The sequence below is a fragment of the Curtobacterium sp. MCLR17_032 genome (assembly GCF_003234795.2).
Lineage (GTDB): Bacteria > Actinomycetota > Actinomycetes > Actinomycetales > Microbacteriaceae > Curtobacterium.
On record NZ_CP126268.1, the window covers coordinates 1,258,941 to 1,314,508 of the forward strand.

59 protein-coding genes and 1 pseudogene (2 of these 60 cut by a window edge) are annotated in these 55,568 nt (G+C 66.0%); 33 read left to right on the forward strand and 27 right to left on the reverse strand.

Annotated features, from left to right (window positions below; translation table 11 throughout):
- Together DEI97_RS05935 and DEI97_RS05940 are read right to left on the reverse strand one after the other, a co-directional pair.
- Nucleotides 1-374, reverse strand: the start of a protein-coding gene (locus DEI97_RS05935) for a tyrosine-type recombinase/integrase (RefSeq protein WP_111075473.1). It extends 616 nt beyond the left edge of the window; the window shows 374 of its 990 coding nt (coding positions 1-374); it begins with the start codon at nt 372-374; its stop codon lies off the left edge, out of view.
- A gap of 99 nt (nt 375-473) precedes the next feature.
- Nucleotides 474-1,334 carry a site-specific integrase gene (locus tag DEI97_RS05940; RefSeq protein WP_111075472.1) on the reverse strand — a complete coding sequence of 287 codons (861 nt, stop codon included), beginning with the start codon at nt 1,332-1,334 and terminating at the stop codon, nt 474-476.
- 168 nt (nt 1,335-1,502) lie between these two features.
- Between DEI97_RS05940 and DEI97_RS05945 the strand changes: the two genes are divergently transcribed.
- Nucleotides 1,503-2,072 (forward strand): hypothetical protein, encoded by a 570-nt coding sequence (locus DEI97_RS05945; RefSeq protein WP_146248186.1) that lies wholly within the window; start codon nt 1,503-1,505, stop codon nt 2,070-2,072.
- Between the two features lie 415 nt (nt 2,073-2,487).
- On the forward strand, nt 2,488-3,423 hold the full coding sequence (locus tag DEI97_RS05950) for an AbiTii domain-containing protein (protein ID WP_111075469.1): 936 nt from the start codon (nt 2,488-2,490) through the stop codon (nt 3,421-3,423).
- 131 nt (nt 3,424-3,554) lie between these two features.
- Here DEI97_RS05950 and DEI97_RS05955 read toward each other — a convergent pair whose 3' ends face one another.
- Entirely contained in the window at nt 3,555-4,673 is a 1,119-nt protein-coding gene (locus DEI97_RS05955; RefSeq protein ID WP_502866661.1) for an IS30 family transposase, read from the reverse strand.
- A gap of 227 nt (nt 4,674-4,900) precedes the next feature.
- Between DEI97_RS05955 and DEI97_RS05960 the strand changes: the two genes are divergently transcribed.
- Entirely contained in the window at nt 4,901-5,491 is a 591-nt protein-coding gene (locus DEI97_RS05960) for an RNA polymerase sigma factor (RefSeq protein WP_258376743.1), read from the forward strand.
- Nucleotides 5,484-5,912, forward strand: a complete 429-nt coding sequence (locus tag DEI97_RS05965) for a hypothetical protein (protein ID WP_111075467.1) — start codon at nt 5,484-5,486, stop codon at nt 5,910-5,912. Before DEI97_RS05960 ends, DEI97_RS05965 begins: the two co-directional genes overlap by 8 nt.
- Before the next feature lie 176 nt (nt 5,913-6,088).
- On the opposite strand, the gene DEI97_RS05970 is transcribed toward DEI97_RS05965, so the two are convergent.
- On the reverse strand, nt 6,089-6,748 hold the full coding sequence (locus DEI97_RS05970) for a class I SAM-dependent methyltransferase (RefSeq protein WP_111075466.1): 660 nt from the start codon (nt 6,746-6,748) through the stop codon (nt 6,089-6,091).
- Between the two features lie 328 nt (nt 6,749-7,076).
- On the opposite strand from DEI97_RS05970, the gene DEI97_RS05975 reads away from it, so the two are divergent.
- On the forward strand, nt 7,077-7,418 hold the full coding sequence (locus DEI97_RS05975) for a hypothetical protein (RefSeq protein ID WP_111075465.1): 342 nt from the start codon (nt 7,077-7,079) through the stop codon (nt 7,416-7,418).
- Between the two features lie 25 nt (nt 7,419-7,443).
- Here the strand turns inward: DEI97_RS05975 and DEI97_RS05980 are convergent, their stop codons facing one another.
- Entirely contained in the window at nt 7,444-7,731 is a 288-nt protein-coding gene (locus DEI97_RS05980; RefSeq protein WP_111075464.1) for an immunity protein CdiI family protein, read from the reverse strand.
- 938 nt (nt 7,732-8,669) lie between these two features.
- The gene (locus DEI97_RS05985) at nt 8,670-9,512 is read right to left on the reverse strand and encodes a hypothetical protein (RefSeq protein ID WP_146248184.1); all 843 of its coding nucleotides are present in this window, start codon (nt 9,510-9,512) and stop codon (nt 8,670-8,672) included.
- 281 nt (nt 9,513-9,793) lie between these two features.
- Here DEI97_RS05985 and DEI97_RS05990 point away from each other — a divergent pair, with 281 nt between their 5' ends.
- Nucleotides 9,794-10,252 (forward strand): hypothetical protein, encoded by a 459-nt coding sequence (locus DEI97_RS05990; protein ID WP_146248183.1) that lies wholly within the window; start codon nt 9,794-9,796, stop codon nt 10,250-10,252.
- Between the two features lie 408 nt (nt 10,253-10,660).
- Complete coding sequence (locus DEI97_RS05995) at nt 10,661-11,575, forward strand: GIY-YIG nuclease family protein (RefSeq protein WP_220039225.1); 915 nt, start codon at nt 10,661-10,663, stop codon at nt 11,573-11,575.
- A gap of 94 nt (nt 11,576-11,669) precedes the next feature.
- On the opposite strand, the pseudogene DEI97_RS06000 reads toward DEI97_RS05995, so the two are convergent.
- Nucleotides 11,670-12,107: pseudogene (locus tag DEI97_RS06000) on the reverse strand (transposase); the annotation flags it as partial.
- 21 nt (nt 12,108-12,128) lie between these two features.
- Nucleotides 12,129-12,344 carry a helix-turn-helix domain-containing protein gene (locus tag DEI97_RS06005; RefSeq protein ID WP_258376742.1) on the reverse strand — a complete coding sequence of 72 codons (216 nt, stop codon included), beginning with the start codon at nt 12,342-12,344 and terminating at the stop codon, nt 12,129-12,131.
- 115 nt (nt 12,345-12,459) lie between these two features.
- Here DEI97_RS06005 and DEI97_RS06010 point away from each other — a divergent pair, with 115 nt between their 5' ends.
- Nucleotides 12,460-14,514: a KAP family P-loop NTPase fold protein gene (locus DEI97_RS06010; RefSeq protein ID WP_146248182.1), complete on the forward strand. Its 2,055-nt coding sequence runs from the start codon at nt 12,460-12,462 to the stop codon at nt 14,512-14,514.
- A gap of 258 nt (nt 14,515-14,772) precedes the next feature.
- Here DEI97_RS06010 and DEI97_RS06015 read toward each other — a convergent pair whose 3' ends face one another.
- From DEI97_RS06015 to DEI97_RS06045, 7 genes are all read right to left on the reverse strand, one after another.
- Nucleotides 14,773-15,801, reverse strand: coding sequence for a hypothetical protein (locus tag DEI97_RS06015; protein WP_146248181.1), 1,029 nt, complete (start codon nt 15,799-15,801; stop codon nt 14,773-14,775).
- Entirely contained in the window at nt 15,801-16,046 is a 246-nt protein-coding gene (locus DEI97_RS06020) for a hypothetical protein (RefSeq protein ID WP_146248180.1), read from the reverse strand. Before DEI97_RS06020 ends, DEI97_RS06015 begins: the two co-directional genes overlap by 1 nt.
- Nucleotides 16,043-16,894 carry an antitoxin VbhA family protein gene (locus DEI97_RS06025; RefSeq protein ID WP_146248179.1) on the reverse strand — a complete coding sequence of 284 codons (852 nt, stop codon included), beginning with the start codon at nt 16,892-16,894 and terminating at the stop codon, nt 16,043-16,045. The genes DEI97_RS06020 and DEI97_RS06025 overlap by 4 nt, the downstream gene beginning before the upstream one ends.
- A 52-nt stretch (nt 16,895-16,946) precedes the next feature.
- Nucleotides 16,947-17,222 (reverse strand): hypothetical protein, encoded by a 276-nt coding sequence (locus DEI97_RS06030; RefSeq protein ID WP_111075456.1) that lies wholly within the window; start codon nt 17,220-17,222, stop codon nt 16,947-16,949.
- Nucleotides 17,222-18,256 carry a hypothetical protein gene (locus DEI97_RS06035; RefSeq protein ID WP_111075455.1) on the reverse strand — a complete coding sequence of 345 codons (1,035 nt, stop codon included), beginning with the start codon at nt 18,254-18,256 and terminating at the stop codon, nt 17,222-17,224. Before DEI97_RS06035 ends, DEI97_RS06030 begins: the two co-directional genes overlap by 1 nt.
- A complete protein-coding gene (locus DEI97_RS06040; RefSeq protein WP_111075454.1) occupies nt 18,256-18,876 on the reverse strand; it encodes a hypothetical protein in 621 nt (206 codons plus the stop codon). The genes DEI97_RS06035 and DEI97_RS06040 overlap by 1 nt, the downstream gene beginning before the upstream one ends.
- Nucleotides 18,877-19,033: 157 nt before the next feature.
- The gene (locus tag DEI97_RS06045) at nt 19,034-19,627 is read right to left on the reverse strand and encodes a DUF723 domain-containing protein (protein ID WP_111075453.1); all 594 of its coding nucleotides are present in this window, start codon (nt 19,625-19,627) and stop codon (nt 19,034-19,036) included.
- 264 nt (nt 19,628-19,891) lie between these two features.
- Between DEI97_RS06045 and DEI97_RS06050 the strand changes: the two genes are divergently transcribed.
- From DEI97_RS06050 to DEI97_RS06090, 9 genes are all read left to right on the forward strand, one after another.
- Nucleotides 19,892-20,398 carry a hypothetical protein gene (locus tag DEI97_RS06050; RefSeq protein ID WP_111075452.1) on the forward strand — a complete coding sequence of 169 codons (507 nt, stop codon included), beginning with the start codon at nt 19,892-19,894 and terminating at the stop codon, nt 20,396-20,398.
- 351 nt (nt 20,399-20,749) lie between these two features.
- Nucleotides 20,750-21,454, forward strand: a complete 705-nt coding sequence (locus DEI97_RS06055; protein WP_111075451.1) for a hypothetical protein — start codon at nt 20,750-20,752, stop codon at nt 21,452-21,454.
- A 933-nt stretch (nt 21,455-22,387) separates the two neighbouring features.
- Nucleotides 22,388-23,416, forward strand: a complete 1,029-nt coding sequence (locus DEI97_RS06060) for a HamA C-terminal domain-containing protein (protein ID WP_111075450.1) — start codon at nt 22,388-22,390, stop codon at nt 23,414-23,416.
- Nucleotides 23,417-23,436: 20 nt separating this feature from the next.
- Nucleotides 23,437-26,076: a DEAD/DEAH box helicase gene (locus DEI97_RS06065; protein WP_111075449.1), complete on the forward strand. Its 2,640-nt coding sequence runs from the start codon at nt 23,437-23,439 to the stop codon at nt 26,074-26,076.
- A 95-nt stretch (nt 26,077-26,171) separates the two neighbouring features.
- A complete protein-coding gene (locus DEI97_RS06070) occupies nt 26,172-27,131 on the forward strand; it encodes a hypothetical protein (protein ID WP_146248178.1) in 960 nt (319 codons plus the stop codon).
- Between the two features lie 191 nt (nt 27,132-27,322).
- Nucleotides 27,323-28,660, forward strand: coding sequence for a PIN domain-containing protein (locus DEI97_RS06075; RefSeq protein WP_111075448.1), 1,338 nt, complete (start codon nt 27,323-27,325; stop codon nt 28,658-28,660).
- Entirely contained in the window at nt 28,647-29,288 is a 642-nt protein-coding gene (locus tag DEI97_RS06080; protein ID WP_111075447.1) for a GIY-YIG nuclease family protein, read from the forward strand. Before DEI97_RS06075 ends, DEI97_RS06080 begins: the two co-directional genes overlap by 14 nt.
- Before the next feature lie 694 nt (nt 29,289-29,982).
- Nucleotides 29,983-30,813: a hypothetical protein gene (locus DEI97_RS06085; protein ID WP_146248177.1), complete on the forward strand. Its 831-nt coding sequence runs from the start codon at nt 29,983-29,985 to the stop codon at nt 30,811-30,813.
- Between the two features lie 127 nt (nt 30,814-30,940).
- Nucleotides 30,941-31,378 (forward strand): pPIWI-associating nuclease domain-containing protein, encoded by a 438-nt coding sequence (locus tag DEI97_RS06090; RefSeq protein ID WP_181439303.1) that lies wholly within the window; start codon nt 30,941-30,943, stop codon nt 31,376-31,378.
- Nucleotides 31,379-31,866: 488 nt separating this feature from the next.
- Here the strand turns inward: DEI97_RS06090 and DEI97_RS06095 are convergent, their stop codons facing one another.
- The 5 genes from DEI97_RS06095 to DEI97_RS06115 all read right to left on the reverse strand — a co-directional run bounded on the left by DEI97_RS06095 (nt 31,867) and on the right by DEI97_RS06115 (nt 34,914).
- Nucleotides 31,867-32,424, reverse strand: coding sequence for a hypothetical protein (locus tag DEI97_RS06095; RefSeq protein WP_111075445.1), 558 nt, complete (start codon nt 32,422-32,424; stop codon nt 31,867-31,869).
- Between the two features lie 245 nt (nt 32,425-32,669).
- Nucleotides 32,670-32,921, reverse strand: a complete 252-nt coding sequence (locus tag DEI97_RS06100; RefSeq protein ID WP_146248175.1) for a hypothetical protein — start codon at nt 32,919-32,921, stop codon at nt 32,670-32,672.
- A complete protein-coding gene (locus DEI97_RS06105) occupies nt 32,903-33,646 on the reverse strand; it encodes a hypothetical protein (RefSeq protein WP_146248174.1) in 744 nt (247 codons plus the stop codon). Before DEI97_RS06105 ends, DEI97_RS06100 begins: the two co-directional genes overlap by 19 nt.
- Nucleotides 33,633-34,160, reverse strand: a complete 528-nt coding sequence (locus DEI97_RS06110) for a MauE/DoxX family redox-associated membrane protein (protein ID WP_111075443.1) — start codon at nt 34,158-34,160, stop codon at nt 33,633-33,635. Before DEI97_RS06110 ends, DEI97_RS06105 begins: the two co-directional genes overlap by 14 nt.
- 301 nt (nt 34,161-34,461) lie before the next feature.
- Complete coding sequence (locus tag DEI97_RS06115; protein ID WP_146248173.1) at nt 34,462-34,914, reverse strand: hypothetical protein; 453 nt, start codon at nt 34,912-34,914, stop codon at nt 34,462-34,464.
- A 343-nt stretch (nt 34,915-35,257) separates the two neighbouring features.
- Here DEI97_RS06115 and DEI97_RS06120 point away from each other — a divergent pair, with 343 nt between their 5' ends.
- From DEI97_RS06120 to DEI97_RS06130, 3 genes are all read left to right on the forward strand, one after another.
- Nucleotides 35,258-36,001 (forward strand): 3-keto-5-aminohexanoate cleavage protein, encoded by a 744-nt coding sequence (locus DEI97_RS06120; protein ID WP_111075441.1) that lies wholly within the window; start codon nt 35,258-35,260, stop codon nt 35,999-36,001.
- Between the two features lie 96 nt (nt 36,002-36,097).
- Nucleotides 36,098-36,763, forward strand: a complete 666-nt coding sequence (locus DEI97_RS06125; RefSeq protein ID WP_258376741.1) for an MFS transporter — start codon at nt 36,098-36,100, stop codon at nt 36,761-36,763.
- A gap of 6 nt (nt 36,764-36,769) precedes the next feature.
- Nucleotides 36,770-37,318, forward strand: coding sequence for an MFS transporter (locus DEI97_RS06130; RefSeq protein WP_258376740.1), 549 nt, complete (start codon nt 36,770-36,772; stop codon nt 37,316-37,318).
- Nucleotides 37,319-37,385: 67 nt separating this feature from the next.
- On the opposite strand, the gene DEI97_RS06135 is transcribed toward DEI97_RS06130, so the two are convergent.
- Nucleotides 37,386-37,931, reverse strand: coding sequence for a DUF1453 domain-containing protein (locus DEI97_RS06135; RefSeq protein ID WP_146248172.1), 546 nt, complete (start codon nt 37,929-37,931; stop codon nt 37,386-37,388).
- A 138-nt stretch (nt 37,932-38,069) separates the two neighbouring features.
- The gene (locus DEI97_RS06140) at nt 38,070-38,681 is read right to left on the reverse strand and encodes a TetR/AcrR family transcriptional regulator (RefSeq protein WP_111075439.1); all 612 of its coding nucleotides are present in this window, start codon (nt 38,679-38,681) and stop codon (nt 38,070-38,072) included.
- Nucleotides 38,682-38,735: 54 nt separating this feature from the next.
- On the opposite strand from DEI97_RS06140, the gene DEI97_RS06145 reads away from it, so the two are divergent.
- Both DEI97_RS06145 and DEI97_RS06150 read left to right on the forward strand, forming a co-directional pair.
- On the forward strand, nt 38,736-39,533 hold the full coding sequence (locus DEI97_RS06145; RefSeq protein ID WP_111075438.1) for an SDR family NAD(P)-dependent oxidoreductase: 798 nt from the start codon (nt 38,736-38,738) through the stop codon (nt 39,531-39,533).
- Entirely contained in the window at nt 39,533-40,465 is a 933-nt protein-coding gene (locus DEI97_RS06150; RefSeq protein ID WP_111075437.1) for an SDR family NAD(P)-dependent oxidoreductase, read from the forward strand. Before DEI97_RS06145 ends, DEI97_RS06150 begins: the two co-directional genes overlap by 1 nt.
- Before the next feature lie 29 nt (nt 40,466-40,494).
- Here DEI97_RS06150 and DEI97_RS06155 read toward each other — a convergent pair whose 3' ends face one another.
- The gene (locus tag DEI97_RS06155) at nt 40,495-41,295 is read right to left on the reverse strand and encodes an alpha/beta hydrolase (protein ID WP_111075436.1); all 801 of its coding nucleotides are present in this window, start codon (nt 41,293-41,295) and stop codon (nt 40,495-40,497) included.
- A gap of 130 nt (nt 41,296-41,425) precedes the next feature.
- Between DEI97_RS06155 and DEI97_RS06160 the strand changes: the two genes are divergently transcribed.
- Nucleotides 41,426-41,872 carry a hypothetical protein gene (locus DEI97_RS06160; protein ID WP_146248171.1) on the forward strand — a complete coding sequence of 149 codons (447 nt, stop codon included), beginning with the start codon at nt 41,426-41,428 and terminating at the stop codon, nt 41,870-41,872.
- A gap of 126 nt (nt 41,873-41,998) precedes the next feature.
- Here DEI97_RS06160 and DEI97_RS06165 read toward each other — a convergent pair whose 3' ends face one another.
- Nucleotides 41,999-42,151 (reverse strand): hypothetical protein, encoded by a 153-nt coding sequence (locus DEI97_RS06165; protein WP_181439302.1) that lies wholly within the window; start codon nt 42,149-42,151, stop codon nt 41,999-42,001.
- A gap of 119 nt (nt 42,152-42,270) precedes the next feature.
- Between DEI97_RS06165 and DEI97_RS06170 the strand changes: the two genes are divergently transcribed.
- The 3 genes from DEI97_RS06170 (at nt 42,271) to DEI97_RS06180 (ending at nt 44,012) form a co-directional block, all read left to right on the forward strand.
- A complete protein-coding gene (locus DEI97_RS06170; RefSeq protein WP_111075434.1) occupies nt 42,271-42,855 on the forward strand; it encodes a TlpA family protein disulfide reductase in 585 nt (194 codons plus the stop codon).
- Nucleotides 42,856-43,007: 152 nt separating this feature from the next.
- On the forward strand, nt 43,008-43,373 hold the full coding sequence (locus tag DEI97_RS06175) for a hypothetical protein (protein ID WP_111075433.1): 366 nt from the start codon (nt 43,008-43,010) through the stop codon (nt 43,371-43,373).
- 39 nt (nt 43,374-43,412) lie between these two features.
- On the forward strand, nt 43,413-44,012 hold the full coding sequence (locus tag DEI97_RS06180; protein WP_111075432.1) for a hypothetical protein: 600 nt from the start codon (nt 43,413-43,415) through the stop codon (nt 44,010-44,012).
- 218 nt (nt 44,013-44,230) lie between these two features.
- On the opposite strand, the gene DEI97_RS06185 is transcribed toward DEI97_RS06180, so the two are convergent.
- The 3 genes from DEI97_RS06185 to DEI97_RS06195 all read right to left on the reverse strand — a co-directional run bounded on the left by DEI97_RS06185 (nt 44,231) and on the right by DEI97_RS06195 (nt 47,065).
- On the reverse strand, nt 44,231-45,658 hold the full coding sequence (locus DEI97_RS06185; protein ID WP_111075431.1) for an MATE family efflux transporter: 1,428 nt from the start codon (nt 45,656-45,658) through the stop codon (nt 44,231-44,233).
- A 182-nt stretch (nt 45,659-45,840) separates the two neighbouring features.
- The gene (locus DEI97_RS06190) at nt 45,841-46,278 is read right to left on the reverse strand and encodes a MarR family winged helix-turn-helix transcriptional regulator (RefSeq protein WP_220039224.1); all 438 of its coding nucleotides are present in this window, start codon (nt 46,276-46,278) and stop codon (nt 45,841-45,843) included.
- A gap of 61 nt (nt 46,279-46,339) precedes the next feature.
- Nucleotides 46,340-47,065: a hypothetical protein gene (locus DEI97_RS06195; protein ID WP_181439301.1), complete on the reverse strand. Its 726-nt coding sequence runs from the start codon at nt 47,063-47,065 to the stop codon at nt 46,340-46,342.
- Between the two features lie 104 nt (nt 47,066-47,169).
- Between DEI97_RS06195 and DEI97_RS06200 the strand changes: the two genes are divergently transcribed.
- From DEI97_RS06200 to DEI97_RS06230, 7 genes are all read left to right on the forward strand, one after another.
- Complete coding sequence (locus tag DEI97_RS06200; RefSeq protein ID WP_181439300.1) at nt 47,170-48,039, forward strand: SMP-30/gluconolactonase/LRE family protein; 870 nt, start codon at nt 47,170-47,172, stop codon at nt 48,037-48,039.
- Nucleotides 48,040-48,144: 105 nt separating this feature from the next.
- Nucleotides 48,145-50,031: an arabinofuranosidase catalytic domain-containing protein gene (locus tag DEI97_RS06205; RefSeq protein ID WP_111075428.1), complete on the forward strand. Its 1,887-nt coding sequence runs from the start codon at nt 48,145-48,147 to the stop codon at nt 50,029-50,031.
- Between the two features lie 219 nt (nt 50,032-50,250).
- On the forward strand, nt 50,251-51,306 hold the full coding sequence (locus tag DEI97_RS06210) for a LacI family DNA-binding transcriptional regulator (protein WP_181439299.1): 1,056 nt from the start codon (nt 50,251-50,253) through the stop codon (nt 51,304-51,306).
- A gap of 140 nt (nt 51,307-51,446) precedes the next feature.
- Nucleotides 51,447-52,709, forward strand: coding sequence for a sugar ABC transporter substrate-binding protein (locus DEI97_RS06215; protein WP_111075426.1), 1,263 nt, complete (start codon nt 51,447-51,449; stop codon nt 52,707-52,709).
- Nucleotides 52,706-53,665 (forward strand): carbohydrate ABC transporter permease, encoded by a 960-nt coding sequence (locus DEI97_RS06220; protein ID WP_220039223.1) that lies wholly within the window; start codon nt 52,706-52,708, stop codon nt 53,663-53,665. Before DEI97_RS06215 ends, DEI97_RS06220 begins: the two co-directional genes overlap by 4 nt.
- Nucleotides 53,655-54,572: a carbohydrate ABC transporter permease gene (locus tag DEI97_RS06225; RefSeq protein WP_220039222.1), complete on the forward strand. Its 918-nt coding sequence runs from the start codon at nt 53,655-53,657 to the stop codon at nt 54,570-54,572. The genes DEI97_RS06220 and DEI97_RS06225 overlap by 11 nt, the downstream gene beginning before the upstream one ends.
- On the forward strand, nt 54,569-55,568 hold the 5' portion of the coding sequence (locus tag DEI97_RS06230) for a family 1 glycosylhydrolase (protein WP_111075425.1). The gene runs 311 nt beyond the window's last position; only the first 1,000 of its 1,311 coding nucleotides appear in the window; the start codon lies at nt 54,569-54,571; its stop codon lies beyond the right edge, outside the window. The genes DEI97_RS06225 and DEI97_RS06230 overlap by 4 nt, the downstream gene beginning before the upstream one ends.

A 55,568-nucleotide genomic window follows, 5' to 3' on the forward strand; every position in this document is an offset into this window, starting at 1 on the left:
AGGTGTCGAGTGATGTCGAAGCGGTACACGTCGGAGTGGCTCTGAAGGACAGTGTTGACGTAGAGCGAGATGGTCGAGTCGCGGAAGACGCGCTCGGCGGTGAGGTCGCAGCCGGTGTGCATCCAACGCCACGACACCAACCCCGCCACCATGGAGAGCAGCCGGCGTGTGTTCGAGTACGAGGTCGGCGCCATGGCGCGGACGACCTCGCGGACGAGCGGCCCCGTGGTTGCGTAAGCGGCGCGGTTGATGATGGGCACGTAGTTCTCGATGGCGTCGTCGATCTTCTTCGCCGTGGACGAGTTGATCGGGCGGGCGTGCGGCTTCGGTCGAGAAGAGCGCGAAGTCGGGGTTTCGGTCGTGTTCTTGATCACGAGGGGCCCTATGCGGGCCGGTTCGGACCAGCTGGGACCTTCGGAAGTCGGCCCACCGGAGCGGCCCGAGCTGGGCCCACTCGGAAGGGCACTGTTGCGCTAAAGCAAGGGGAGGAACACCCGGTAGCGGTCGAGTGAGGCGTACGTCTGAACGCCCGATTCCAACAGCAATGTGTCGACGGGCGTGTTCTTGGCGAGTCGTTCGCACAGCCATGTGGAGCGCATCCTTGCGGGCCGGATGTCGAGGTCGGTAGCGGTCCGGCGGACGAATTCGGCGACTTGGCCAGAGGCCGCCGAGTGCCGTCCGACGCGGAACAGCCAGTCGTCGTGGTCGAGAGTGTCGATGGCTCGACGGAGGACCGGCTGCCAATCGTCCTCCACGGGGACCGTTCGCCGGCGGGCATCCCGCACTCGAACGGTGCTGCCATCGAGTGTGACGTCTCGGTGCCGCACGGCGAGCAGTTCACGCGTCGGAAGGCCCGCGCCGAGTCCAAGAGCGAGCAGAACGCTCGCATCGCGCCGAGCAGTAGCGGTCCCGCGGGTCCTGGCCCAGGAGTACAGCTCCGCACGCTGCTTGGCGTCGTAGGGAGGGGTCGGTGTTGACCTGCCGATGCCGTGTAGTGGCGTCGTCGGTATCTCGGTGACCACGACTTCGCTGACGCGGAGCAGCTTGCCACGCACCGTATTCTTCGTCCCTCGGCTCATCCCTGGCATGCCATTGATGACGAAGCTCTCGATGCGGCTGCGACGGAACATCTTCTGCCGGTCCAGGTCGAGCGCCTTTGTCTGCCAACACCACAGCACGAAGGGCGTGAGGAACGGATACAGCGACCGAGACTCGACACCGAGCTCAGCGCTGACGTCGTCCACAAGCGCGGTGAGAAATGGCCCGATCCGATCCCACCATGGCAGCGCGAGCAGCGGTGTGTAGGTCGGGGACGAGGAGGAGTCCGAAGTCACGACGTGCAGCCCTTCCGTAATGCGACCTGCGGAACGGTAGCGATCTCGACGACGGAAGTCGTCCTGTTTCTGGCCTCGGATCGGCGTCTGGCGGGGTGGCAACACGAACCGCTATCCGTCCGCGCATAGGCGTCCCGAGGCCGACATCCGGCCTCGGGAAGGAACCCCGTGCCGGAAGACAGCATCGCCCTCAAGCACTTGCACTCACGCTGGGAGGCCATCGCCGCACGCCCCGCTGTCGAACTCTCGGCAGACGAGCGGCGCAGCGTGGAGTTCTATCTCGCCGATGTTCAGAGCCAAACCAGCGTTGAGCCGCATGTGCAACGGTGGCTCAGGATGGTTCACGAACTCGACCAGTTCGTGCGTACGCACAGCCGACTTCCACTGGCTAGCGCAGCGCGCCCTCGACCTCGAACACGCGAGCAGCGACTGGTCGATCAACTCGCGTACCAGCGGCGCCCATCCACGCACACGGCGTTGGTCGAGTATCAGCGAGCACGCCTCGAGGCGCTGCCGGGCTTCCAATGGGAGCCGCAGGATGATCGCTGGGGTGCCTGGCTCGCGCAGCATCAAGCGTTCTGGAATCGTGAGCAGCGGCCGCCACGTCGACGAGCGACCGACGCTCAAGAGGCGAGCATCGCACGCTGGGTCGCGCATCAGCGGGCATTGGAGCGAGCAGGCACCCTCCCCGCGGACCGCCGTGCACGCCTCCTCGCGGCATCGTTCAGAGTGTTGTAGACCGAGTCCGGAGGGAATCGCGGACGAGCTCAATGCTTTCGCGGCGTGAGTCAGGAAGGACCGCGCACTGTGTTGGGCTGCCTGTCCGGATAGCGCCCGGTCAGCGCGACGATCAGCGGACTAGGTAAGTGATACGACTCTCGCACCTCGTCTCCCGCTGCACGAAGTGTCCGATGCCGAGTTCGGTCGGCGACCGGCTAACGGATGCCCGCTAAGCAGGGATCGCTCCTGGCGCTGGCGCTGGCGCTGGCGCTGGCGCTGGCGCTGGCGCTGGCGCTGGCGCTATCCGCTTTGCAGGCCAGTGACCTCGCCGCCTCGAGGACTGAGGTAGAGGCATCACCGATGCATCGGTGGCCCCATGGATGTGCTTCAGTGTGCCGCCATGGATGTCCGTGGTCACGGGTAGCGTCCGACCATGACCGAACCTCTTCTTCGCGCCCTCCGCGAAGTGATGCTCGACGAGACTGAGCCCTTGGCCGGTCTGCTGCGAAAGTGTCTCCTGCTTGGTGCCGAGACTGGGTCGGAGTCTTTGAGGACGTGGGCGCGAGCTGAGCTCAAGGGCTACCCGCCCGAGGGTGACGACGTTCCGGCTTACCGAAAGCTCCACGGAGTGCCAATGGTCATGGATTCGATGAGTGGAAACACTTGGGCAAAAGGGCAGAATCTAGCCCGCCTTCAAGTCCCGGCAAAGGCTCGAGAATACGTCCCGGAGTTCATCTCGTTCGTGCAGCCGGTTGAGGAGTTGGCGCAGCTTGCGCAGCAAAAGCATCTCAACTTTGGACACGCAGGTCTCGCGATGGCGCAGACTGTATGGAACAGCGAACTCGGGCCGTATCAAAGTGTCGTTTCGCTTGCGTTTGTAGTCCCTGGCTCTTTCTTGCGTGGGATTTTGGCGCAGGTGCGCACGAATCTTGTCGATATGATCGCTGACCTCACAGCGAGCACTCCCTTAACGGAGTTGCCTGGGCGAGCAAGTGTGGACGCCGCGGTGAGAGAGCATGTGGGTGATGTCTACAACACCACAGTTCTTCAGCCAAGCGGCCCAACGGCGATCGGGCGGGAGTCGTCGGCCAACGCAGGTCTGAGCATCGCGGATGCGGTAGCCCTGCTCAAGGAGGTAGCCAAGGCCGCAAACCAGTTGGAGCAGTCACAGCAAGCTGATGTCCAAGCTGCTGTGCGAGACCTCGAGGCCGCGATGACCACGGAGGGAGCTGAGTCGGGTGAAGTCTTGCGGCGCACCGGGAAGCTCCGGAGTTTGACCGAGAAGCTTGGTGGTACCGCTTTGACGGCAGCAACGAGCAGCGCCGTGTCCGCGATCACCGAACTTGCTCTGCAAGGCGCATTCGGCTGATAGGGGCCACCCAGGCCGGCGTGAGAGGCGCCGTTACCGGCGCCAACGAAAGTGGGGCACAGCGCCCCCGACCGTGCGCCAACGAAAGCGGGGCACAGCGCCCCCGATCGTCCGGTTGTCGATCGGCGGTTTCAAGGGGTCGTTGCAACGGGTGGTTGTTTCGGTTCTGACAGTAGCTGCTCGAATGCTTCTGCCGGGGTCCGGTAGTCCAGCGTCTTGCGGGGTCGTCCGTTGAGTTCCGTGGCGACTTCGAGGAGACGTTCCGGGCTGTGGATGCTGAGGTCGGTGGACTTCGGGAAGTACTGCCGGAGCAGGCCGTTGGTGTTCTCGTTCGAGCCGCGCTGCCAGGGCTTGTGCGGGTCGCAGAAGTAGATCGCCAAGTCGGTGGCGAGGGTGATGTCTTTGTGCCGGGCAAGCTCCGTGCCCTGGTCCCACGTCAACGACCGACAGAGATGCACGGGCAGGGTCTGGATGGTGGGGATCCGCGCGTCGCGGACGGCGTCGGCGCTGTGCCCGTTGGGTAGGTGCAGCAGCATCACGTAGCGGGTGGTGCGTTCGACGAGAGTGCCGATAGCACTGCGCGCGTTCGTACCGACGATCTGGTCTCCTTCCCAGTGACCGGGAACGGCCCGGTCATCAGCTTCGGCGGGGCGTTCACTGATCAGGATCATGTCGCGGATCTTCGACCACGACGCCCGCCTGGGCTCACCACGATGCCGGCGGATGGCACGGCCGGTGCGGAGATGTGTGTGCAGGTCAGCGCGCAGGTGGCCGCGGCCCTGGACGAACAGGGACTGGTAGATCGTCTCGTAGGACACGTGCATCTCCGGCCGGTTCGGGAAGGACCGGGCCAGGTCATCACGGATCTGCTCCGGGGACCAGTTCCGCACCAACCGCAGCTCGACCTGCAGGGCGAGCTCGACCCGGTCGAGCTTCCGCGGTTTGGGCCGGCTCGCTCGGACGCGGCACCGCTTCTCGGCCGCGTATGGCCGGTAATCACCATTGCGGGAGCTGTTCCGGGCGAGCTCTCGACTGATCGTTGATGGCGCCCGCCCGAGTTCTGCTGCGATCCGGCGAATACCGACGCCAGCCAGCCGCAGGTCGGCGATCCGGAGCCGTTCCTCCTCGCTCAAGTACCGGCCGGATCGAGGTGTTCGCTCGAACGGGTTCTTCCCGCGAGCGGCTTTGAACCATCGGTAACCCTGACGTGGATGCACCCCGACAGCATCGCAAGCAGCGGGGCTGCTCATGCCCTGTCCGAGTAGCTCCCAGAATCGCGCCTCCCGGGCACGCTGCTCCGGCCTGGATCCCATCTGCAACACTCCCAATCACGGTGGTGTTGCAACGACCAGCTGAACCCAAGATCGGCTATCGGACGCTCGGTGCCTCCGCGACAACACCAAACCGTGGAGAGGCCGAGTACGTCGGGAGAGGATCACGGTGTGAACTTTTCTTCCGCTCGATGCGGATACAAGGTGTGAGCACAGATAGTGAGCTGATCCGGCTGTCGCTGGACCAACCGTCCGCGTTCGGGGAGCTGTACGCCCGACACGCACGCGCCGTGTACCGCTACGCGGCAAGCCGCGTCGGAGCCGAGGGTGCAGAGGACGTGTTGTCGAACACGTTCCTCGCGGCCTTCGAGCGCCGCAAGCGCTTCGACACGACCGTCGCGTCCGCGCTGCCGTGGCTGCTCGGATTCGCCACTATCGCGATCCGGCAACACCGCAGACAGGAACACCGCCACCTGAGTGAATCCGTCGACGAAGACGCGCTCGCACTGGTCGGCGTCGATGACGTCGCCCAGCACGCAGCCGCCCTCATCGAGGTCATGCGAGCGGTCGCGCGACTGTCGCCACGAGACCGCGACGCGTTGCTGCTGCACACGTCCGCGGACCTCAGCTACGAGGACGTCGCCGCGGCGCTTCACGTCCCCGTCGGCACAGTCCGATCACGCATCAACCGGGCGCGAACGCAGCTTCGGACCGCAACAGGCAGGGGCGCAGCCCCGGAACAGGAACGAACCAATGGACGAACTGCAACTGCTCCGATCGGGGACTGTCATGTCTGAGCCAGATGCGGCAACCCTCGACCGCGGCCGACGATCGCTCGACGACCGGATCGCCGGGCGCGGTCGCTTCTCCTCGCTGCGCAAGCGGCGGATCGGACGTGTTTCGATCGGCATCGGCGCTGGAGCGCTCGTCGTCGGTGCTCTCACCGGAGCCGCCTACGTGACCTTCGGCCCGTCGAAGCTGCCGTACGACCTGCAGACCGCGGTGCCGTACCAGCACGCGTTCGTCGAGTGCATGGCAGACGACGGCTGGACCGACGTCGCGGCCTCATCTCCCGAGGGCGAGAACTGGGTCCGCATCCGGTTCCCGGACAACACCGAGGCGAACCAAAAGGCTGTGGATGACATCGGCGCTTGCCGTGCGTCCGTGGCGAAGAAGAACGGCGTGAGCGTCGCGGTCGTCACCGGCAGCGACGAATGACCACCACGCCGCGGGAGACGATCAGACCCGATGCGCTGAGTCTTCCTCCAACGCAGCCAATCGACATCACGCCATGGGTGACGGAAGCTGGCGTCAACCAATCTGCATGACGAACGTGAGCGGAGTTGCCCCGAAGGGCGGCTCCGCTCTCGTCCGTGTGGCCGGCTACCGATCGGCTAACGAGACGAGTTGTGCTGCTTTCGCGCAGCGAGGGAGAACATCATCGGTACGCGTTCGTTGCCGTCGGCAAGCGCGTAACCAGCTGGCGTCTTGACGAGATTGGGAATGGGCTCCCATGGCATGGCGGTGTATTCGTGGAAGGCCTCGATTTGAAGCCCCGCAGCCAGAATGGAGGTGAAGATGTCGTCCAGGGAGTGCGGCCACTCGTACGTGGTTCGGTTCGTGAGAAGGGTGTCGCTCGCGTACGTGGTCCCGGAGTCGAATCGTTGGGCTTCGCCCGCTCTAAAGTATGGCTCGGTGACGACGAGGGCGTTGTCTTCTCGGTCGTATTGGAGGGTCATGACCATGGGGTGTGCCTCATAGAGGAAGAACAGCCCGCCCGGTTTAAGGAGCCGTTCGACCGCGCGCGCCCACGTGGCGAGGTCCGGAAGCCACGCGAGGACCCCGACGGTCGTGTAGACAACGTCGAATTGCCGGCCGAGCTGATCGGGGGCGTCTTCGTTGGATGTTTGGACGAAGGACGCATCGACGCCGGCCCGAGCAGCAAGCGAGGTGGCTGTAGCGATCGCGTCACCGGATAAGTCGGTGCCGACGACTCGTGCCCCGAGCCTGGCGAGACTGATCGAGTCAACCCCGATGTGGCATTGAAGGTGCACGACGTCGAGCCCGGTGAGAGACCTGTCCGGGAGGTGGGGGGGGGCATGACCTTGGCTTCGAACATGACCCGGTTGGCGGAGGGGTCGTCGGCGAACTCAACCGCCTTGTAGGCGATGAGGTGATCTGAAACTCGTTCGTCCCAGTTAGCCCGGTTGGTCTCGATCTGGTCATGAGTGGACACGGCAACCCCCTAGTGAATGAGCAAAGCCGACCAACTTCGCAGAACGCTCCGCGGGCCGCAACACGTGCACGGGCGAGGAACGGAAGGTCCGTCCCGGTAGCCGATCGGCTAACGGACGGTGAAGTGGTTGGAGATACGGTGCCAACGTGACCTTAGAAGAACTGCGCGAGCTGACCGTGCTCGATGCCGCATTCATCATTCAAGTACGCCGTATGCGCGTTCGCATCGAGGAGGTCTTCCCGTCCCTGACGGTCGAGAAGAATGCTCAGATACAGAAGTGTGTCAGTGAGTTCGAAAGCGCTACGTTCCGGTGGGGTGCGGAGACCATGGACATCTTCTTCCGGCCCGATCTCAACGACGAGTCGCGTGATCGCGCGTTCAAGCAGCTAGGAGAACGTCAGAATCGGGAGTACGAGGAGCGTTGGAGTGACTTCTCGGAGGACAGCCGCAGAGCGGGAGAGAATCGAGGGCAATTCCTCAACCGGTAGCCCATCGGCTAACGGACGCCAAGAGTCAAGTGCCTGTGTAGTGAATCTCGACCTTGCCACCGAGCTCCCTGGTAACGTGTTCGCTCAAGCGTTGACCCTCGGCGTACCACTCCGCTTCGCGTTCCTTTGAGACGAGCCACGGCTGATTCATTCGCGCATGGTCGAGGTAGTAGTCGGTCCAAGTACGGAGCTTCGTGGTGAGCCCGGGCGAGAGCCCGAGCGATGACGGGGTGAGCATGCCGCCATCCCAGAGCGGCCACTGGGCTTCGTAGTCGCAGAACATGTTGATGCGACGGCGCTCCGGATCGACCATGCCGACAACGTAGCCGCGTACTGTCACGGATCGGCTACTGAGATAGTCGCTGGTGTTTTGGCAGCAGTCGGAGCTACCACCTCGCCCTCGCCAGTGAGCGCTTGTACCCGCTGCCGACAGGTGGCCCCTCGCAAGGCTTCACGGCGTTCACGAAGCAGGAGCACCACCGTTCGATCCCGTCGCCCTGGTCCTGTCAGAAGGATCAGCGCTTCCAGCCGGGCACCCCGAATGTTCGTGGGTGTCCGGACTACCGTGCGGGCCATGCGCCGCTTTTCGCGCCGACCACTGACCGTCGGGATCATGATGCTGATCTGTGCGGGACTGTTGTTCGCGCACCCGGCGCAATCTGTCCGCTTCATCACTGGCGGTGCCATTCTCTGCGTCACGGCGGCTGCGGCGTTCTACTTGTCCTGGGCAATCCCGCGGTGGAGGCTCACCCGTATAGCGCGACGGTCGCTCTCAGAGGAAGACGGCCGGAAGCCCAACGAAGAAGCTCACGACTGACACGCTCTCAGACGTCGGGCGTTCCGAGCTTCGCTCGCCGGACCGAGATCTTGCTCCCTGGCGGTGGAACACGTACGTGGTGGGATGGGCTATCGAGACGGGGATTCGACGTTCAGGCAGAGGCGAGAGTCGTTGCCGTTTGCGCTGCGCCGACCCAGTCAATGTGAGCCTCTTTGGCGGCGGCATCGAGGACGCCCCGTCCGCGGACGGCTCGCTCGGTACCGGTGTGGAGCGAGCTGCCCTTGGTCTAGTCGAATCAAGGTTCGGGCCTTCAGCTCGAACTTAGCCGCTACCGGTGCAATTCGATCTACCCCGCTGCCCACCATTTTGAGGACGACCCGGCCGACACGAACCGACGCCCGCGCTTCGGAGTCATTCTTCAAGGTACGTCAACTTCGACCATCAGGCCGTCCAGATGGCCGTTCTCCGGGCTCCTATAAGTTCTCGCCCGGATCGTCGCGCAGCCGAGCGATGAGAGATAGGGCGGTGTCTCGCAGTTGGTTCGCCAATTCCACGTAGTTGCGAGCCGCCCCGGAAGTCGGAACAGCTTCACCGTGAGCTACGTGATTCCGCAGCGCGAGGAGATTGTGCACCGCCTCGTAGTACTTGCTGGAGATTACTTCGTTCTTTCGAAGCTGGTCTAGAACCACACGCGGATTCTTGCTCGGTCGGCCGGGGCCTGCCGTAGCGGCCCGAAGATCAAACAGTACCTGCGTTAGCGCCGTCCACGACATCATGATCGCTCCGGACGGGTCTCGGCTGGGATCGGGCACATATGGTTCAGCAATAGGTCTTTCTAGACCGGTGCCGGGCTCGTCAACCGGGTCAGTGGGGTCGCCGCGGGTGCCGGCGCTATACGCGGTGCCGCTAGCAGGGTCGTCGCTGTTCCTCTGCGTGGGAGAAGGGCTAGTACTAACGCTGTCGTCAAGAGGGGTAGCAGGGTCAGCGAGGGTCTTACCGCCATCGCTGGCACCAAGGCTGGGCGCTGGTCCGCCACCAGGCGCGTCTTGGCCGATCCTGCGTAAGCGCCAGCGCCAGCGCCGGCCCCAACCCCACCCCCAGCCGCGTCTTTCTGCACGCTCGCCATCAAGAATCGACTTTTCGGTGTCCTCCAAAAGCTCCTGAAACTCGAGTTCACCTCCAAATCCCTTTGCGGTTTTGATGCGATCAACCAATTTGCGCAGAGGCTTCAAAAAGATGAGCACGATCACAAGCGCCACCACGGGCCACGAAAGAACTTGTTCGGTCATGCCTAGCGCAAACTCTTGCCAACCCATCCCCTGATCATGGCAGAAAGGGGGCTTGCTGGCCAACCCCCAGTAGTGGCCCCAACTGAGACGACGACAGCAGAGCGCCACCCGTCCGGCTACAAGCACCCAACGCCATCACCGGGTCAAGCGCCTGAAGTGAGGTTGCGATCCACGGCGTTTGTCCCTATCTGCATACGAATGTGGTCCGTCGAAACCACGAATTTGACGAGCTCACAACCGGTGGTACGGCGAGCCTTCCTCCGAGCTCGTTTCAGACACCGGAGAAGCGCCTGTACGCTTGAGCCAGGATGACTGAGCGAATCGACGACAATCAGCCCGGCGCTCCGATGGACCTCGCTGCGACGGAGACGACCCTCGACGAGTTCGACAGGATCTTCGCAGAAGAAGAGGCCGAGGAGCGCGTGGCCAACGCCATCAGCAAGGATCCCTGGGCATTGCCGTTTGAGGACCTCGAGATCATGCAAGCCATGTGGCGCGGCGTGAACGACACGACCCGGCGAGTGGTCATCGGTCTGTTCGAGAACTTCCAGGCAGCGGGCTACCAAGCACCGCAGTCATTCGCGACCCTCGATGGGTCCATGCTCGTCGCCTTCGACAAAGCAACTCAGACGGACGATCGCCGCGTGGTGTTCAACGTCAGTCCTGCTGGCGCAATCTACGACTACAGGGCATCCGACGGCGCTGGAGCTGCGGTCTCCGAGGAGGCGCTCAACGCTCGGGCAACGGCTGTCATGTCACTCACATGACAGGGCTCCGGTCGTCGGGTTCATCCGGGGAGGCATCTTCACCACCGGTCCGCGCGAAGATCGCGCCTGCGGGGCCCGCACGACTGGGTCGTCGCAATCATCCACTTGGCTTGGCTGCGGGTCGGCCCCCGCGATGGTGCCTGCTGCGGTTGCGAACCACCGCCGGCTTCCTGGAAAGACCATCGCACAAGGTGCATCGGATCAGCGCTACACCCGATATATGACAGTCTCCCTGATCGATGCCCTTCGCGATGAAAGGCGATGTGCGCCCGCACTCACCGCCGAGCACGAATCACCGTCACGTTGAGGCGATTCGCTGCCCCATGCCCGAGTCAATTGACTCTGCCATGAACAGGCCTCACATTGCCCATCGCGGATGACTGAGCCGCAACGACCGCAGCCGAGCGCATGAGCAGCTCTCTCGTTCGGGCTACGCTGTTGCCGATCGAGAACACGGGGGACGAGATGATCACCTTTACTGACTTCCTGCCAGTACCTGACCCATCGCGGACGAAGGTGAAGTTCAACATGCGGGCCGGAGTCGGCGGTTCGGCTGCATGGGACCTCTTGCTGGATGACGAGGAAGGCTGGCTCGATCTCAACCGATACCGCGATCGGGGACCCAGCAACACCTATGGCAACGCGAAGTACGTTCTCACTTTCGCCCAGCTTCCCTCTCATGGTCCGCAGTACTTCGTGTTCGGTGGCTTCTACGAGGTGACCGCGCTGGAGCCAACGGTCTATGAAGGGACTGGCTACGCGCTGCGCCCCATGCCGCAACACGCGGAGTACATCAAGCGGCTCGTGATTCGCCTTGCGAAGCCGATCGGCCGTGACGTCTATCTACGTCGTTACGAGTCGCTGCAGGACGGTCCGCTGAACCCGGAAGTGTTCGAGCTCTCACCTCAAGTAAAGCTCGGCGGTTTCCCCGGGTACCAGCACGTGCTCCTCTCACATGCCAGCATGCAGCGCATCATCTCCTACGGAGAGCCGAGCTGGCGAGAGGCGCTATCGAGCGTGAAGGGTGTCTACGTCATCACCGACGCCGCGACGGGCAAGCTTTACGTCGGCTCGGCGTCAGCGGAAAGCGACGGCCTGTGGGGTCGATGGTCCGACTATGCGAATGTCCGAAACCTGACCGGCGGCAACAAGGAATTCGAAGCGCTTCGACGGACGCTTGGCGACGACTACATCGTCGCGAACTTCCAGTACACGATCCTGGAAGTGTTCGACCCGAAGACCCGGCCGGAACTGATTCTGCAACGGGAGAACTTCTGGAAGAAAGCGCTTGTGAGTCGTCATCACGGGATGAACCACAACTGAGCTTCCTAATCGTCGCGCGGCTACGCCCTGACCGTTTAGGCGACGCCGACGCGACGATCTTCGGGACTGCTGCAGGTTCGGTTGACTCGTTCGTTTAGGCCGCGAGTGCGACCTGTGGGTTGATGATCGTCTCGTACTCGATCGGGGTCAACTTCCCGAGACCGCGTTGGCGTCGTTTCCGGTGGTAGGTCGCTGCGATCCAGGTGATGATCGCCAGTCGGAGCTCTTCGCGTGTCGCCCAGCGTTGCCGATTGAGGACGTTCTTCTGCAGCAGGGCGAAGACCGATTCCATGGCCGCGTTGTCCGCGCAGGCGCCGACTCGGCCCATTGATCCGAGCAGCCCGGCGTCGCCGAGCGCGCGGACGAACTTCTTCGACCGGAAGTGGCTGCCGCGGTCCGAGTGGGCGACCGTCCCTGCCGGGTTGCGGCTATGCACCGCCATCTGCAGAGCCGCGACGGCAAGCGAGGACCGCATCCGATCGCCGATCGAGTAGCCCACGATCCTGCGTGAGCAGGCGTCCTTGACCGCGCAGGAGGGTGTGCGCCAACTCGCCTACCTCCGACGCAGCGTCTCGCTCGGCAGCTCGCCGAACCGCTTCACATAGGCGGACGAGAACCGCCCGGCCTGCGCGAAGCCCCACTGGCGTGCGACCCCGGCGACGGTCGTCTCGCTGACCGAGTGGTTCCGGAGTTCGGTCCGCACCCGGTCGAACCGGATGGTGTTCGCAGCTTCCGGCAACGGCTTTCCCCTGCGAACGATCCGGACCACAGAGCTTGGGCGCGGGGTCAGGAGCAAGAGAAGCTACCGGCCGTGTCTCATGTTCGTTATGTGATGAGGCGGAATTGAAGCACCTCCCGGCGTCGGGGTGCGGTTGACTGACCGCATGAGCCAGGACCCAATCTGGAGTGATGACGCTCTCCACACCTCGAACATCCCGGGACGCGAGCAGTTTGCAGTCGCCCTGGCGGCTCGCATCGATCAGACTCCGCTGGAGCACAATTCGACCGTATTCGGGCTCGTTGGCGCCTGGGGAACCGGTAAGACAACGCTTCTGTCCGAGATCCGAACGCACCTTCAAGCGGCGGACTGGCAGATCGTTGACTTCAGTCCGTGGTCAGCGGGAGACGTGGGGTCGATCACGAGCGAGTTCGCTGTCGCCCTTGCAAGCGCTTTCCCCGACAAGTCCGGGGGCAAGTTACGGGAGGCGATTCTGAAGTACGCGCGCTTCGGCACGCCAGCGCTGGCGCTCATCCCCTTCGCGGGAGCAACGGTATCGGGGCTGGCAGACGCTGCGCTCAGTGAACTCGGTACTCGGCCGCCATGGCAGGTCACCTTCGATGACCTGAGCAAGCAGATCGCGCAGCAGGGGAGTCGAGTCCTCATGGTCGTCGATGATGTCGACCGTCTGGACCACGACGAACTCCGCTCCTTGCTCCGTGTTGTTCGTCTCCTCGGCCGATTCAGGAACGTGCACTACCTGCTTGCTTACGACCAGATCACCATCGACCACAAGCTCCGTGCGAGCAACGCCGACGGCGGCACCTCCGAGTTCATGGAGAAGATCGTTCAGCATCCGTTTGAAGTCCCACCAGCACCCCTGGTGACCCGACGAAACTGGTGCAGAGCCCTTGTTGAGGAGCACGGAGGCGACATCCCCGCCGGCCTCTTGGATAGTGGCGGTCTTGAGCCGAGGGAGGACCTCGTTCGTCTTCTCGCTGACGGTATAGAGACGCCACGATCCGTCCTGCGACTAGGGGAACAATTGCAAGGGCTCGCCCCTCTGCTAGCGAATGCTGAGATCGACCCGCTGGATTTCATCGCGTTGACCTGGCTGCGTATCTCTCAACACGCGGTTTGGAACGATGTCCGCACCCGACCTGAGCGGTACCTCCATTGGACACAAGATGACACCAATGATCTGCCTGATCCGCGGCTTGAGCACCTCCCGGAACTGGTAGTGCGGGGACAGGTCCCAGTCGTAAGTCGAATCCTGCAGTTCCTCTTTGAGAGGATGACAATGCCTCGGTCCGCCCAGCGGAAATGGCGGCTCCATAACGAACGCTACTTCCATCGCTACTTTGTCGTTGGGCTTACCGAGGCGGACGTCAGCGAGCGCCTCGTGGACGCAGCGCTGGAAGCAGCGATCGAAGGCCGCCCCGACGATCCTGCGCTCGACGAGCTCCGAGGGATCGTACTCGGGCCTGACGGCGAACGTGGCACTCTTGCGATGGATCTCGCGCAAGCTGCCAGGAGCGGCGCGGCGCGTTCCTCCCGGCTGCTCGTCGACTTCCTTCGGGATATCCGGAACGAACTCGAAGACCTCGGTGAAGACAGGGCGGGGCGGACGGCGGCCGTGGACCGCTGGCTCGTACACGAAGCGGAGGTCGCAATCTCCTCACACACTTTCACGCCTGACGAGATTGTGGAGAAGTTCGGCTATAACCTGCTCGTGCGAGCAGGTTATGCGGCGCGACGAAACCATCGAACCGACTTCTCCAGCTTCCGTGCCCCATATGACCGCGCCATCAGGAAGTGGGTTGAACGGCAGAGAACCATCGGTGGCTTTGCGTCAAGTAACGGTGACGAGCTTCCAACGATGACGGCGTTCGCGGTGGCGCTCCTGGGTGCTGAATCGCGGGGGTTCCTCGGCGAAACGGTTCGGACTATCGACGACCTTCTCGCTCTTACTGGCCGATTCGTGACCTACAGCTATTGGGTCGGCAGCGGCTCCCACTATGAGTTGACGTTCAGGCGAGACGAATTCGTCTACGCGGTCGGTGACGCTCTCCAGAACTTCGTCCCCGATCTGCTTCCATCCGTTCCCGACATCCCGGATTACGACCATGACGACCTTGCCGAACCAAACCTCACGGTCGACGAGCGTCGTGACTTCGCGATTCGCCGATTACGCGAAGTGCTGGCGCCAGCTGAGGAATGATGGCTGCCGGGGAGTTGTGAGCGGGTGGCGGAGCCGCTCTTAGTGGCCGACAGGCTGCCAAGGCAAGGCCGATCGTTGTTGGGTCGTCGCTACGAAGAGCCTCCAACCACTGCTGATCGACGTCCGCCATCCGGTCGTTCACCGGCCAGCGGTGGTCCGTCAGCTTTGCCCCGCGCCGTCGCGTCGCAGATACCCCGTCCGGATTGTTTCTCACCGGGCTGCCCTAAACGGACGCCGCGAAGCCCGGAAGCCGAGCGCTCAGCTTGGCAGGTTGTGTCGGAGGTCGTGGCCGGTGTCGGCGGCGAACTGCAGCCGGTCGCGTACTTCTTGCAGCGATGCCGCGTCGTCGTCGTTGCGGAAGTCAGCGCGGAGGAGCGTGTTCGCGGTGATGATGTCGTCGGTGCGGTCCGTGTAGCCGGCGGCTGCTGCGGTGAGGAAGATCGTCTGGTCCGCGGGCCGGATGAGTTCGGTGCCGGCGAAGCCGACGGTGTCGGGTTCGAAGCCGAGCGCGGCCATGTCGACTTCTTGCTCCGTGAATGCGACGAGTCGGTACGGCATCTCACGTTTGCTGATGGCGGGGTAGCCGGGCCGGTCCGAGATGGCGCGGCCGGAGATGCGGCAGCCAGCGCCGATGAGCCGTTCCGCCTGTTCGATGAGCGGCAGGTCGGACGTCCACCGGGTCCGCACACCGCCAGGTCCGGGGTAGCAGGCGATGGCGAAGTCGATCAGCCCGCCGACCTCTTGTGACTCCCATCCAATTTCGGTCCGGTGCACGCGTTTCCCGAGGCGCGCGAGCCCGTCGTCCACCTGCCCAGCAGTCAGCCCGGACTGCACGAGCTTGTCGAAGCTGGCGCCGTTGACGGCGAGCATGCGCGCGACGGCAAATGTGACGTAGATGGGTGCGGCGTCCTTCCATCGTTCCTTCGTGCCGAGGGCTTGTCTGCCGTCAATCCAGACGCGGCGCCGGTCAACATCGACCAACAACACCGTCACGGTCTGTTCCGCGAGCACGATCTGCGTCGTAGTGACAGTCCGCGGCGCCAGCAGGAGCAGTTCCGCATCAGTCGGGTCATCGTCGCGGGGTCGCTGGGTGAGGGTTGGTAAGCGTGCTCGGCGGCCGTCGGCGAGGCGGATCGTGTCGTGCGACTCCACGACCGCGCGAAGCCCAGCGAGCTTGAGTACGGCGAGCGTGTTGGTGAGGTCGGTGGTGTCGCCGAGCCCGTACGGCATCGTGATTTGCGGCCGGTCGGCGTAGGCGGCGTTGACCCATTCGAGCCCAGTCATCATCAGCTGCGCTCGTCTGGGGTGTCGGGTCGGGTGATGGCGATAGGCCAGCGGGTTTTTTCGAGGAACGGTTCCCATCCGGTGCGGGTGTCGCCGTGGGCTGGTTCGCAGATGGTGCCGGTCTCGGTGCCGCGGATGATGACCTGCCGCAGCACCGTGCTGGACGGGTCGCGGAAGAACACGTGCCCGTGGACGCCGGTGGCGTCGTAGGCGATGTTGAGGAGGAACAGGTCGGGGCGGCTGCTCATGGCCGCCACCGTCGTCCGCGGAACAGGGCGATGATCGTCGTCAGCGGCCGGCCTTCCCGCATCCAGTCCAGCGGTGTCAGGACTCGGTCCTCGACGGCGAGGAACTCGAGGGGTGTGGTCATGAACTCCGTCATCGCGGCCGCGTCGAGGAGCGGCTGCGGGGCTGCCGCGTAGAGGACGTCGAGGCCGGGCAGCAGAGACGCCGGGTCGCCGAACTCGGGGAGGGCGGGCTTCACGAGTTGCCAGTCCGGGATGCGTTCTTCACCGTCGAGGTCGAAGCTCGTCAGCCGGCACGACTCAAACAGCTCACCAACCTCGTCGATGCTGATCTGCAGGGCCGCAGCGACTTCCGCCTCGGTGAGGGTCGTGTTGAGCAGGTTCCGGCGGATTCGGGCCTGCGTGGCCCGCCACCAGTCCTCAGGAACGTCCGCCGGACCGACGGCGGAGTGGTCAGGTTGGCGGGGGATCTGTCGGCCTTCGTCGGCGTACGCGGACAGTTGCTCGCGGGTGACTTCACCTCGGGCGTACATCCACAGCTGCGACTGCCACGGCATGTCGTCCGGGAACCCTTCCAAGTAGCCGGAGTGGATCACCGCCCGGACGGCCTTCTCTCGCTTCGCGATTTCGGAGGCGGGGATGAGGAGGGTCTGCACGATGCGATTCACCTCTCGCACCGCCGGCACAGACAGGTCCGACAGGACCGTGTTGTGCCTGTCGTAGAGCTCGTACCCGGGCTCGACGTCGATGGGGCGGACGAGGATCTGCGCCAGGTGCGCGTCCGGGTTGTCGGTGTCCTCGAGGAGCACATGCCCCCAGAGGATCCGGTCGTTGGACAGGTGCATGGACACCAGACGCATCATCGGCAACTATCTCCAAGGGGTGGGCGTGAGCAGAGCGGGGTTAGGGCTGCGGGAAGTCGGCCGGAGTGCGGCCGATGCGGTCGGGTGTGTAGCGGAGGACGAACCGCATGATGCGGGCCGCTTCGACCATCGGCGGAGCCGTCGGGTCCTGCGCCGTCGGGTCGACGTTGGTCAGGCGGAACCAGGGCGGTTCGCCGGTGTGGTCGATGAGAACCGTGGCCGGCTTGTCGTCGGGATGGTTCGGGTCGGTGAACATGACGGAGCCGAAGAACCGGGTGTCGTCGTAGGCCAACGTCAACGACAGCAGCTGCAGCATCAGCCCACCCCGCCCTCACCGCTGCCGTTGCTGGGGTGCCAGCGGAGGTCGTGGGCGAGGTCGGACTGGGAGTGCAGCAGCTGCCGGAGCGCGTTGACCGCATCCGTGTTCACGTCCGCGTAGCTGTCGGCGTAGATGACATGCGCGGTGATGAAGTTGTCCGTGCAGCAACCCTCCGCGCTGGCGAGGACGGTGGTGTCCTGTGGAATGACGACCGACACTGTCGCGTCATTCACGGTGGCGGGCTCGTAGCCGAGCGTGTGCATGTCGGGGTGCTGGGCGAAGAACGCCGTCAGCCGGTTCGGCGGGACGAAGACGCCGGACTGCTGCGCCGCCCACCGATCCGACATCACCCCGCCGAGCCTGATGAGCTGGTCGGCTTGCTCGTCGATGGTGGTGTCGCGGCGCCAGCAGGTGCGGACCCCGCCGGCACCCGGATACGCCGCCAACGCCCAGTCACACAGGACAGGCCGGTCGGCTGCTTCCCACCCGATAGGCGTGTGAAAGACGTGCGTCCCGAGAGCAGGCATCGCGGCACGCACGTCGTCGGCTGGGATGCCGATGCGGTCCGCGATGGAGTGCGTGCCGCCGCCGTGCAGGGCGATGGTGCGGGCGATGGCGAACACGGTCCGCCACCCTGGGGTCGCGTCCCGCTCCATGGACGAACCGTGCACTTGCCGACCGTCTGCCCAGACGCGTTGCCGTTTCCCGTTCACGACCACCAGGTCCGGGTACCGGCGAGCGAGCGAGAGCGCACCGCCTTCCGACCCGCCGGGTAGGACGATGAGGTCCTCGGTCCGTTCGGCTGGGGTGCCGTCGTCGTTGATCGTCGCGGTCGGGTTCGGGGTGGACAGGAACCCGGACCGTCCGTCCTCGAACCGGAGCCGGTCGAACGCCTCCACCTTCGCCGGCATGCCCGCCGCCGCGAGGGTGACCAACGTTTGCGTGATGTCGATCGTCCACCCGAGCCCGAACGGCAACGACAGGATCGTCTGCTGGTCCCGGATGTCCTGCACCCACTGCCGGTCGCTCATCAGTCATGTCCCTCGTCCGCCTTGGACGAGCGGTGCGACTGACGGCCGGTCAGCCGCGGGTCGTCTTCGGAGAGCCGCTCGAGCCCGAGTCCGGACGCGTCGAGGATGGCGTTCTCGGACTCCGTCGTGGCGACGAACGACCCGATCTGCGCGTTGACCGCGACAAGCGTTCCGATCCGACTCCGCGCATCGAGGACGACCGCGGCGACCTCCTCGTCACCGCAGTCGGAGGTCAGTTCCGGCTTCGACGGGTGCAGGGCGGGGAACTCGAGCTGCTGGACCGGCGGATGCCACTTCACACCGATGCGGAGCACGCGGCCGTCGGCGTCGTTGCGGTAGAACATGGACCCGAACGGGTGACCCATGTCGAGGGTGAGGTCGGCGCCGTACAGGATCCAGCCATCAGCAGCGTATGTCGGATTCCACCGCTGGACGGTGAGAGCGCCGATGCCCATCTTGATGCCTGGGATGAGCGCTTGGCCCTCCTGAACGTCGGCGTAGAGCGCGGCCAGGTCCGGGGGACTCTCGTCGCGCAGGTCCGATAACGGGATGCGGGCCATACCGCGGATGGCGGCGAGTTGACGCACACGGCGCAGCGGATCGTCCTCGGCGTTCGGCATGCGACTCCTCCTCACTCGCCCACCTCGGCGATCAGCAGGCGCTGCCGCTTCGACGCCAGTAGCGGCGTTGATGTTCGTGTGGACGACTTCGACGGTAGGGACGATGCGTCCGTGAGAGCCAGGGGATTGAGCTGCTCGAGACCAGGAACAGGAGAACTCAGACAGCGTCAAATGACGCTGCTGCTTCGCGCTCCAGGCGCTTCTTCTCGTTCCGTCGCTCGGTAGCGGCGTGCTTCTTGTCGAGAGCGATGCGGCGTGGGTCACCGAACTGGCCGGCGTTGTCGACGCGGCGGAGGGACTCTGCTCGCGCCCTGGCTCCGCACTTCCCACACTGCTCACCGGCTAGGTGGTTCTTTGGCATGACGTTGAAGGGACCGTGCTCGAAGCAGCGGATGCTGATGCTGGTCCTCTGGTCGATGAAGTTCACGTTCCGGTAGTCGTACCGGGACCCGTGAACCTCGAGCGCGCGGTCGAGGAAGAGCTGCAGGCGGCGCGCGGCCGGTCCGCGACGCGTGGAGCAGGAGTGGCAGCCCTGCCCAGGAATCACCCTGCCCTTCACGGTCTTGGCCTTGTGGTCCTGCGGCGCCATTCGGAAGATGCCGTGCTCCGGGCAGATGATCCGCACTCGCGTTTTGACGTTGACGAACTCGTCGGGCAGAAGCGAGTAGTCGTAGCGGCCGCCGTGCTCAGCGTCCGCGGCGGCGATGAACGCGTCGCAGCGGGCCAGCCGGGTGGCAGTGATGTAGTCCACGAGGAACTCCTTGTGATGGGGGAGTTGCGTCTATGCCGCCGCCGAAGGTCATGACGGCCGGGGAGACCGTCCGCCGCGCCTGCGGTCGCAGGGCCGGCTGCGGCTCATTCCTTTCGCTCGACGGGAGAAGACGAGGAAGCCCAGATCAGCGCGCTGTATTAGGGATCCGAGATCTGTGATCACAGCTCCCGGTCGGCAGCGTGCAAAGAGGAGGGCGAGCACCACGAACCGGTGCCTGCAACCTCCTCATGAAAGGGCCGCACCATGGCTTCCCACCAGAACCGCAACCTGAACGAGCGCCGCCGCGAGATGCAGATCGTCCTCGACTGGCTCAACCTCAACGGCCGCGGCATCGACAAGCTCTACGACCACCTCCTCGCAGGGCCGGGCGGCAAGCGGCAGTTCCGAGCCCTCTACCGCGTCGAACCGTTTTTGGACGACCCGGACGTGTTCGCGTTCCAGATCGCCACCATCCGCAAGCTCCGCACCGACGCAGACTTCCAGCGCTGCGCAGAGCAGCACTTCCTCCTCCAGTACGAGCAGGACGAAGCCGAAGCCGCCGCGCAGGCCGGCCTCGACGACGACTGCGCTGAGCTCCGCCGACAGCACTGGGGCGACGACCCGACCATCGTCGAGGCGGGACGGCGGCTGCTTTCGCTCCTGCGCGCCGGGGTCGCCACCCGCGAGCAGTACCGGGCCGCCGAGGACCAGTGGGGAACCACTTGGAAGGACCTCACCACCTTCCGCGCACACCCCTCCGCAGACGCCTGATCGCGAAACGCCCAGCTGGCCCGGACGAGCCGGCATAGAGACCACGAAGCCAGCTACACGGCAGGCAAGCACCACACCGCAGCACACGTCACGACGAGACCACACCCCTAACCCGGTCCTCGGACAGCACGCGGGACGGCGCTCGTCCGCCAGCTAGGACGACTTCACTCCCAGCCGGTCGGACACGTCCGGCATAGAGACACCAAGCCCAACGGAACGGGCGAGCACGAGCGCCGTCCACGCACCGCATTAGATCCACGTTGAGAGGTCGCCGGTACGGGACACCAGTCGTGCTCGCCCACCACCACGGCAAGCCCCACACACCAGCCACAAACCAGAAGGAGAAAGACCATGGCCGTCATCACCGACTGCACCAACCGCCGAGCACACCGCCACACCCTCCCCGAGCTCCGCCCCCTCGACGCACACGCCGACACGATTCCGCGGAACCTCATCAAGAAGTACATCGAGCTCCACGAACAGCCCGACGCCCGCAAGCAGTACCGCGCTGCAACGAAGAACACTGCGGCAGTCGGCGACCTCTTCGCCTTTGTCCGCTCCTACCGCCCGATCCCGCTTCCGGTCCCGAGTGCTGCCTCATTCCGGTGGACCATGGCGCGTCTCGAACCGCTGTTCAAGGTCCACGAAGCACGCACCGCTGCAGCGAACTTCGCCCTGGAAGCCGACGAACTCGAGGTTGCCCAGCAGCTCGGCATCACAGTGGGCGCCCTCCGCGACCAGCACTGGCACGCCACCAGCGACGCTGGTACCCGGGCCGAGAAGCGCCAGACGCTCGCTCAACTCCGGGCGGGACTGCTTACCGGCGGCTCGCTGGAACTCGCGATCCGACGCTGGGGAACCACCGCTTGGGAGGACCTCGCCACGTTCCGCGAGCCCGACGCACCTGAGCCCACCCGTCCGCGCAACCGGAACGGGGCACCCGACTACCGGCGCTTTCCAAGGGCCGGCGTGGAGAGCGAGGTCCTCACCATCGGCTGGCCCTGCACCCCGGCCATGTCCGAGCGCTCCGAGTCGCCCGCCCGCACCGCCCGCTAGTCATACCCACCGTCCACACCAGAGCACCCCGAAGGAACAGCCATGAACAACGACAACGCCGAGACCCCCAGCACAGCCCTGAGGCGGGGGTCGCTACCACGAAGTCCCGCAAGCTGAACCAGAGCCACGGCGCAGCGGCCCGCTCGCAGACCATCAGCGAGAAGATCCTGACCACCCTTGCCGAGTGGTGCCGAGCCGACCACACCGCGCGACGCTTGGAGGTCGTCGTCGCCGCAACACGATCGCTCGCACTCCAGCGACACGGCCGCTTCTAGGCTCCTGGAACGCCCAGCCGCCCCGCCGTCGCCTTCGACGCCACCCACGTCATGCGGGCCGACCAGGTCAACCCGCGCCGTCACCAGGTCAAGCAGTACCGCGACGGGAAGTTCCTAAGCTTCGGCGCGGACCACGGGGTCGCCCGGTGCCGGCTCCGGACCAGCGCCTTGTAGTCGATCCAGACCGAACACGACGAAGCCCTCCCGAACCGGGAGGGCTTCGTTGTGCTCCCCACCTGTCCACGCCTCGCTGCCTCCACCTGACAGCAGAACCAGGCTCCTGCGACCATTACGAGAGGTGAGTTCGAGCGTCCGCATCGGGTCGACAGACGATCTGAGCAACTTTCGAACTTGTGCGAACGTGTACCGCCTGTCGCGCACCGGCCGAGGCGCACGTCCGTGACAATGACGACATGACTGCCGTGCACTCCGCTCACCCGAGAGATATGTCAGAGCGCCGCACAGCGAGCGGTGGGTCCATCGCTCAGGTCGTGGCCGCGTCCTTTGCCGGAATGGCCATCCGTGACGCCAGCGACCACATTGTGGAACCGTGCTCCAGCGGTGCGGCATTCTCCAACACACCGACCACATCGCAGTGGTCTGTCGTGCATGCCGGCGACTACCGCGATTGGACCCAGGATTGTTCGGCGGTGGTCCTGTGAGCAACGCCGTGCTTCCGCTCTCGCTAATGGACCGAGAGCGATTCTTGGCGCTCTTTTACCCGCCCGAGCGTGTCGATGTCCATACCAAGACAGTCCTTCACCTACACGTCCTGCGCGTCGATGGTGGCGACTTCGCGATCAAGCCTCTGTTCAAAGAGCTGGTGAACAACAGCATCAGCTATGTGCTGTCGCGGCAGAATCTCGGAAAAATGACCAGTGACCTGAGCCGGATGGGCGAGTTTTTTCGTAAGGCCCAACTGCAGTTTAAGGCCCCGGATTCGAATGCGGGTGAGGGAGGTGAGCTTCTCCTGTACTCCTTTCTCGAAGGGCACCTCGGAGCGCCCAAGATCCTCTCGAAAATGGAACTCAAGACGTCTGCGGAGCACTACGTGCACGGCACTGACGGTGTCCACCTGCTCAAGATTGCCGAAGGCGAGTATCAGCTGATCTTTGGTGAATCGAAGATGTACGGCGATGCCACGGGTCATGTCGGGTCGAGCGCTAAGCGCGGCGTCCAGGCCGCTTTCGCCTCTATGGGTAAGGTTCAAGAGGACGACTTTGACTTCGACACGTGGCTTGTCGAGTCCGAGCTGCTGAAGGAGAGCCTCGACCCGGCGAAAGTTGAGCTTCTTGCGACGATTCTGCTTCCGCCTGCCTCGGGTGGTGCGGAGATCACGAAGTCCAACGCCTTCGGCGTCTTCATCGGCTTCGAGCTTGACGTCACGGAGTATCCGTTCGCTGACCACACTGCCGCCGAGATAGAGGAACACCTCCGGAGCATCGCCCTCTCGGCGATCACCGATCAGGTCGACACAATCAAGGCTGAGATCCAGAATCGCGGCCTCGGCGGCTACCAGTTCCACATCTACGCCGCACCGTTCCTCAAGCGAAACGTCAACGGCACTGTGCGTGGCATCGAGGATATCCGTATCGACTTGGCATCGGAGCTGAGCGGGAAGAACCTCCGTCCGCCTAAGACGAAGACAGGGACGAAGACGAAGACGAAGGCGAAGAGGACGAATTGACCGGGCGTACTGCCGCTGACGTGCTCAGCGAAATGATCGTCGCTCGCCCCGACTTTCAAACGGTGTTCGGCAACCTCGAGCGATCCGTCGCTACCTCGTTCCTTTCGAACGACGCATCCAATGCGCTCGACGTGACTGCGTCGAAGCACCTGCTCCGGTACGCCGATGTGCTGTCGCACTCCAACGACCCGCGTCACCGCGAGCTCGCGTATACGACGATCGCGCTTCTTCGGGAGTACGACGCTGCGGTCGGGCTCGGGGACGAGCTCAGCGACCGAGTTCTCGCCATCGCCGAGGCGGTCCTGGTACAGCTCGGCAACTTCCCCGGGATCAGCACGCTCCAGAAAGGCGTTGGCAGCCGATACGCTTTGCCGCTGTCGCGCGGCACGCTGCGCATTGCAAAGGAAGTCCTGCAGCGCACTAACAAGGGTGATGCCATTCTGACGGACACGCAGTACGCGATCACGGAGAAGATGCGAGGTGAGGATTACTTCAGCTTCTCGGGCCCCACCTCGCTTGGAAAGTCCTTCATCATCAAGGACGCGCTCTACGACATCGTGCGTCGCGACGAACTCAACGACCACTGCGTCGTCGTTCTCGTCCCGACCAAGGCGCTGATAGGGCAGACGGCGGCCGACCTTCGGCGGCTGCTTGCGGAGGTGCCGGAGGTCAACGTCGCGACCTACCCCTCGCTCCCGAAGCTACTGCGCCAAAAGTATCGGCGCACGATCTTCGTGCTCACGCCCGAGCGTCTGCTGCGCTACCTCGCCAACCCGGTCCGAGACATCGACTACCTTGTGGTCGACGAAGCGCAAAAGGTCATCGCGAAGAACGATGCTCGAAGCTCGCTGTACTACCACGCAATCGTCGAAGCAACGCGGCGCTTCGCTACCAAGCTGCTGTTCGCATCCCCGAGCATTGAGAACCCGGAGCTGTTTCTTGAGCTGTTCGGGAAGGCGTCCAACGGTGCTCTCACGGTACGCGAACGCACCGTAGCTCAGCAGCGCTACTTCGTCGACCTGGTCGCAAAGAAGCAGTACTACTTTTCTGGTCTGGACGCCACATCGCAGGAGATGGAACAAGCGCCGACTGAGACAAACGTGGTCGACCTGGTGCTAACGCGCAGCGGCGACCGCAAAGCCATCATCTACATCAACGGATCGCTCAAATCTGCCGAGTTCGCGATGCGTCTCGCCGCGAAGCGTCCCGTCGTGGCCAACGACAAGGTGGACGAGTTGATCAAGCACGTACGCGACTACGTGCACAAGGACTACTTCCTCGGGAGCACCCTCAGCCGGGGTGTCGCGTTCCACCATGGAAAGATGCCACAGGAGGTGCGCGAGCGCGTCGAAGAGGAGTTCTCCGACCCCGAGTCGCCGATTCAGTTTGTGGTCTGCACATCGACTCTGCTTGAGGGGGTCAATCTGCCTGCGAAGAACATCTTCGTGCTGAGCGACAAGCACGGGAACAGCTCGTTCACCAAGATCGACTTCGAGAACCTAGCCGGACGTGCCGGCCGCCTCACCTACGACTTCTCCGGCAACGTGGTCTGCGTGCGAGAGGAGGCCAACCGATGGGCCGACACGACTCGCGCACTCATCCCTCGCGCCGAGCCGGCGAAGGCAGAGAGCTTCCTCGTGAGCCCGCCGAGCAATCGGAAGAAGGACTACACCGACATCGCGCGCATTCTTCGTGGAGAAGCTCTCCCCGGAACGCCGTCTGTCGACCAGCAGCGAAGCGTCGAACAGTACGCATCGATTCTGACGCTTCACCAAATCGACAACCAGCAGACGCCGCTGCGCAGTCACTTCCTCGACAAGGTGCAGGGCGGTCGTGACCTCCTGAAGAAGGCTGCCGCATCAGTGGTCGTGCCGGCCGATGTCCTACGACGATCGCCGAACATCTTGTCGGAGTATCAAGGCAAGGTCTGGCTGGAGCTCACCGAGGACGCGGCTGAGCCTCTCGTGGCGGATGACGCAGACCTCGACGATGTTCAGACATTCCTCAAAGCCCTTCGTCGCCTTAGCGGGTTGTACGGCTGGCGTCACACTGAGGTGTCGGGTACCGACCCGCTCATGCCGAGGAATGCGGACGCCGAGGGCTGGGACCGTCGTTTGTACTACTGGGCGCTGCTCATGCGGGGCTGGGTACGCGGCGATCCGATTAGCCGGGTGATCTCGAGCTCCATCGCCTACTACTCGCGCACCGGATGGATCACCTACCGGGACTATTCGCGGGAGGAAAGCCTGGTTCGCGAGCCCTTCGACCGGAATTCCGCCAAGCACATCAATCTCATCATCGAGTGGACGCTTCGCGACATCGAAGGTGGCCTTCGTTTCCGCATCATTGGCTACCTCCAGAACTTCTTCGACGTGAGCGTTGCAGCGCAGGGTCGTGCGTCATCTGGGCTCAATGTGGCGACTCTCGTTGAGTACGGCACGGCCGATCCGCGCGCCGTACAATTGCAGGAGGTTGGGTTCGGTAGGCCCGTGGCAGCGGAGTTGCTGACGGACCATTTGGACGCACTGTCCTTCTCGGCTGTCGACGAGCTCGAGGGCTTCGATCATGAGAAGGTTCTTACGAGTACTGAGCTATCCGATGAGGCGCGCGCCGAGATCGAGAACATCATGGTGAAAATTGACGTCGAGGTTGCAGGCTGAAAGTGAAAGCCCTTCGTCTGCTACTTGGGGCGGTGTCTGCCGCCTTAGTGGTGGTCTCGGCTTGGCTCGTATTCGCGTCTGCCCGATCCGGAGGCGTGCGCGTCGACGGATCGATCTGGGAGGCGCTGAGTGGTGTCGGCACGGTGGGTGCAACCGTCGTAGCAGTGTGGCTCGCCGGTCGATCCCTGCGCCAAGAGCGAGGCAGCATCGCGCGTCTTGTCTCTGCATGGGTGACCGTGGACTTCCGAGTCAACGACGACCGCAGGACCTACCGGCGCGTGACGACGCTTCACGTGGGCAACGAAAGCAATGAGTCGGTGTTCGAAGCGTTCGTGAATGTCATCGTCGGGGCGGAGCGCATCTCGCTCGGGAGCCTCAGCTCTCCGCGTCCGATCGCGGTGCTGCCTCCACGGTCGGTTCGGGAGTACGACATCTCAGGCGCAATCACCGGTCAACTTGACGTGAGCGATCCACGAGCAGAGCTTTCCTTCACTGCGCCGAACGATACGAAGTGGCTGCGGACGGCCGAAGGGAATCTCGAAGAAGCCTCTAACCAAGGCACGAGCTGGAAGCCAATGCCTGTCGCAACCCCAGCTCAGATCGGCAAGGAGGACCCGACCAACCCGAAGATGCCCGTGTTTGCGTTCTTGAGTGCCGTATGGGAAGCCGCGGACGCCGAAGCAGAGGGACGCGCGTCAGATCCAGCCTTGGATCCTTTCGGTGCGGTCGCGAGCTTCGCAGAAGGCTGGGAAGGGGCGGACTGGGCGGATATCGGACGGCAGTTGCCTCCATTCGCGCCGACCACCTTCGTGGACTATCGCACGGAACATGTGGCCTACGTCAAGCTGGTTGGCGATCCGGAGGCTCAAGGTTCCGTTGTCGAAGGACCTGATCCAATCTGGGTCAAAGAAGTACGATTCGTGACTCTAGTGCTCGACCGATCTGTCGGCTGGCGAGTGTTCGGAGTCGGCGTGCCCGTGGAGCCTGAGGAGATTCAGTTCCCCGAGGATGCGCTGAGGCTGCCGGCGAAATCTGAAGGCGGTCTCACGGCCTGATGCACGATAGGCGTCGTGAGCGGAGCGGAGCGGGGTGCGGATGTGACCGAGCGGCGTACTCGCTTGCGGGTAGTCGTCGACCTCATGCCGACGCTAGTGAGGCGCCGCTGTTGATTGGGCTCGAGGGACGTTGCTCCGCCGGGAGAGCGCGCCGGGCGTGCGTGGCGGAGATGCTCCGGCATGATTGAGCGATGATCACCGTCATTCCGGACACCAATGCTCTCTTCGGGACTCGGTGGATGACGACGGGTGGAGGTGTCACGCTCGCGGCACATGCTGCCAACGGCGCTTGCCTAGTCGTCTTGCCGGAGGTCGTCGTGGACGAACTCGAGCGGAGGCACAGCGATCGCTTCCTTGATGAGCGCAAGTCGGCACGTGCAGCTCTGCGCTCGATCAAGAAGTCCATCGACATGGCCTCTATCGAGCACGAGTTCGATAGCCGTGTCGACGAGGTCGGAAGAGAGCGGGGGGCGCTGCTGGCCCGTTCCGGAATCGAACTCGCGCGGACCCCGGACAGCGGGGTGCGTGCCCTTGTGAAGCGTGACCTTGCGCGTCGTCATCCGTTTCTCGAGACCGAACAAGACGACAAGCCCAAGTCCTTCGGATTCCGGGACGCAGTGATCTGGGAGACGATCCTCGTCTTCCTGCAGACCGACGACGAGAAGCGCGTTATTCACTTCGTCACGAAGGACCGAGGGTTTATCGGCAAGGCTGCCGGGAAGCCGGCCCTCCACCCGCACCTGCTCGAAGATCTCGACAGGCTGGGCATCGAGGGCAGCCGGGTGGTGTTGGTCGGCACTCTGGAGAATGTCGTCGCGGTCATTGAAGCTGCGCTTGCCGAGGCCGAGGCCGAGGCTGCCGAGACCGCAGCGAACTCCGCCGCGCCGACTGAACTGGCGCTCCTTACGGCCGCCAGTGCTCGCAGTCGAGCGACCGATGCAGCTCGCCGTGTCGGCTTGGTGCGCGTTGCCACTGATGCACTCGAGTCGCTCGTCGGGAAGGACATCACCGAGCAGATCAGCTACGGAGGTGAGTATCAAAACCCTGACTTTGCGGACTTGGACTACCCCTCGGCGCTTGAAACTGGTCACATCGTGGCAGTTGACCTTGAGACAGAGATCTCGTTCGAGCCGCCGAACGGCGACATTGTCACGGCCCGTGCGGATCTCGTTCTCTCGATTGATGGCGTTGTATCGAAGGGCGACTACTTCGGCGACGAGGAGGACGATCTTTGGCTCGTGGGTGAGCTCAACGACTACTACTTCGAGGTGTCAACTGAGATACGTGTCCAGGCGGTGATGCAGATCGACACCGAACAGGGAACCGGCCATCACGAAGACGTCGAGATCGCCCTCACGAACAATCGCAATCCGCCACCTCCAACCGACCCCACCAGCGCGACGCTCGATTTTGTTCTCGACTCGAGCGCGTCGGAGAGCACTTCTGACGTTCGGGAGGTCGAGCCCGATCCAGACCCTGGAAGCACAGAGTTGGACCCGGACCCCGGAGACCCTGGTGACACTGTCTGACCTCGCTGCGGATGCGATCGCCGCTCTGACCGACACCCGCTGGTCGGTCACCGATGCGCCGGCTCACGTGCCAGCGAGACCGGGTCTCTACGCGATCTTCGGCGACGAGCGGGCGCACCGAGAGCTGGGCCTCCTCGAGGACGCCGGGGCCCGCAGTGCGCCGGACCTCCCGCTCTACGTTGGCAAGGCCGAGGCGAGCTTCGTAGAGCGCGATTTGAAAGACCACTTCGCTGCGGTGCCGGGCAGCACAGCGCGCACGGGCGGGTCCACTGTGCGGAGGTCGTTCGCTGCGCTGCTGCGCGGCCGGCTCGACTTGCACGGTGTGCCGCGGAACCGGGAGATCCCGGGGTACTTCTCGATGTACTCGCTGGCAGGCGACGGTGACGCGCAGCTCACGACGTGGATGCACGCGCGCCTCTCGCTCGCCGTCTGGGCGGCACCGGTGCAGATGAGCGTGAAGCTCGTCGATGTCGAGACTCAGCTCATCCAGCATTTCACGCCGGTGATCAACATCGACAGGAATCCTCGGAAGCTCGCGCGGCTCGGGGTAGCGCGCAAGGCGATGAGTGCCGAGGCGAAGGCGTGGCGGCCGGCACAGGCCGCTCGCGAAGCGGAGCGTGGCCAATAAACGGCTCTGCGGGGACGCCGAGCGTGAGCGGCTCCACGCGGCGCTCCTCGCCGAGGAGGTCGTCTTGCGCGATCGCTGAGGCGAAGACGATCCTTCCGTCGACTAGGGGACTGCTCGCGGTGACCGCGGCGCGGGTCATCTCCACCTCGAAGCGGCGGAGCTGGACGGCTGACCTGCGTCAGGTGGCTACGGCGTCGCTCACGCACGAGGGGTCATAAGGCACGATCCGGATCACGTCGGCTTCCCACGTTGAGGTGTTCAGCGCGAAATGCGACGCGGCGAGTGATCTGGTGAACGTGCTCCGCACACAGCAGGCCGTTGTGTCAGAAGCGTCTTCGTGACGGATCCCACGAAGGGGTACTCGCAGATCGGGTCAACGCACAAGAACGGCGACCGGAGAAACACCTGATCAGAGGCCCGTCATCCGGGCCTCGGTTCCCGTCGGAGGATAGGCCGATGCCCGTCGCGGGATACAGCCTTGTCTTGTGCCTTCGACGGCCGCATCGTCTCAGGGATCCGGAGGTTCTTAAGACACCCCACCGAAAAGCCCCGGTGGAACGCAGATTCCATCGGGGCTTTCTTCCTTGGTCGCATGGAATGCCCTCCAAGTCCCCTCCGCCACACGGCAAAAGATGAAGCGGTGTCGCTTGTTCTCTGGGTACGATCCGAGCAACCACCCTGGAGGAGCGACCAGATGACCACGCCCGAACCCACGCCCGAGCCGACGCCGATGCCGTCGTCGCCGAAGCCTAAGCAGACGCGTCTATCGCAGACGGACGTTCCGAGCTACTCGTTGGACCAGGCGCTGCGGGTCGTCCAGGCGATTGCAGACAACTACGCCTACAGCCCCACGCGTCCCATCCACGTTGCGAGTGCGATGAACATGACACCTTCGTCGGGTGGGTTCCGGGGGATGACAGGAGCGGCGGTCGCATACGGACTTACCACGGGGGCGTCGAACGCTCCCGAGATCGGTCTAACTCCTGTTGGGTTGCGGATCGTTCGACCAACGTCAGAGGGTGACGACCTCGCTGCGAAGCGTGAAGCCGTTCTCAAGCCACGTGTTATCGGTGAGTTTCTCAGGCAGTACGACAACGCAGCTCTTCCCTCGGATGCGATCGCTCGCAATGTCCTTCTTGAGATGGGTGTGCCTGGGGACAAGGTTGAGTCCGTCCTGACTCTCATTGTGGACAGTGCAGCGGCCGTCGGATTCCTCCACGACAATAAGGGCAAGAACTACGTAGATTTATCGGGGACCGTCTCAAAGCAGCCCGATCCATCGAATTCGCACCAGGGCTCGACTTCTCAGCCTGTGTCCCCTATCGTGCAGTCGCCCTCCCCAGTAAGCGCCCCTGTTGCTCCTCTTGTCGCTTCGCCTACAGTGACGCTGTCGCCAGGAGTTCACATCAACATTGAGATCCACATAGCCGCAGATGCAACGAGTACCACCGTCGAAGATATCTTCAAGAATATGCGTCGGTACGTGCTCAAGCCCGATACTGAGCAGGAAGATGAGCGCGACTAGCGGCGAGCCGTCGCCAGACTATCTGCGGCGTTTACGCGAGTTTCAGATACAGGTCCGACAACGATCTAGAACGAATACTGTCGTTGTACCTGCGCGCGCTCCATTCTCTGGCCGCGACGCAGTGGTGATGGAGAGGCTGAGGCGTCTGTCCGAGTCGCTCGCGCAATCTCTGGAGCAGTCCCTTCGGGACTTGAATGACCCGACGCGGCTCAGCTATATAGGTCCAGCCGGCGAGCTGCGCGAGGTCATGCGTGCCGCAATACAGCAGCTGGCTCCCGACGAGGAAATACGTAAGCAGCCGTGGTACAAGGGCGTTCCCGCGCCAAGCGGGAAATCAATGAATCCTAGTCAGGCTGAGCGAGCCAGATATGCTGCCCAGGTGCGCGGCGGCAATTCCCAACAAGTCAAGGAACTAGACGGAATAGTCGAAGCCTCCATTGGCCGTATCAGTCGTGACACCTACACAGTCAGCAGCAAATCGTTCCATTCTGGTGCAGCCCAAGAGCAGGTCAGGAAGCTCACCGGATGGATCTTTGCGATACTCGACGAGGTCTTGCCTGAGTAGGGGCATCGTTATCTGTTTGCGCGGGCGTCCACGCGCTGGTGCCCCTGGGTTACATGTGACCGTGAAACGAATGCCGCCGCCACGAAGGCGAAGCTGCGCGTCCCAGTCACATGCTCCACCGTATTGCCCCCTGCCGATGAGCGCATTGCGTTGTCGGTGAACGACTCGCCGCAACGAACCTGAGGTGCCATCTCCGCATTGAACGGTAGCGCCGGCAAGCAACTCGTCCTCGCTAAACTGCAACTCGGGGAGGCTTTGCGGCGGCCGTTGACCCTGGAGGTCATCCGTGGTTGGAGGTACTCGTGTCCGACTGGTCATGTCTTGCCGGTGGACCTCGTCATCCTGCCTGCATTTCTGCGGGTGGCGTCCACGAACTCGCTCGACATCAACGCGTAAGCGGCGCCGGCTGCTGCGATTGCGCAAGGGGTGTCGGCGTGCAGAAGGCCGGCGAAGTGTTCTCCGCCGGCCTTCTGGGTTCAGATGCCGAGTCAGCCCTTCAGGGCGTCTTCGAGTGTGAGGGAGGCGGGGAGATCGTCGCCTTCGTCGCTGGGAACCTTGGTGAACAGGGTGCTCTCGGTGACGGCAGCGTTCCGTGCGGCGGTGTTCTGCTTGGTCTCGTAGACACCTGCTGTGCCGCCGGTGACGGAGAACTGGCTGGCGAGGTCGCCGTCGAGCCCCGACGGCGACAGGTACAGCAGGTACGTCTTGCCTTGCTCGAGCATCGCGCCGGGACCGGGGTTCCCGGCGCTGCCGTGCTGGCGAACGACGAGGGTTGATCCTGCGGGGTGGCTGGCGTCGGTCTTCGCGGTTGCGCTCACTTCCACGGTGGAGAGGGTGAACTCGCTGCCGCCGGGGATGTCGTTGGCAGTCTTCTGGTCCTGGACGATGCCGCTGAGCACGATGCTGCTGTCGGCTGCGAGGGCGGGTACGGAGTCGTACAGTTCGACTCGGGAGCCAGCGGAGTGCGGCGAGGAGCATCCGGTGAGGGCGATGGCGCTGAGGGTGAGGACGCCTGCTGCTGCGGCGACGGTGATGGTGCGGTTCATGGCCTGGTCCCTCAGCACATCTTGTTGATGCCGGCGCCTTCGTCGGAGGTGAGGTTTCTCCCTCCAACGTTGTGTGCGGCGGTCGCCGGGTCGTAAATGACGCGGGCGGTGACGTGAGCGAGTCCGAGTCCCTTGCCGAGTTCGTGGAGTCAGATGACCTTGATGTTCGCGGTGGTCTTCCCGAGGCGTCGCGACGAGGAAGAACCCCGAGACTGTGCGACAGCAGCCTCGGGGCTCTTCCGGTGTCAGCGGTGCGATCGCGCGCCCTGGTGCACACCGGCTCGTGTCTCGTTGTGCTGGCGGCGTTGGGCGAGGAGTCCGTCGATGGCGGCCACCACGGCGACGATGAGCAGCAGCCAGCCGATGAACGCTGGGTCCTGCACGCCGATGAGATACGTGACGCCGATGAGAGCAGTCACGACCGCGGCGACGTAGGCGCGGAGATGCCGCTCTTGATGCCAGGGGCGGTGGGGCTTGTTCAGTGGTTCGCTGCGCATGTGTTGGTCCACTTCTTGCAGTTCTTCACGTAGCAGGAGGTGCAGACGATACTCGCGCAGAGGAATCCTGCGACCGGGCTGCCGTAGAACGCGACGACGCAGCCGCCGCAGCAGGAGCCGAAGCCGGCGAGATCAATGCTGGTGCAGAGCCGGACGGCGTAGGTGCCGACGGGACACTTCAGCTTCATCACTGCGTCGGTGCCGGCGGCAGCGGTGACTGATTTCAGCGTGGAGGCGCTTCCGCCGGTGCCGACGAGGGTCGCGGCGTCCTTCGTGATGTCGTACATGGCGGTGGCGGACCGTCCGACGGATCCGTCGGCTAGGTGCTCTTGCCAGTTGAGGACGGCGCGGGTGTCGCTGAGGTTGGTACCGGTGACGGTGATCGTCCGACCGTCCTTGTACTTACGGATGGCGGACTTCGCGATGGTGCCGCTCTTGGCGGAGTCGATGTGCTTCGCGGCGAACGGTGCGAGGGCTGAGCTTGCGGTGAGTGCGGCGGCGCTGCGACGTGCTGTCGTGTCGTCGAGTTCTGTGGTGGACTGCGCTTCCTGGAGGTACCACTCGTCGTCGTTGACAGTGGTGAGGCCCCGCGCAGTCCTGGTTTCGGCGTTGGCGAGCTCCGGGAACATCGTTGACAGTGCTCCGACGGCGACTGCTGCGAGCCCACCCCCAATCAGTTGCCGACGTCCGAACCCCTGCTTCTTCTTGTCGTCAGACATGGACATGCGATTCCCCTTCAATCGGTGTTGCGGTCGTGCGGTAGCGCATCGCGACCCCCGCGATGGCTGCCAGGACGGTTGCTGCGGCGAGTGCCCAGTAGTTGGACGGAGTCGCGGTTGGTGAGAGTGCGGCTGCTGCGGCGGTGATGGCGATGAGTGTGACGTTCCGGACGATGAGCGCGGGTCGGACTTCGCTTGCGGAGAGCGTTCCGTGACAGCCGCAGGAGGTGTGGATGCCGCGGCGGAGGACACTGGCGAGCGCGGCGGTGTACGTGGCGAGGAGGACGATGACAGCGACGGCTCCCGTGCGGGGGTTCTGCCCGCTGATGAGGAGAGCTCCGGCGCCGACTTCTGTGGCGGCGAGGAGGAGCGCCGCGGGTCGCTCGAGCGACGTCGGGAGGAGCTGGTAGGCGTGGACGGTGCCTGCGGTGGTGTTGAGTCCGTCGCGGACTTTCACGACGCCGCTGATGAGCATGTAGGCGCCGATGAGAAGGAGTGCGCAGTACGTGACGACGGTCATGTTTCGCTCCACTCTGAGTGATGCGGAAACGGTAAATCAGGTCGCTCTCCTCACGCAAGACCTTTCGGTCTACCCCGCTCTGAGGGTCGGTTCAGTGACGCGTCAGCAGCCCTGGGGGATCTTCACTGGCACAGGAGATGGCGTGATCCGCCGACCGCCGACCGCCGACCGCCGACCCCGACCCTCGACCCCCGCCCCGATCCGCAACTGCGGGATGCCGTGCCGCCACCTGGCCACCCGGCCACCCGGCCACCCGGCCACCCGGCCACCCGGCCACCCGGCCGCCCGGCGACGAGCGCGGTCAGCGTCGCGCGAAGACGAAGTCCGGTTCCGGTTTGTCCGTAGTCCCCGAGTAGAAGCCGAGGGAGAAGGACTTCGCGGAGAAGCCGTCGAAGTCCCGGTATGCGACGCTGAAGAGTTGCCCGTCGCTGTCGAGCTCGAGCATTCCCTGCTCTTCGTCGAGCACCGACCACGTGCCGCTAGCTGAGATCGAGCTGGAACCCGGGTTCGACAGACATGCCTCGAGCTCGGGGCCACCAGATGACTTGTTGCAGACGAGGGCGGCGGGGAAGTTGCGCGCCTTGAACTTCCCGTTCTCGGACAGGACGAGAGCCGCGGTTGCGGCGCCGGATTCCTTGATCCACGTCCCGGGAAGTCGCTCCTCGAATGCCCGGTGGGTCGGGCTGCTCCCGAACGGTGCTCCACTGCAAGCGGTCAGGAGTACTGAGGTCAGTGCGATCGTCAGAACTGTCAAGCCTTTCCTGCGGATCAGCACTGCACCGTCTCCTTCCGGACGAACTCTTCTGTGACGCGTGACATCGGTCCGCCCTCGCCAGCAGCACCTCTGAGCCATTGTGATCGAAACCCTTGAACCGCGGGGGAGGCCCAAGCGCGGTCCCGCATCGAGGCTGCGGGCATCGCTGTCCGCTGCGGCTTCGGAACGCAGCCGCTGACGGACGGGAGGCCTGGTGCCAGCTGGCACCGTCCCTCCAGGCCGGGCCGTCACCCCGCTGGCGCGGTGCGCCGGTACCGGAGACGGGCGGGGCAGTCGAACCGGTCCGGCGGCGGTGATGAACGAGTGTCGTAACTTCACTGTCATGACTCATCTGCAAGCAGCCGTCAACGGTGATGTCGACCATCCTGCGATGCCGAAGACCGCCGAGGAGATCGCAGCAGACGCGGCGGCCTGTGTCGAGGCCGGGGCGACTCTGCTGCACCTGCATGCGTTCGACGAGCATGGTGAGGAGACTCTCGAAGCTGGGCCGGTGGGCCGTATGCTCACGGCGGTCCGCGCGGCGTGTCCGGGCGTCCCGATCAACGTGACGACCTTCGCTTCGATCGTCTCCGACCCCGTTCATCGTCTTCGCCTCGTCGACGGATGGACGGTGCTGCCGGATCTCATCGCTGCGAATCAGGGGGAGGAGGGCATCGACGATGTGAGCGCTCTTCTCTCAGCACGAGGCGTCGGGATCGAAGCGTGTGTCCTGAGCGTCGACGATGTCCGCACGTTCGTGCGCCGCGGGTCCTGGTCGCGCTTCGCCCGGCTGGTGGTCGAACCGCTGGAACCCGTCCCGGAAGACGCGGTGGCCCTCGCAGAAGAGATGGAATCCGGCCTCCGACCGGCAGGAGTGCGCCTGCCCGAGCTGCATCACGGTGTCGGAGCAGCGTCCTGGACGATCATGCGACGTGCGGTCAGCAACGGGCACAGCATCAGGACCGGGCTCGAGGACACTCTCGTGCTCGAGGATGGTTCACCGGCGGTGTCCAACGCGCAGCTCGTCGCCGCCGCGTCCGCGATCGTCCACGGATCGGAGAGGGAGCGGAGCGAACTGAGTCGGTGAGGTTCGAGAGTCTCTGGGGGGCTGACTTCGGCCGTCCATCACGCTGAGCGGGCGGCTGTCCGCGGCCGCTGCCGCTGGCGCTCATAGAATCGCAAAATGCCCGACCCTCGCCGTCTTCCGCTGTGGGCGGGACGGACGGCCGCGCTGCTGGGGATCGTGCTCGTTGCCTTCTCCCTGCGTCAGGCGGTCGCCGCGGTGTCGCCGATCCTCGGCGACATCCGGACGGACATCCCGCTCTCCGACCTCGATGTCGGCTGGCTCGGGACCCTGCCGCCCCTCCTGTTCGCGGCCTCCGGGTTCATCGCGCCGCGGATCGCCCGAAGACTCGGTCTCGATCGCGGCATCGTCGTTGCATCGCTGCTCATGACCGCTGGTCACCTCCTTCGAGCGTTCGCTCCGGGGATCGCGGTCCTGATCATCGGCAGCATCCTCGCTTTCGCCGGCACGGGGATCGGGAACGTACTCCTGCCCTCGATCGTCCGTCGGTACTTCCCGGACCGGGTTGCGCTGCTGACCGCGATGTACGCCTGCGTCGTCGGCGTGAGCACGGCCGTACCCGCCGCCCTCGCAGCGCCCTTGGCGGAGCAGGCCGGCTGGCGGTTCTCCCTCGGCATCTGGTCCCTGACCTCGGTCGGCGCGCTCGTCCCGTGGGTCGTCGTCATCGTGCGAGAACGACGCCAGCGAGCGGCGGACCCGGTCACCGTTGACGTCGCGTCCCCATCGGTCGTCATCGGCCTGTGGCGGTCTCGTGTGGCCCTGTAGATCACGTTGGCGTTCTCGACCAGCACGATCCTGACCTACGCCAGCTTCGCGTGGCTGCCGGACATGCTCGGGGATCTGGCGGGCACGACGCCCACCGAGGGTGGGGTCCTGCTCGCTGTCACCGGCCTCGTCAGCGTGCCCGGCGCGCTCCTCGCACCGCTCCTCGTCGCACGGTTCCGCAACGTCGGCTGGCTGATCGCGGTCGGCGTCGTCAGCTTCGTGCTCGGCTACCTCGGCCTGCTCGTCGTGCCCACACCGCTGACGCTGCTCTGGGTCCTGCTCGTCGGCCTGGGATCGATCCTCTTCCCGGTCTGCCTCGTCCTCATCAACGCCCGCACCGGCACCGCGGCGGGCACCGTCGCACTCAGTGGCTTCGCCCAGGGCATCGCGTACGCGCTCGGTGCCCTCGGCCCGCTGCTCGTCGGGCTCCTCCACGACGTCTCGGGTACGTGGACCCTGCCACTGCTGTTCCTGATCGCGATCGCCCTGCTCGCCATCGTCCCGGCGATCACCCTCGCCAGACCGGGGCTCGTGGAGGATGAGCTCGCCCGGTAGCGCAGACCGCGCGCATCATCCACGCGGAGAACGTCTCCGAAGGGTGGAGTCGCGCTCTCTCGGAGGGTCAGACCGTGGCAGGCACAGACGCTGGCTGGAGGGTGAACGCGCGCCGGCGCACGATGTACTCCTGCACGGCGATCATCACAGCGACGACGACGAGCACCTGGCCGAAGCCGGACGCGCTCTGGTAGCCGTGGTACCCGGCGAAGACGGTGAGGCCCACCTTCGATGCGACCAATGCGATGAACAACCCGACGGTCAATGCGGTGCCCTGGCTCATCCGATGCCCGTCCGCGTCGATCCAGACACGGGTGAGGTAGCCACGCGCCAGGCCCACGATCAAGCTGAGCACGGCTCCGGACCCGAGGAGCAGCCACGCGGCGGCTCCGGTCGGCACTGCAAGACCGCCCGTCACGGCTCCGATGGCTGCGTAGACGATTGCGATCAGGAACACGCCCATTCCCCTCTTCACCTCGCTCCGCTGGGTCTGCTTGTAGACGGAGAAAGCCATGAGGGCGATGACGACGACGATCTCGACGATCTCGACGATCTCGACGATCTGTGTTCTTTCCATGCTTCGATGCTCGTCTTCGACTGCGCCTGGCTCCACCATCCCAGGGTGGTGAGGCGGGTGGTGAGGCGGGTGGTGAGGCGGGTGGCTCCGGCGCTCGCAGGCGCAGCGTTGCGACGTACCGATGCACCCCATCAGCATGATCCGCGACGGATCCCGCCAACGGAGCACGCGCGGTCAGCTCGTGTGGGCGACCTTGTGCAGGACGTCGAGCGCGGCATCGATGGCGGCTTCGAGCGGCCAGGATGCCTTCTCCGGCTGGCTCAAGATGAGCCCCCCTTGGAGGGCGGCGAGGATGGCGACGGCGATCCGTTGCGGGTCGGCAGCGGAGTCGACCTCGCCGGCGCTCTGCATCTTGGCGACCCCCGAGGCGAGCGACAGCCGCCAGTTCGTCATGCTGTCCGTGATGATCTGAGCCAGTTCGGGATCCGTCATGGCTGCCTGCGTCGCCATCGAACCGATCGGGCAGGCCCACCGGCCGAGACCGATGTAGTAGTCGACCAGGGCATCGCGCCAGGCGTGCCACGACTCCCAGCTCGAGAGGTCGTCGATGTGCGGCTGCTGCGCTGTGAGAAGTTCGCCACCCTCCCAGACGGCGACTTCACGGACGAGTTCGGCTTTGCCACCGGGGAAGTAGTGGAAGAGCTGGCTCTTGCTCGTGAGCGTCGCCGCACGGACGGTGTCGAGAGTGGTGCCGCCGATGCCGGAAGCGAGGATCTCGCGACCGGTCGCCTCGATGATGCGCTGGCGAGTGGCTCGACCGCGTTCCGTCATGTTCGCCCCGTGCATGGGTTCAGCGTACCTCGCTGGACCAAGGAGTCCAGTCCATGGTAGGACTGGACCATGCAGTCCAACGAAGAAGAACTCACCTCTCTCCGATCCGATGACCGGCTCTCCGGTCAGACCGCCCTCGTCACCGGCTCGAGCAGCGGTATCGGGGAGGCGATCGCCCGGGTACTCGCCGCGTCCGGTGCCCATGTGATCGTCAACGGTCGCGATGCCGAGCGCACGCAGGCCGTCGTCGCGACGATCGAACGGGCGGGCGGCAAGGCCTCACCGCTCGTCGCTGATCTCGGGACATCGGCCTCCGACGTCCGCCGGTTCGCCGGCGAAGCCGCGGCCCTCGCCGGCGGCCAGATCGACATCCTGGTGAACAACGCCGGGATCTACCCGGCGACCGCGACCGCCGATCTCACCGAGGACGACCTCGACGCGGTCCTCAGCATCAACATCCGCACCCCGCACGTGCTCGTGGCGGCCCTCGCGCCGGCCATGGCGGAGCGCGGCCGCGGATCGATCGTCAACATCGGATCGTGGATGGCCCGAGTCGGCCTGCCCTTCGGGGCCATGTACACCGCGTCGAAGGCGGCGCTCGAGCAGATGACGCGCACTTGGGCGGCCGAGTACGGGCCTCGAGGGGTCCACGTGAACACGGTGGCGCCCGGAGCCACGAGCACTCCAGGCAACGCTGAGAGCGAGGACGTGCTGGCGGCGATGACTGCGGTGACCGTCGCCGGTCGCCCGGTACGTCCCGTCGATGTCGCCTACGCCGTCCGGTTCGCTGTCTCGGACGAGGCCTCGTTCCTCCACGGCTCGACCATCGACGTCGACGGTGGAATCGCCTCCACGCGGCTCGGCTGATGTCGGATCTGCGAGGACCGTTCGGTGCCGAGTCGACCGCCCTCGAGGTCGTCGACGGAATCGACCTCCGCAACAGGACCGCGGTCGTCACCGGTGCGGGATCGGGTATCGGTGTCGAAACGGCCCGTGCCTTGGCTGCCGCGGGCGCAGCGGTCACCCTCGCTGTCCGCGATGTCACGACGGGGAACCGTGTCGCGGCGGACATCCGTGCGAGCACCGGGAACGATGCCGTCCATGCGGCGTTCGTCGACCTGGCAGACGTCGGATCCATCCGGTCCTTCACCGACTCGTGGTCGGGGCCGCTCCACCTGCTGGTGAACAACGCGGGCGTCATGGACCTGCCCGAGCAACGCACTCCGGATGGCTGGGAGATGCATTTCGCTGTCAACCACCTCGGCCACTTCGCGCTCGCACGAGGTCTGCACGCAGCGATGCGGTCGGCGGGCAGCGCCAGGATCGTGTCGCTGAGTTCGAGCGGGCACGCATCCTCGGGGATCCGCTTCGACGACCTGTTCTTCGACAGCGACCCCTACGACCCGGGGCTCGCCTACGGGCAGTCGAAGACGGCCAACGTGCTCTTCGCCCTGGAGGCGACCCGTCGGTGGGAGGACGACGGGATCGCAGGGTCAGCGGTCATGCCCGGCGGCATCTGGACCAACCTGCAACGTCACTGGGACCCGGCCGTGCTCGCCGAGATGCGGCGGCGGTACCCCACCAAGACCGTCGAGCAAGGTGCTGCGACCAGCGTCTTCGTCGCAACACGGGCGGAGCTCGGGGTCGGGACTCCCGGTTACTACGAGGACTGCCACCCGGCGGAGGTCGTGGCGGCGATCCAGGGAGGCGTCCACGGGGTCCTCCCGCACGCGCTGGATCCTGCCGCGGCGGATCGGCTGTGGGAGGTGTCGGAACGGCTGCTGGCACAGTCACGGTAGCCGCCGAGGGACCGACTCTCGAGACGGTTCTACCGGAGGTGTTGCTGCAGGAAGTCGTACGTCCGACGGAGCGCGTCCGTGCGGGTGCACATCTCCGAGAAGTCGTGGTGACCGCCATCGACCAGCATCAGCTCGTGTGGGACACCCTGCTCGGTGAGGGTCTTCGCGAGGGAGATGCTCTGCTCGACCGGGACGGTCGTGTCCGCCGTTCCGTGGAGCAGGAACGTGGGCGGGGAGTCCGAGCGGATGTGATCGGACGGGGTGAACCACTGGTCCACGGGGCCGAGCGCCGTCAGGAGTGGAGAGCCGGGTTCTCGGAACTCGGGGGACCGGAGCGGGTCGTGGATGCCGTACCAGCTGGCCACTGCGCGGACGGGTTCCGCCTCGTCTGGCGCGGACGCGCCCGTGATGGTGGCGATGGTCGCGCCGGCCGAGTTGCCCCAGAGCGCGACCGCGGTCGGGTCGAGGTTGAACTGGGCCGCATGGCTCCGGAGGTAGCGGAGCGCTTCTCGGACGTCGTCGACCGGTGCCGGGAACCGTGCGAGGTTGCTGGTTCGGTACTCGACGCTGGCGACCGCGATGCCGCGTTCAGCGAGGGGGACCAGCGCAGGGAGGTACCGAGTGCGGTGCACGTTGCGGAACCCGCCGCCCTTGATGAACACCACGAGGGGCGTCGGTGTCGACGACCGGGGCTTCAGGAAGTCGAAGTGCAGCTGCTGACCGCCGGGCAGCAGCTGCCCGTCGCGGAACTGCGCGTACACGAGATCCGGGTACTGCTCGACGAAGTGGTGTGACGCCGGACCGAGTGGGACCGTTGAGGAATGGGTCATGGCTGCTTCCGAACGTTGCGGTGACGGCTCAGAGGGTAGCTCCGGTCTGGTGCAGATGTTGCGCGCCGGGCATCATCCACCTCACTCTTGTCGCGGGCAGCCGATGATCGGTGGCCCGCGAGGGGGAACCATGTCCGTACTACCCGTCCACGAGCTGATGCCTCGAGTCGCCGCGCTCAACGCCCCGGGAGCCCCGTACGTCTTCGAGATCGACGGGACGACGATCACCGGCCGCTGGGCCTTCGACGACCCGGCGCTCGCCGAGGTGCTGGGGGACGGAGGGGCGTCACCGAACTTCCGGTACGTCGTCACGCTCGATCCGTCGCGCGGGACGTTCCGCTGCTCGGAGCGCGACGCGGGCTACAACAACGGAGCGTTCCGCGCCTACCGCGGGTACAGCCGGAACTACAACATGGACCTGCTGACCATCATCGTCGCGTTGGTCCGCCGGGCGGAACGCACACTTCGCACCGGCAGCGCCACCCCGCCGCACCGGTTCCGGCAGGAGGAACTCAAGGCACCGCTCCGGTCCGTGCTCGAGGGGAGCGGCTGGCGGCGGCGTGGCTTGATCCGCTGACGCCAGGGCAACGGGCAAGGCGGAGACAGAAGCGCCTCGCTGGGGTCTGTCGGGCCACCCCGGTCGCGGAGACCTGCCCTCAGGTGCTACCGCTCGGACAGTCGGCGTCCCCGTCCGCCGACGAGGTCACGGCCGGTACTCGTCGCGCCGCTTCGGCGCGGGCCGACCCGGGTGCTGCGGCGGCACGACTCCACCAGAGAAGACGGCACCGATCACCCCGCCGAGTGTCCGCAGCGTCACGAGCACGAAGTGTCCGATCGCGCCGAGTACTCGTGGCATGGTCGCTCCCTCCGTTGCCCGACGTGCGGTCAGCGGCAGCCTACGGCGACAGCGGTGTCGAAGCGAGGGCGTGATCGGCATCACGAGCGCAGGCGGGCGGTGCGCACTAGGTTGCTGCCATGGGGACTCGTCGTGGACCGGTGCTCGCCTTGCTCGTGGTCATCGCGATGAGCGTCGCGGGGTGCACCGGAGAGCACGACGGGCTCAGCGGCCAGTACCGGAACGGCGACACGAAGAACTACATCTCCGGCAACGGCGCAGTCACCGAGTTCCGGGCAGCGGACCGCGGGCCGGCCGTCGACTTCTCGGCGCGGGACCTGGACGGGCACGTCGTCCGGGCCGACGAGCACCGAGGCCACGCCGTCGTCGTCAACTTCTGGTTCGCCGCCTGCGCGCCCTGCCGACTCGAGGCTGCTGACCTCGAAGCCGTGAGTCACCAGCAGGGTGCCCGCGCGACCTTCCTCGGGGTCGACGTCCGTGACTCGGCGGGGACGGCCCGCGCGTTCATCCAGAGTCACGACGTGTCCTACACGACGCTGATCGATGAGGACGCCGCCGTGCAGCTGGCCTTCGCGGGGGAGAACGCGCCCAACGCCACGCCGTCGACGATCGTGCTGGACAAGCAGGGCCGCGTCAGCGCACGGATCCTGGGTCCGGTCGATCGCAGCGTCCTGACGACACTCGTGGACGAGGCCAACGAGTGACGTCTCCGAGCGACAACGACCCTCTCGACGCTCCTCGACCGCGGCGATCAGACGGAGCCCCCGAGGCCGGGAGTCGCTTCGCTGGAGCCAGCGCCACGAGGGACGCGACGGAATCGGAGACGCCCGCGGGATCAGGTGTTCGGCACCGAGTAGTGCTCTCCGCCGTGGTCGTCCTCGGTGGCGCGGTCTCCGCGGTCGGGATGTACAGCCTCGGCCTGTTCCGGTCCCGCTCCTTCAGTTGGGACCTGCTGGTCACCGTCTCGGCGCTCGCGATCCCGGTGGGAGTCGCCGTCGCAGCCATCGTCGCCCGTGTCGGCGTGCTCGTCAGGAACCGAGCCGATCTGCACCTCGCGGCACATCCGGTGCGCCGGGCATCGATGGTGGTCGGGGTCCTGGCGTTCGTCGCTGCGTCGGTCGGCGGTCTGCTGCTGACTGCGGGCGGGTGGCAGATGGACCTGATCGGGGCTGTCGTGTGCGCTTGTCTCGCCGGTGGCTGTGCGGCTCTGGTCCTCCGCTGACCCGAGGCGGACACGACGGTCGTCTGGCATCGTCGAGGGATGCGACCGTCGACGATCCTGCTCGCCACGTTCACCGCCCTCTTCGGCGTGGCGACGATCGTCCTGGCGCTCCTCGTCGGCACCGGGGACATGGAGGTGCTGTTCCAGGTGCTCCGGCTCGGCGGCCTCGTCACGGTCGGGTTCGCGGCCGGTCTCGTCATCACGGTGACGAACCGCCGACGACGGGAGCGCCTGCAGCAGAAGAGTGTCGCCAGTCCGGGTACGTTCTTCGTGAACGCGCACCCCACGGACACCACCTACGGCGAGCTCGACGCGTGGCGTCCGGCGCTCCGGGTGTTCTTCCCGTGCGACCTCGGCTTCGACCGGAACGGCATCACGGCCTGGCCGGACGAGGGCAGCGGGCCAGCGATCCCGATCGCCACGCGGCAGGAGGTCACCGGCTTCGACGTGTTCGACGAACCGACTCCGCGAGGTGTCGCCTTCCGGTGGGGCATCGCCGTCTCCCTCACCCCGAGGGAGGCCGGCCCGGCGACGGTGCACCTCTGGATGTCCGACGAGCAGCCGCACCAGGACGAGTACGCGATGCGGCGGACGATCATGAAGATCGAGAAGGCCCTCGGCCCGAAGACGACCGCCTGACGTCCGCGTGCTCGATCGCGCGTGAAGGTCGCGTCGATCCCGTCACGGATGCGCGGTCCAGGGACCCGATTGCGTGGCGGACGAAGTCCCCGGGCGGCGCGACCAGACCGGCTCGGCCGGGACGGGCCTCCCGGCAAACCGCAGTCGGCTGCGGCGGACCGCAGCCGACCACCTGACCACCCGACCACCCGACCACCCGACCACCCGACCACCCACACTCACCCCGCCTCGGCGAGCACCGCCTCCGCCCGCTCCGCGCTGCCGGCGTCCATCCCGCGGTCGATGCGCCCGCGGGCGGCGAGCCAGACGACGACCCCGGCGACGAACACGAGCACCTCGGTGACGGTGAGCGCCCAGATGATGCCCGCGAGCCCGAACCAGAGGTTCCCGAGCAGGACGATCGGGATGAACAGCACTCCCTGCGCCAGGGACATCGCGATCGCCGGGGTGGCCAGCCCCGCGGCTTGGAACAGCGAGGTGAACAGCCCGGTGAACCCGTTCACCACCGTGGCGACCAGCTGGGCGACCAGGATCGTCAGCCCGATCGCCAGCACCGAGTGGTCCGAGGAGAAGACTGTGAAGACCTGCTGTCGGAAGACGAACACGGTGCCGGAGAACAGCAGCACGATCGCCCCGACCGTCAGCGCCGATGCCCGCAGTGCGGAGCGCAGCCGCTCCCGGTCGCCCTTGCCGTACGCGTAGGCCAGCAGCGGCAGCACACCGATCGTGACGCCCATCACCAGGAACTCCGGCACCTGGGCGATGCGGACGGCGACGCCCATCGCGGCCAGCGGGTCGTCGCCGTACTGCGCGGCCAGGTTGTTGAGCACCAGGGTCGTGACGATGAGGAACCCGGCCTGCAGCAGCTCGCTGACGCCGATGCCGAACACCGGCCCGAGGACCGAGCGGCGCAGCGTGAACCAGCGCAGCGACAGGCTGACGTTCTCGCTGTGCGTCCCGAGCCAGCGCACCCAGTAGACGATGCTGACCAGGTTGGCGAGTCCCACCGCGAGTGCGGCCCCGGCGACGCCCCAGTGCAGCACCAGGATGAACAGCACGTCGAACACCAGGTTGCCGATGGTCGACAGGATCAACCCGACCATCGCCTGGCGGGCGGCTCCCTCGGCGCGGACCATCTGCTCCAGGCAGAACGCCACGGCCAGCACCGGGACGAAGACGAGCATCACGCTGACGTAGGCGCTGGTGGCGGGGACCGCATCGGCGTCGGCCCCGAGCAGCCCGACGAGCGGCCCGAGGAACAGCAGTCCGAGGCCGCCGAGCACGATGCCCGTCACGACCGAGCCCCACACGGCGAAGGAGGCGACGTGCTTGATCTCGCCGGCCTTCGTCGGGTCGTGCTCGGAGGCGCCGAGCAGCCGCGACATCAGCGAACTGCCCCCGACGCCGAACACGCCACCGACGGCCATCACCAGGCCGAGCAGCGGAGTGCCGAACGTGATCGCGGCGAGCAGGGAGGTGTCGTGCTGCGCGCCGATGAACCCCGCGTTGATGACGTTGTACAGGGCGCTGACGACCATCGCGGCGGCCATCGGCACGCACAGGTGCACGAGGGCACGGAGGATCGGGGCGGCGGAGAGGTACCAGCGGTTATTCTCCGCTGCGGTGGCGGGTGTGGTGGTCGTCATGGTGGTTCCCTTCCGGGCAGCACGGATCGCGCGCCGACGGGACGCCGGCACGGCATGGTGGACGGCGCGACAGCAGGGCCGTCACAGCATCACGGGGAGCGCGTCGGCGGTGCCGTCGCGTGGGCAGGCTCGCGCCCGGCAGGCTCGCGCTTCGGGCGGACGGCCGGGAGGCGCGGGTGCGGTTACCGGGTGGGTTCCGGCAGCTCGGCGGTCACCTTGAGCAGGAGGGCGCGGAGCGTGGCGCGCTCGTCCGGACTGAGCGGGGCGAGCAGGCGGTCGTCGAGGGCGAGCATCGCGTCCTCGAACCCGGCGATCAGGTCGATGCCGGCGGGGGTGGCGTACACGAGCTTCGTCCGGGCGTTGCCGGCGTCCGCTCGTCGTTCGATGAGGCCCCGTTTCTCGAGCCCCTGCAGGAGGCTCGACACGCTGGCCGCACTGGTCCGGCTCACCTCGGCGATGTCGCGTTGGATGGCGCCGGGGTTCTGCTGCAGGTAGCCGAGGACGAAGCTCTGTTCGTGCGACAGCTCGCGCTCCCGCACCCACTCCTCGGCGGCCTTGCGCTGCGCCCAGCCGATCCAGCGCATGAGCTGGAGGGGCGTGTCGAAGTGCGGTGCCTGCATGATGAGGACTCTAAGTGTTCGAGTTCTAACTGTCAACAGGAGAGTGGGGTCAGGCCTTCGCTCAGTGCCGGACCGGGTCACTCCACTCGGGGAACGGCTCGCTGACGCCGGGTTTCGATGCGTCCGGGAACGTCGCCGGGTCACGCACCGAGGTCGCCCTGACGAGTGCCTTGGTGTCGTTCGTCCAGAACGCCTCGCTGTGGACGCCGATCGAGGACTGGCCGTTCGGTCGGACCGACCAGGTCACCCACCACCCGTCGCCGGTGTCCGCTCTCACCTCGAGATCCGTACCGACCTTCGCGCTGCCCGAACGCCATCCCTTGTCGTCGAAGTACCGCTGCATGGGCTCCAGGTCGGCAGCGGCATCGGATGCTCCGTCCCGCTCGATGATCCGCGCTGCGCGGAAGAAGTACGAGTTCCCTGTTGTGGCCCCGTCCGGCGCCTCTCCGAATGCGTTGCCGCCGGCTGCCAGCGGGCGGACGTCCCCGCCGTTCCACAACCAGGTGCCGTCGGAGATCTGCCTCTGGGCCTCCGCCAGCAGGGCCTGCCCCTGCTCGTACCGCTTGCCCGCCAGGCGGAACTCGTCCTGCAGTGACAACTCCGCAACCTGCTCCCGGGTCATCCCCGCGGCGTCCGGAGCATCTGCTGCCGTCGAGCATCCGGTCATCGCGAGTGCCAGCGCCGCGAGAGCCACCGCCACGGATCCGCGCAGCCAGCGCGCAGTGCGTGCCCGAGTCGGTACCGCGAGCGATGCGTCGGTCGCCCCGTCGTCGGATGCCGACGTCATGCACACCACCCCCGTGTGAACTGCGATCAGATGCCCGAAGGTACACGAGCCGCGCCCGCGGGCTCCAGACGAACCGCTGCGCCTCACCTGGCATGCTGGGCCTCGTGCACATCACCCTGGACTCTGCGACCGACGTCGTCACCGGCATCCGCTTCCCCGAGGGCAACCGCTGGCACGAGGGCCGGCTCTGGTACTCGGACATGCACACCGGTCAGGTGTTCTCGATCGACCCGGACGGCGGCACGGACGCCGTCCCGCGGCTCGAGGCCACGGTCCCCGGGCAGTCCTCCGGCCTCGGCTGGTTGCCCGACGGTCGTCTGATCGTCAGCTCGATGGAGTCCCGCACGGTCGTGGCCGTCGAGGCCGACGGCACCACGAGCGTGTTCGCGGACCTGTCCACGGTCGAGTCGTCGCTCGTCAACGACCTGGTGGTCGACCCGGTGACCGGCCGGACCTACATCGGTGCGTTCGGCTACGACCTCTACGCCGGCGAGGAGCTGCGCCCCGGCCCGCTCTACGTCATCGAGCCGGACGGCTCGTTCCGCCTGGCGGCCGAGGGCCTGGTCTTCCCGAACAGCGCCAACGTCCTGCCCGGCACCCGCACCCTGGTGGTCAGTGAGACCTGGGGCGGGAAGCTGACCGCGTTCGACATCGAGCCCGACGGCTCCCTGGCCGGGCGCCGCGAGTGGGCCGCGCTGCCCGAGGGCGTCACCCCGGACGGCAGCACGATCGACGCCGAGGGGGCGATCTGGGTGTGCTCGGTGGACACGGGGGAGTTCCTCCGTGTCGTCGAGGGCGGCGAGGTCACCGACCGCATCGACGCTCCCGGTCGGTGTGCGATCGACTGCGCCCTGGGTGGTCCGGACGGTCGGACGCTGTACCTGGCGACGGCGGACAGCTACGACCCGGCGACGACCGCCCGGACGCATGCCGGGCGCATCAGCGCGGTGCGTGTTCCGGTGCCCGGCCACTAGTCGCACTCGACCCCCAGCGTCCTCCGGCGTACGATGGTGCCGGTTAATCGTTTAAGCAGCGGTCAGCCATCCACCGAACAACGACGCTCGGAAGGAACCACCACCATGCACACCAGGCCCATCTCCAGGAGGCGGCGCACGGTCGCCGCCGTCCTCGGGGCACTCGCCCTCATCACCGGGAGCCTCGTCTCCGCCACGGTGGGAGCCGGCAGCGCTGCCGCCGCCACCAACGGTCCATGCGACACCTACTCCGGCGCGGGCACCTCGTGTGTCGCCGCCTACAGCTCGACACGAGCGCTGTACGCGTCCTACAACGGCCCGCTCTACCAGGTGCAGCGCGCCTCCGACGGCGCCACCACGAACGTCGGCCTGCTCGCCGCGGGCGGGTACGCCAACGCCGCGACCCAGGACACGTTCTGCTCCGGCACCTCCTGCACGATCCCGAAGATCTACGACCAGTCGCCGAACCACAACGACCTCACCGTCGCCGGCGCCGGGGACGCCGGCCCCGCCAACCACGCGGCCGACGCGGCAGCGCTGCCGATCACGGTCGCCGGGCACAAGGCCTACGGCGTCTTCATGCCACAGCAGGTCGCCTACCGGATCCCGAGCACGATCGCCAAGGGCACCGCACGCGGAGCCAGTCCCGAGTCGATGTACGAGGTGGCGAGCGGCACGAACGTCAACCACGGCTGTTGCTCCGACTTCGGCAACGTCGAGACCCAGTCGAAGGACACCGGTAAGGGGCACATGGACGCCCTGAACCTGTCGATGCTCAACGGCAAGGGCAGTGCCGGCCGCGGCCCCTGGGTACAGGCGGACCTGGAGAACGGTGTCTACGAGGGCAAGACCGCGATCAACACCGTGAACACGGGCAACAGCTCGAAGTTCGTCACCGCGCTGCTGAAGAACGACGGCGTCGCGGCCTTCGCGCTCAAGGGCGGGAACGCGCAGTCCGGCGCCCTGTCGAAGTGGTACGAGGGTGCCCTGCCCACGGACAAGGACGGCGACGGTCAGGGCTACACGCCGATGAAGCTCGAGGGCTCGATCGTCCTCGGCGCCGGCGGTGACAACTCGAACCGCGGCACGCAGTCCTTCTTCGAGGGCGTCATGACGACCGGGTACTCGACCGATGCGGCCGACTCCGCCGTGCAGGCGAACATCGTGGCGCAGAACTACCAGGGTGTCTCCACCGGCGGCGGACCGGGCGCAGCGATCACCGCGCCCGGCGGCAAGTGCGTCGACGTCGCCGGCGACGACGTCGGCGGCAACGGAGCCGTCGTGCAGCTGTACGACTGCCAGGCGCTCGCCGCGGACCAGCACTGGCTGGGCAGCGTCTACGGCACGCACACGCTGAGCACGCTCGGGCGCTGTCTGGACGCGAACGGCAACGGCACGGCGAACGGCACCCACGTCGAGCTCTACGACTGCAACGGGGTCGGCGGTCAGCAGTGGATCGTGCAGCCGGACGGGTCGATCAAGAACCCGCAGTCCGGTCGCTGCCTGGACGTCCCGTCGGGCAACACCGCGAACACGACGGCTCTGCAGCTCTACGACTGCAACGGCAACGCGGCTCAGAAGTTCGTGGCGGCGGTGCCGATCGGCACCATCGGCGGCAAGTGTGTCGACGTCGCCGGCAACGACCTGCAGCAGAACGGCCAGCAGGTGCAGGTGTTCGACTGCCAGACCCTGCTGACCGACGAGCAGACCACCGACCAGCAGTGGGCGTACAACGCGGGCGACCAAACCATCCGCACGCTCGGTCGGTGCCTGGACCTGGACGGCAACGCCACCGCGAACGGCACGCACCTCGAGCTGTACACGTGCAACGGCGTCGGTGGGCAGCAGTGGGTCCCGCAGGCGAACGGCTCGGTGCTCAACCCGCAGTCGGGCCGGTGCCTCGACGTCCCGTCGGGCAACACCGCGAACGGCACCGCCCTGCAGCTCTACGACTGCAACGGCGCGGCTCCGCAGGTGTTCCGGCTGAACTGACCGGCACCAGTCGCGGGGGACCGCGGACGGGAGGCTCGGTGCCGGACCGGCACCGAGCCTCCTGTCCGTCACGCCCACCGGTCCGCCGGGTCGGCGCGACCGACATCGCAGAAACCGTGAAAGGGCTTGCTTCATCGATTAAGCAGGTGCAGGATGACCGGAGAGTTAATCGATAAAGCGCGTCGGCTCCGGCCACGCTCACGACGAGGAGGCGACACCATGCCGAAGTCCGTCACCCTGAAGGACGTCGCCGCCAAGGTCGGCGTCACCTCCGCCGCCGCGAGCATGGCGCTCTCCGGCCACGAACGGATCAGCGAGAAGACCCGCGCCGCGGTCAAGCAGGCCGCCGAGGACCTGGGCTACGTCCCGAGCTCCGCCGGCCGAGCCCTCCGCAGCCAGCGTGCCGACGCCGTCGCCCTGGTCGTCCCGAACTCGTCCGCGCACGTCTTCGGCCACCTGTACTTCATGCACGTCCTGACCGGCATGTCCACGGCCGCGAACGCCCACGATGCCCAGGTCATCGTCTCGACCAACGCGGACACCTCGAACGGCGGCGTCGCCTACGAGCGGGTCATGCGATCCCGGACCGCCGACGGCGCGATCGTCACCAGCGCCGCGATCGACGACCACCACGTCGAGGCACTCGTGGCGAGCGGCCTGCCAGTCGTCCTCATCGGCAACTACCCGCACCTCGCCGACGCGGTGAGCGTCGGGATCGACGACGTCTCGGCGACCGAGCAGCTCGTCGAGCACCTCGTGACCGAGCACGGTCGGCGCCGACTGCTGCACGTGTCGGGGACGCTCGACCACCAGACCGGCATCGACCGGCGCGACGGCTTCCTCCGCGCCGCCGAGGAGCACGGCCTGACCGACGTCGCCGTGATCGAGGGCGACCTGGCCGAACAGTCCGGCGCGGCCGCCGTCGAGCAGGTGCTCCGGCAGCGGACCGGCGACGAGCGGTTCCCGTTCGACGGCATCGTCTTCGCCAACGACGACATGGCCGTCGGTGGCCTCGCCGTGCTCCGACGGGCTGGCATCGACGTGCCGGGCGAGGTCGCGGTGGTCGGGTTCGACGACTTCGGGTTCGCCCGCGTCACCACCCCGGGCATCACCACGATCCGGGTCCCGGCCGAGGAGATGGGGCGGATCGCCACCGAGCGGCTCTTCGACCTCGTCGACCGGCGCCCGGGCGGCCACGCGCACACCGAGCTCGGCGTCGAGGTGGTCCTCCGCGGCTCGTGCGGCTGCGACCCCGACCACACCGACCCCCACTGACCAGAACGACACCGAACACCGAACACCGAACACCGAACACCGAACACCCGCAGCACGACCCACCCGCACGGCCCTGCACCACCGCACCACCGCACCACCGCACCACCCACAGCACCCGCAACGCAAAGGAGCGTTCCCCGATGAAGCACGCACGCACGACCCTCGCGGTCGTCTCCGGTGCCGCAGCACTGGCACTGGTCCTCACCGGTTGTTCCGCCAGCGGCAGCGCCGCCCAGGACGGCCCCGCCACCCTCAAGGTCTGGACCGGGTTCACCGGCGGTGACCGACCGGGTTACGCGACCATCGTCAAGGACTTCGAGAAGTCGCACCCCGACATCAGGGTCGAGATGACCGTGCAGCCCTGGGACACGATCCAGCAGAAGCTGCCGTCGGCCTGGCTCACCGGTCAGGGTCCGGACGTCGCCGCGGTCTCGTCGGACCCGAACGCCGTCGCCCAGTACGTGAAGACCCGCTCCGTCCTGCCGATCACCGACACGGGGGAGGGCAGCGGCAAGATCAACACCGGGTCGTTCGCGCCCGGCACGGTCGAGGAGTTCACCTACGACGGCAAGCTCTACGGCGTCCCCGCCAACTTCGCGACGCTGAGCCTGTACTACAACAAGAAGCTCTTCGCGGACGCCGGCATCACCGACCCGCCGAAAACGGTGCAGGAGATGGCGACGGACGCGAAGAAGCTCACCACCGGCGGCAAGTACGGCATCGCGCTCGCCGACAACCAGACCATCCAGATGTGGCCGGTCCTGCAGTGGCTCGAGGGCGGCGACATCGTCAGCGGCAAGGGCTGCAGTGTCGTCCAGACGTCCGCCGGGCAGAAGAGCCTGTCGACCTGGGCCGATCTGGTCGCGAAGGACAAGGTCAGCCCCGTCGGCCTCACCGGCGCCGAGGCGGACTCGCTCTTCTCCGCCGGCAAGGCCGCGATGGAGATCAACGGCCCCTGGGCAGCGTCCGGGTACAAGGACGCCGGCATCGACTTAGGCATCGTGAAGGTCCCCGTCGGCGTGGACGGCAAGTCGAGCACGCTCGGCTCGATCGCCCCGCTGTCGATCTCCGCCAAGACGAAGTACCCGAAGCAGGCGCAGGAGTTCCTGGCCTACTGGACGTCGAAGACCGCGCAGCAGAAGTTCTCGCTGCAGACCGGGTTCCCGCCGCTCCGCACCGACCTCTCCGACGACGCGAAGCTGACCGCCGACCCGACGGTGTCGGTCTTCGCCAGCCAGGTGCCGGACGCACGCCTGTACCTGCCGCACGTGCCGAACGCCACGAAGGTCGACTCCGACGCGTACGTCCCGCTCATCGGCGAGATCACCCGCGGCAAGTCCGTGGCCGACGCCACGAAGAGCGCCGGCCAGGCGATCAACGGCCTCACGGGCTGCAGCAAGTGACCGACCAGCTCACCGGCTCGGCCCCGCCACGCAGCCCGCGTGGCGGGGCCGCCGCCCCGGACGGACGGGAGGCGCGCCCCACCCGGGTCCGCACCCGCCGGTTCCAGCCGGCCTGGCTCTTCATGGCCCCGTCGCTGCTCATCCTGGGCGCCTTCGTGGTCTTCCCGATCCTGCGGTCGCTGTACTACTCGTTCTTCGACTGGACCGTGGGCGCCGCGACCCAGCCGTTCGTCGGCTTCGGCAACTACGTCACGCTCTTCCATGACGGACAGTTCTGGAACGCACTGCGGATCACGCTCGAGTTCACCGTCGTCTCGGTCGTGCTCCTCGTGGTGTTCGGCTTCATCGCCGCACTGCTGCTCCAGCGGGACACCCTGGCGAACCGGATCGTCCGCTCGGTGTTCTTCTTCCCGACGATCGTGTCCCTTGTGACGATCGGCCTGGTCTGGAAGTTCCTGCTCGACCCCGACATCGGCCTGGTCGGCGGGATCACCGCGGCCCTCGGACTGCCGAGCATCGCCTGGCTGCAGTCCACCGCTCTCGCCCTGCCGACGATCGTCTTCGTCTCGGTGTGGAAGAGCATCGGCTTCGCGATGATCCTGTTCGTCGCCGGGCTCAAGGGCGTTCCCGCCGAACGGTACGAGGCCGCCCGGATCGACGGCGCGAACACCTGGCAGACCATCTGGGGGATCACCCTGCCGAGCATCCGTCCGACCATGCTCTTCACCTCGATGATCCTGACGATCCAGTCGTTCCAGGTGTTCGACCTCGTCTACGTGATGACCGGCGGCGGACCGGTCTTCCACACCGACACGCTCGTGAACCTGCTCTACCGCGACGGGTTCGTCAACTACCAGACCGGCTACGCGTCGGCGATCTCCTGGGTCCTCTTCGTGATCATCATGCTCATCTCCCTCCTGCAGCTCCGACTGTTCCGGTACGACGATGTCGACTGAGGCGCGCACGCGGCGACCGTCCGCGACGGGGCCGGCACGGGCCTCCCGTCCGGAGCCCACCCGCGACCGGCGACACGGCCGCCGGACCGGCACCGCGCGCACCGGGTCCGTCCTGAAGTGGGTGTACCTCGGCATCGGACTGGTGTTCGCCCTCGTGCCGTTCATCTGGATGGTCAGCGGGTCGTTCCGGTCCGAAGCGGACCTGTTCGGCCACCCGGCCAGCCTGTTCCCGACCAGCATCACCCTGCACGGCTACGTCGGGGTCTGGCAGCAGCTGCCGTTCCTGCGCCTGCTGGCGAACTCGTTCCTGTTCACCATCGTCACCACGGTGCTGACGCTGCTGTTCGACTCGATGTGCGCCTACGCGCTCGCCCGGATGCGGTTCGTCGGCCGGAACGTGGCGTTCGTGCTGGTCATCGCGACCCTGATGGTGCCGTTCCAGGTGACGCTCATCCCGGTGTTCGTGGAGCTGTTCCACCTGGGGTGGCTGAACACCTACCAGGGGCTCATCATCCCGCGGGCGACCAGCGCGTTCGGCATCTTCCTGTTCCGGCAGTTCTTCATCGACATCCCCGTCGAACTCGACGAAGCCGCCCGCATCGACGGTGCCGGACACTGGCGCATCTACTGGCAGGTCATTCTGCCGCTGGCGAAGCCCGCCATCGCCACGGTCGCCGTCCTCAACGGGATGGCGCTCTGGAACGACCTGCTCTGGCCACTCGTCGTCACCACGTCGAACGACATGCTGACGCTGCCCGCCGGACTGACGCTGTTCGGGGGAGCACACGTGACCGACCACGCCGTGCTGCTCGCCGGCGCGGTGATCTCGCTCGTGCCCATCGCCCTCGGGTTCTTCTTCGCCCAGAAGTACTTCGTCGCCGGCGTCGCCACCACGGGGTTGAAGTGACGGCCGCGGGCGGAGCGTTCCCCGCCGGCAGCTTCACCTGGATCGCCGGCATCGAGGACACCTGCGTGCACCCACCCGAACGCTTCGCGATGGCACCGCTCGACGAGCACGAGCTCACCGGGCACGACACCGCCTGGCGGTCGGACCTGGACCTCGTCCACTCCCTCGGCGCGACCGCACTCCGGTACGGGGTCGACTGGCCGCGCGTGCACCTGGCCCCCGGGGTGTTCGACTGGGCCGTCCTCGACGAACGCCTGGCGTACGCGGCCGGGCTCGGGCTCACCGTGATCGCGGACCTGGTCCACTACGGCACGCCGACCTGGCTCGACGACTCGTTCGCCGACCCCGCCTACCCCGACGCGATCGCCTCCTTCGCCGGGGCCTTCGCCGCCCGGTACCGGGGTGTCGTCGACCACGTCACACCGCTCAACGAGCCGATCACCACGGCGTCCTTCGCGGGCCTCCGCGGGGTGTGGCCACCGGCCCTGACCGGGTGGGACGGCTGGACCGCGGTCGTCCTCGGCATCGCCCGGGGCATGCAGCAGAGCGTCGCCGCCGTCCGGTCCGCCAACCCCGACGCCACGATCGTGCACGTCGAGGCGACGTCGATGTTCAGCACCGACGACCCCGGCCTCGGAGCCGATGCAGCACTCCTCGCCGACCTCGGCACCGTCCCGACCGACCTGGTGCTCGGCCGCGTCGACCCCGACCACCGCTCGTACCGCTGGCTGCTCGAGCACGGCGCGACCCCGGCCGGGCTCGCCGCACTGGTCGACGGGGCCGTCACACTCGACCTGCTCGGCGTGAACTACTACCCGGACCTCTCGCCCCGCCGCCTCGAGCCCGGCCCGGACGGCACCGTGCAGCACGCTCACGACCGGTGGACGGCCGGACTCGTCGAGTCGCTGACCGGCTTCGCCGAGCGGTACGGGTTGCCGATGCTCGTCACCGAGACGTCGATCGAGGGCGACGACGACCTCCGCTCCCGCTGGGTGC

Coding starts and splice junctions, on each gene's coding strand:
- DEI97_RS06215 (WP_111075426.1), top strand. CDS start 51,447: ATGAAGCACGCACGCACGACCCTCGCGGTCGTCTCCGGTGCCGCAGCA.
- DEI97_RS06120 (WP_111075441.1), top strand. CDS start 35,258: ATGACTCATCTGCAAGCAGCCGTCAACGGTGATGTCGACCATCCTGCG.
- DEI97_RS06140 (WP_111075439.1), bottom strand. CDS start 38,681: ATGCACGGGGCGAACATGACGGAACGCGGTCGAGCCACTCGCCAGCGC.
- DEI97_RS05980 (WP_111075464.1), bottom strand. CDS start 7,731: ATGGTCGATCCGGAGCGCCGTCGCATCAACATGTTCTGCGACTACGAA.
- DEI97_RS06105 (WP_146248174.1), bottom strand. CDS start 33,646: ATGTCCATGTCTGACGACAAGAAGAAGCAGGGGTTCGGACGTCGGCAA.
- DEI97_RS06035 (WP_111075455.1), bottom strand. CDS start 18,256: ATGAGCGACCGGCAGTGGGTGCAGGACATCCGGGACCAGCAGACGATC.
- DEI97_RS06110 (WP_111075443.1), bottom strand. CDS start 34,160: ATGACCGTCGTCACGTACTGCGCACTCCTTCTCATCGGCGCCTACATG.
- DEI97_RS06020 (WP_146248180.1), bottom strand. CDS start 16,046: ATGAGCAGCCGCCCCGACCTGTTCCTCCTCAACATCGCCTACGACGCC.
- DEI97_RS06040 (WP_111075454.1), bottom strand. CDS start 18,876: ATGCCGAACGCCGAGGACGATCCGCTGCGCCGTGTGCGTCAACTCGCC.
- DEI97_RS06075 (WP_111075448.1), top strand. CDS start 27,323: ATGATCACCGTCATTCCGGACACCAATGCTCTCTTCGGGACTCGGTGG.
- DEI97_RS06180 (WP_111075432.1), top strand. CDS start 43,413: ATGCGACCGTCGACGATCCTGCTCGCCACGTTCACCGCCCTCTTCGGC.
- DEI97_RS06010 (WP_146248182.1), top strand. CDS start 12,460: ATGAGCCAGGACCCAATCTGGAGTGATGACGCTCTCCACACCTCGAAC.
- DEI97_RS06160 (WP_146248171.1), top strand. CDS start 41,426: ATGTCCGTACTACCCGTCCACGAGCTGATGCCTCGAGTCGCCGCGCTC.
- DEI97_RS06210 (WP_181439299.1), top strand. CDS start 50,251: ATGCCGAAGTCCGTCACCCTGAAGGACGTCGCCGCCAAGGTCGGCGTC.
- DEI97_RS06100 (WP_146248175.1), bottom strand. CDS start 32,921: ATGCGCAGCGAACCACTGAACAAGCCCCACCGCCCCTGGCATCAAGAG.
- DEI97_RS06145 (WP_111075438.1), top strand. CDS start 38,736: ATGCAGTCCAACGAAGAAGAACTCACCTCTCTCCGATCCGATGACCGG.
- DEI97_RS06165 (WP_181439302.1), bottom strand. CDS start 42,151: ATGCCACGAGTACTCGGCGCGATCGGACACTTCGTGCTCGTGACGCTG.
- DEI97_RS06205 (WP_111075428.1), top strand. CDS start 48,145: ATGCACACCAGGCCCATCTCCAGGAGGCGGCGCACGGTCGCCGCCGTC.
- DEI97_RS06155 (WP_111075436.1), bottom strand. CDS start 41,295: ATGACCCATTCCTCAACGGTCCCACTCGGTCCGGCGTCACACCACTTC.
- DEI97_RS06085 (WP_146248177.1), top strand. CDS start 29,983: ATGACCACGCCCGAACCCACGCCCGAGCCGACGCCGATGCCGTCGTCG.
- DEI97_RS06030 (WP_111075456.1), bottom strand. CDS start 17,222: ATGCTGCAGCTGCTGTCGTTGACGTTGGCCTACGACGACACCCGGTTC.
- DEI97_RS05995 (WP_220039225.1), top strand. CDS start 10,661: ATGAGCAGCTCTCTCGTTCGGGCTACGCTGTTGCCGATCGAGAACACG.
- DEI97_RS05985 (WP_146248184.1), bottom strand. CDS start 9,512: ATGGGTTGGCAAGAGTTTGCGCTAGGCATGACCGAACAAGTTCTTTCG.
- DEI97_RS05965 (WP_111075467.1), top strand. CDS start 5,484: ATGTCTGAGCCAGATGCGGCAACCCTCGACCGCGGCCGACGATCGCTC.
- DEI97_RS06125 (WP_258376741.1), top strand. CDS start 36,098: ATGCCCGACCCTCGCCGTCTTCCGCTGTGGGCGGGACGGACGGCCGCG.
- DEI97_RS06195 (WP_181439301.1), bottom strand. CDS start 47,065: ATGACGTCGGCATCCGACGACGGGGCGACCGACGCATCGCTCGCGGTA.
- DEI97_RS06150 (WP_111075437.1), top strand. CDS start 39,533: ATGTCGGATCTGCGAGGACCGTTCGGTGCCGAGTCGACCGCCCTCGAG.
- DEI97_RS06050 (WP_111075452.1), top strand. CDS start 19,892: ATGGCTTCCCACCAGAACCGCAACCTGAACGAGCGCCGCCGCGAGATG.
- DEI97_RS05955 (WP_502866661.1), bottom strand. CDS start 4,673: ATGAGCAGCCCCGCTGCTTGCGATGCTGTCGGGGTGCATCCACGTCAG.
- DEI97_RS06095 (WP_111075445.1), bottom strand. CDS start 32,424: ATGAACCGCACCATCACCGTCGCCGCAGCAGCAGGCGTCCTCACCCTC.
- DEI97_RS05990 (WP_146248183.1), top strand. CDS start 9,794: ATGACTGAGCGAATCGACGACAATCAGCCCGGCGCTCCGATGGACCTC.
- DEI97_RS06190 (WP_220039224.1), bottom strand. CDS start 46,278: ATGCAGGCACCGCACTTCGACACGCCCCTCCAGCTCATGCGCTGGATC.
- DEI97_RS06170 (WP_111075434.1), top strand. CDS start 42,271: ATGGGGACTCGTCGTGGACCGGTGCTCGCCTTGCTCGTGGTCATCGCG.
- DEI97_RS06015 (WP_146248181.1), bottom strand. CDS start 15,801: ATGATGACTGGGCTCGAATGGGTCAACGCCGCCTACGCCGACCGGCCG.
- DEI97_RS06090 (WP_181439303.1), top strand. CDS start 30,941: ATGGAGAGGCTGAGGCGTCTGTCCGAGTCGCTCGCGCAATCTCTGGAG.
- DEI97_RS06055 (WP_111075451.1), top strand. CDS start 20,750: ATGGCCGTCATCACCGACTGCACCAACCGCCGAGCACACCGCCACACC.
- DEI97_RS06225 (WP_220039222.1), top strand. CDS start 53,655: ATGTCGACTGAGGCGCGCACGCGGCGACCGTCCGCGACGGGGCCGGCA.
- DEI97_RS05950 (WP_111075469.1), top strand. CDS start 2,488: ATGACCGAACCTCTTCTTCGCGCCCTCCGCGAAGTGATGCTCGACGAG.
- DEI97_RS06185 (WP_111075431.1), bottom strand. CDS start 45,658: ATGACGACCACCACACCCGCCACCGCAGCGGAGAATAACCGCTGGTAC.